General features: G+C 64.5%; 35 protein-coding genes. 12 read left to right on the forward strand and 23 right to left on the reverse strand.

All coding sequences use genetic code 11. From position 1 onward, the window contains the following. The first annotated feature begins 87 nt into the window (after positions 1 to 87). Entirely contained in the window at positions 88 to 492 is a 405-nt protein-coding gene (locus APH44_RS23175; protein WP_054894747.1) for a GFA family protein, read from the forward strand. On the opposite strand, the gene APH44_RS23180 is transcribed toward APH44_RS23175, so the two are convergent. Further along, on the reverse strand, positions 489 to 1,382 hold the full coding sequence (locus APH44_RS23180) for a LysR substrate-binding domain-containing protein (RefSeq protein ID WP_054894748.1): 894 nt from the start codon (positions 1,380 to 1,382) through the stop codon (positions 489 to 491). The genes APH44_RS23175 and APH44_RS23180 overlap by 4 nt on opposite strands. Before the next feature lie 73 nt (positions 1,383 to 1,455). Between APH44_RS23180 and APH44_RS23185 the strand changes: the two genes are divergently transcribed. The 5 genes from APH44_RS23185 to APH44_RS23205 all read left to right on the forward strand — a co-directional run bounded on the left by APH44_RS23185 (position 1,456) and on the right by APH44_RS23205 (position 4,530). Further along, positions 1,456 to 2,469 (forward strand): DMT family transporter, encoded by a 1,014-nt coding sequence (locus APH44_RS23185; protein WP_306109882.1) that lies wholly within the window; start codon positions 1,456 to 1,458, stop codon positions 2,467 to 2,469. 33 nt (positions 2,470 to 2,502) lie between these two features. Further along, positions 2,503 to 2,847, forward strand: coding sequence for an FKBP-type peptidyl-prolyl cis-trans isomerase (locus tag APH44_RS23190; RefSeq protein WP_232233468.1), 345 nt, complete (start codon positions 2,503 to 2,505; stop codon positions 2,845 to 2,847). 174 nt (positions 2,848 to 3,021) lie between these two features. Beyond that, entirely contained in the window at positions 3,022 to 3,681 is a 660-nt protein-coding gene (locus tag APH44_RS23195; protein ID WP_054894750.1) for a hypothetical protein, read from the forward strand. Positions 3,682 to 3,797: 116 nt separating this feature from the next. Next, positions 3,798 to 4,298: a hypothetical protein gene (locus APH44_RS23200; protein WP_054894751.1), complete on the forward strand. Its 501-nt coding sequence runs from the start codon at positions 3,798 to 3,800 to the stop codon at positions 4,296 to 4,298. After that, the gene (locus APH44_RS23205) at positions 4,285 to 4,530 is read left to right on the forward strand and encodes a hypothetical protein (RefSeq protein WP_054894752.1); all 246 of its coding nucleotides are present in this window, start codon (positions 4,285 to 4,287) and stop codon (positions 4,528 to 4,530) included. Before APH44_RS23200 ends, APH44_RS23205 begins: the two co-directional genes overlap by 14 nt. Before the next feature lie 79 nt (positions 4,531 to 4,609). Here the strand turns inward: APH44_RS23205 and APH44_RS23210 are convergent, their stop codons facing one another. The 3 genes from APH44_RS23210 to APH44_RS23220 all read right to left on the reverse strand — a co-directional run bounded on the left by APH44_RS23210 (position 4,610) and on the right by APH44_RS23220 (position 7,761). After that, the gene (locus APH44_RS23210) at positions 4,610 to 5,338 is read right to left on the reverse strand and encodes an aspartate/glutamate racemase family protein (RefSeq protein WP_054894753.1); all 729 of its coding nucleotides are present in this window, start codon (positions 5,336 to 5,338) and stop codon (positions 4,610 to 4,612) included. Between the two features lie 17 nt (positions 5,339 to 5,355). Continuing rightward, the gene (locus tag APH44_RS23215; protein WP_054894754.1) at positions 5,356 to 6,891 is read right to left on the reverse strand and encodes an NCS1 family nucleobase:cation symporter-1; all 1,536 of its coding nucleotides are present in this window, start codon (positions 6,889 to 6,891) and stop codon (positions 5,356 to 5,358) included. A gap of 432 nt (positions 6,892 to 7,323) precedes the next feature. Beyond that, positions 7,324 to 7,761, reverse strand: coding sequence for an Lrp/AsnC family transcriptional regulator (locus APH44_RS23220; RefSeq protein WP_054894755.1), 438 nt, complete (start codon positions 7,759 to 7,761; stop codon positions 7,324 to 7,326). 132 nt (positions 7,762 to 7,893) lie between these two features. Between APH44_RS23220 and APH44_RS23225 the strand changes: the two genes are divergently transcribed. Together APH44_RS23225 and APH44_RS23230 are read left to right on the forward strand one after the other, a co-directional pair. Continuing rightward, the gene (locus APH44_RS23225) at positions 7,894 to 8,796 is read left to right on the forward strand and encodes a DMT family transporter (protein WP_054894756.1); all 903 of its coding nucleotides are present in this window, start codon (positions 7,894 to 7,896) and stop codon (positions 8,794 to 8,796) included. A 29-nt stretch (positions 8,797 to 8,825) separates the two neighbouring features. Further along, on the forward strand, positions 8,826 to 9,755 hold the full coding sequence (locus APH44_RS23230; protein ID WP_054894779.1) for a class I SAM-dependent methyltransferase: 930 nt from the start codon (positions 8,826 to 8,828) through the stop codon (positions 9,753 to 9,755). Positions 9,756 to 9,787: 32 nt separating this feature from the next. Here the strand turns inward: APH44_RS23230 and APH44_RS23235 are convergent, their stop codons facing one another. From APH44_RS23235 to ccoN (APH44_RS23310), 16 genes are all read right to left on the reverse strand, one after another. Next, positions 9,788 to 10,336, reverse strand: a complete 549-nt coding sequence (locus tag APH44_RS23235) for an adenine phosphoribosyltransferase (protein ID WP_054894757.1) — start codon at positions 10,334 to 10,336, stop codon at positions 9,788 to 9,790. Positions 10,337 to 10,389: 53 nt separating this feature from the next. Beyond that, positions 10,390 to 11,124: a Crp/Fnr family transcriptional regulator FnrA gene (fnrA, locus tag APH44_RS23240; RefSeq protein ID WP_054894758.1), complete on the reverse strand. Its 735-nt coding sequence runs from the start codon at positions 11,122 to 11,124 to the stop codon at positions 10,390 to 10,392. A gap of 190 nt (positions 11,125 to 11,314) precedes the next feature. After that, complete coding sequence (hemN, locus tag APH44_RS23245) at positions 11,315 to 12,697, reverse strand: oxygen-independent coproporphyrinogen III oxidase (RefSeq protein ID WP_054894759.1); 1,383 nt, start codon at positions 12,695 to 12,697, stop codon at positions 11,315 to 11,317. A gap of 115 nt (positions 12,698 to 12,812) precedes the next feature. Further along, positions 12,813 to 13,496 (reverse strand): sulfite exporter TauE/SafE family protein, encoded by a 684-nt coding sequence (locus APH44_RS23250; RefSeq protein WP_054894760.1) that lies wholly within the window; start codon positions 13,494 to 13,496, stop codon positions 12,813 to 12,815. Next, on the reverse strand, positions 13,489 to 13,710 hold the full coding sequence (ccoS, locus tag APH44_RS23255; protein ID WP_054894761.1) for a cbb3-type cytochrome oxidase assembly protein CcoS: 222 nt from the start codon (positions 13,708 to 13,710) through the stop codon (positions 13,489 to 13,491). The genes APH44_RS23250 and ccoS overlap by 8 nt, the downstream gene beginning before the upstream one ends. A gap of 13 nt (positions 13,711 to 13,723) precedes the next feature. Continuing rightward, the gene (locus APH44_RS23260) at positions 13,724 to 16,168 is read right to left on the reverse strand and encodes a heavy metal translocating P-type ATPase (RefSeq protein ID WP_054894762.1); all 2,445 of its coding nucleotides are present in this window, start codon (positions 16,166 to 16,168) and stop codon (positions 13,724 to 13,726) included. A gap of 148 nt (positions 16,169 to 16,316) precedes the next feature. Continuing rightward, the gene (locus APH44_RS23265; RefSeq protein WP_054894763.1) at positions 16,317 to 16,847 is read right to left on the reverse strand and encodes a FixH family protein; all 531 of its coding nucleotides are present in this window, start codon (positions 16,845 to 16,847) and stop codon (positions 16,317 to 16,319) included. A gap of 15 nt (positions 16,848 to 16,862) precedes the next feature. Beyond that, positions 16,863 to 18,278: a cytochrome c oxidase accessory protein CcoG gene (ccoG, locus tag APH44_RS23270; protein WP_054894764.1), complete on the reverse strand. Its 1,416-nt coding sequence runs from the start codon at positions 18,276 to 18,278 to the stop codon at positions 16,863 to 16,865. 291 nt (positions 18,279 to 18,569) lie between these two features. Continuing rightward, positions 18,570 to 19,550, reverse strand: coding sequence for a cytochrome-c oxidase, cbb3-type subunit III (gene ccoP / locus APH44_RS23275; protein ID WP_054894765.1), 981 nt, complete (start codon positions 19,548 to 19,550; stop codon positions 18,570 to 18,572). After that, the gene (locus APH44_RS23280; RefSeq protein ID WP_054894780.1) at positions 19,547 to 19,744 is read right to left on the reverse strand and encodes a CcoQ/FixQ family Cbb3-type cytochrome c oxidase assembly chaperone; all 198 of its coding nucleotides are present in this window, start codon (positions 19,742 to 19,744) and stop codon (positions 19,547 to 19,549) included. Before APH44_RS23280 ends, ccoP (APH44_RS23275) begins: the two co-directional genes overlap by 4 nt. 5 nt (positions 19,745 to 19,749) lie before the next feature. Further along, positions 19,750 to 20,358 (reverse strand): cytochrome-c oxidase, cbb3-type subunit II, encoded by a 609-nt coding sequence (gene ccoO, locus APH44_RS23285; protein WP_054894766.1) that lies wholly within the window; start codon positions 20,356 to 20,358, stop codon positions 19,750 to 19,752. Further along, positions 20,358 to 21,800, reverse strand: coding sequence for a cytochrome-c oxidase, cbb3-type subunit I (ccoN, locus tag APH44_RS23290; protein WP_054894767.1), 1,443 nt, complete (start codon positions 21,798 to 21,800; stop codon positions 20,358 to 20,360). Before ccoN (APH44_RS23290) ends, ccoO (APH44_RS23285) begins: the two co-directional genes overlap by 1 nt. 398 nt (positions 21,801 to 22,198) lie before the next feature. Further along, positions 22,199 to 23,140: a cytochrome-c oxidase, cbb3-type subunit III gene (ccoP, locus tag APH44_RS23295; protein WP_054894768.1), complete on the reverse strand. Its 942-nt coding sequence runs from the start codon at positions 23,138 to 23,140 to the stop codon at positions 22,199 to 22,201. Further along, the gene (locus APH44_RS23300; protein ID WP_054894769.1) at positions 23,137 to 23,328 is read right to left on the reverse strand and encodes a cbb3-type cytochrome c oxidase subunit 3; all 192 of its coding nucleotides are present in this window, start codon (positions 23,326 to 23,328) and stop codon (positions 23,137 to 23,139) included. Before APH44_RS23300 ends, ccoP (APH44_RS23295) begins: the two co-directional genes overlap by 4 nt. A gap of 5 nt (positions 23,329 to 23,333) precedes the next feature. After that, on the reverse strand, positions 23,334 to 23,942 hold the full coding sequence (gene ccoO / locus APH44_RS23305; RefSeq protein WP_054894770.1) for a cytochrome-c oxidase, cbb3-type subunit II: 609 nt from the start codon (positions 23,940 to 23,942) through the stop codon (positions 23,334 to 23,336). 13 nt (positions 23,943 to 23,955) lie between these two features. Then, positions 23,956 to 25,380 carry a cytochrome-c oxidase, cbb3-type subunit I gene (gene ccoN / locus APH44_RS23310; RefSeq protein WP_054894771.1) on the reverse strand — a complete coding sequence of 475 codons (1,425 nt, stop codon included), beginning with the start codon at positions 25,378 to 25,380 and terminating at the stop codon, positions 23,956 to 23,958. 49 nt (positions 25,381 to 25,429) lie between these two features. On the opposite strand from ccoN (APH44_RS23310), the gene APH44_RS23315 reads away from it, so the two are divergent. Next, on the forward strand, positions 25,430 to 26,122 hold the full coding sequence (locus tag APH44_RS23315) for an alpha/beta family hydrolase (RefSeq protein WP_054894772.1): 693 nt from the start codon (positions 25,430 to 25,432) through the stop codon (positions 26,120 to 26,122). Positions 26,123 to 26,163: 41 nt separating this feature from the next. Here the strand turns inward: APH44_RS23315 and APH44_RS23320 are convergent, their stop codons facing one another. Together APH44_RS23320 and APH44_RS23325 are read right to left on the reverse strand one after the other, a co-directional pair. Continuing rightward, positions 26,164 to 26,448: a pyrimidine/purine nucleoside phosphorylase gene (locus tag APH44_RS23320; RefSeq protein WP_054894773.1), complete on the reverse strand. Its 285-nt coding sequence runs from the start codon at positions 26,446 to 26,448 to the stop codon at positions 26,164 to 26,166. A 74-nt stretch (positions 26,449 to 26,522) separates the two neighbouring features. Beyond that, positions 26,523 to 27,062 (reverse strand): exonuclease domain-containing protein, encoded by a 540-nt coding sequence (locus APH44_RS23325; RefSeq protein ID WP_054894774.1) that lies wholly within the window; start codon positions 27,060 to 27,062, stop codon positions 26,523 to 26,525. Positions 27,063 to 27,320: 258 nt separating this feature from the next. Between APH44_RS23325 and APH44_RS23330 the strand changes: the two genes are divergently transcribed. Both APH44_RS23330 and APH44_RS23335 read left to right on the forward strand, forming a co-directional pair. After that, on the forward strand, positions 27,321 to 28,121 hold the full coding sequence (locus APH44_RS23330; protein ID WP_054894775.1) for an ABC transporter substrate-binding protein: 801 nt from the start codon (positions 27,321 to 27,323) through the stop codon (positions 28,119 to 28,121). A gap of 64 nt (positions 28,122 to 28,185) precedes the next feature. Continuing rightward, entirely contained in the window at positions 28,186 to 29,208 is a 1,023-nt protein-coding gene (locus APH44_RS23335) for a GNAT family N-acetyltransferase (protein ID WP_054894781.1), read from the forward strand. An 80-nt stretch (positions 29,209 to 29,288) separates the two neighbouring features. Here APH44_RS23335 and APH44_RS23340 read toward each other — a convergent pair whose 3' ends face one another. Then, positions 29,289 to 29,822, reverse strand: coding sequence for an RNA polymerase factor sigma-70 (locus APH44_RS23340; protein WP_054894776.1), 534 nt, complete (start codon positions 29,820 to 29,822; stop codon positions 29,289 to 29,291). Positions 29,823 to 30,139: 317 nt separating this feature from the next. Between APH44_RS23340 and APH44_RS23345 the strand changes: the two genes are divergently transcribed. Then, positions 30,140 to 43,093 (forward strand): non-ribosomal peptide synthetase, encoded by a 12,954-nt coding sequence (locus APH44_RS23345; RefSeq protein WP_054894777.1) that lies wholly within the window; start codon positions 30,140 to 30,142, stop codon positions 43,091 to 43,093. Positions 43,094 to 43,541 lie beyond the last annotated feature (448 nt).

Raw genomic sequence — 43,541 nt, forward strand, 5'->3', positions numbered from 1 at the left:
CGGTTCGCCGCTGCGACTTGCCCACGAAGAGGTCTGTAGCGGTACCGCTATACTTTGCAGCTTCCCCACCCGCCAGGAGCCCATCCCATGTCTCACACCAAGCACGGCGCCTGCCTCTGCGGCGCCACCCGCCTGACTGCCACGGTCGAAAACCTCGAAGTCAACGCTTGCCACTGCAGCATGTGCCGCACCTGGGCCGGAGGCCCGATGTTGGCAGTGCACTGCACCCAGCCGCCCAGTTTCGAAGGCGCTGTTCCCAGCGTCTTCCGCTCCTCCGACTGGGCCGAGCGGGGCTTTTGCGGGCAGTGTGGCACTCACCTCTACTACCGCCTGATCGCCAAGAACGAATACGCGTTGCCGGTCGGCCTGCTCAAAGGCGATGACTGGCAGTTCACGATGCAGATCTACGTCGACGAGCGCCCGAGCTGGTACTGCTTCTCCAATCAGACCCAGGACCTCACTGGCGAGCAGGTCATGCAGCTGTTCAGCTAGGCCTGCTCCAGCAGCCATTCGCCGAACACCTCGGCGGCGGACGAGGGCGGGTTCTGTCGGTCGTGCACGAGGTAGTCGGCCTGGCCGGTGCGGACCACGAAGTCCGACACCGGTCGGATCAGCCCGCTTTTTATGCGTTCGCGAGCCATGGCTTCCCAGCCCAAGCCCACCCCCATGCCCTGCAGCACGGCATCGAACACCAGATTGACCTGATTGAAGGTCAGCGCATCGGCCGGCGGCTGGTAGCGCAAGCCGAAATGGCTGAACCAGTCATGCCAGTCCAGGCAGTTCCAGGCCGAGGCATCCAGCTGAATCAGCGGTAGCCCCTGCAACTGCGCAACGTTGTCGATGGTGGGCAGCGCGCGTGCGGTGCTGGCGATCGGGAAGATCACCTCGTCGAACAGCTTGCCGGCCTGCAGCGAGGCCCAGCGGCCATGCCCATAGAGAATACCGAGGTCGTAGTCGGCGATCAGGCTCTCGTTGATGTCGTTGCTGGCGTGGATATTCACCGTCAGTTCTGGATGCTGCTCGTTGAACCGCAGCAGGCGCGGGAACAGCCAGTACTGGGCGACGGCGTGGGTGCAGATGACACTGACGTGTCGATCGCCGTGCCCGCTCTTGAGCCGCTGCACGTGGGCCAACAGTTTGTCGAGCATCGGCTCGACGAAACCGTGGAACTGCGTGCCCGCGGTGGTCAGGACGATGCCTCGGGCGCGTCGCTCGAACAGCTGTGCGCCGAGATGATCCTCGAGCAGACGGATCTGCTTGCTCACCGCGCTTTGCGTCAGGTACAGCTCGCCCGCTGCACGGGTGAAGCTGCCCGTGCGTGCCACGGCTTCGAAGGCGATCAACGTATCGAGGGGCGGAAGGTGACGGCTGTAGCGGCTCATGGTGGTGGCGCCTGCTGGGATTACAGAGCGTCAGCATACTCAGCTGAAAGCCATTCCTCCAGGGAATGGCTGCATGCCCATTCATCTTTTGTCGGTCAAGCGTGCAACCGGTAGCCTGCGCGCATCCACCAACAGGAGAGACAAGGTGAAACGCGGGGTGATGTATGCCGGCACGGCTGGCGCAATGTGGGGGTTGGTACTGATGGTTCCGGAGGTGCTGCCAGAGTTCAATCCGGTGTTGCTCAGCACCGTGCGCTATGTGATGGTCGGCTTGATCTCGGTGCTGCTGGCACTGCCCATGGCCCGCCAGTTGCGGCGCCTGACGGTGGGCGACCTGTGGATGCTGTTGCGCCTGTCGGTGATCGGCAACCTGCTGTACTTCATCTGCCTGGTGGCGGCGATCCAGCGCTTGGGCGTGGCCCCCGCCTCGCTGATCGTCGGTGTGCTGCCGCTGACCATTACTCTCTATGGCCGCAACGACAGCGGGGCGGTGCCGCTGTCGCGCCTGATCGGCCCGCTGATGCTGATCCTGCTCGGCATGTCGTGCATCAACCTCGAGACATTCGCCTTCGCAGCAGGCGATGCTGGCGACAAGTTCATGGGCCTGGTCTATGCGCTGGTCGCCCTGGCCTGCTGGACCTGGTACGCCGGGGAGAACAGCCGCTACCTCAAGCAGTGCGCACGTTTCGACAGCCACCAGTGGTCGGTGCTGTGTGGCGCGGTTACCGGTCTTGTCAGCCTGGTGCTGCTGGCCATTCTGGCCCTGTGGTTCCCGCAGCAATTGCAGGCGCAGGCCAGTGTCGAACGCTGGTGGTTGTTCTGGGTTGCCGCGCTGGGTTGCGCCGTGCTCGGCTCCTGGTTGGCCATGGCCTTGTGGAATGCCGCCTCCAAGCGTCTGCCGCTGACCTTGAGCGGGCAACTGATCGTGTTCGAGACGCTGTTCGGCCTGCTGTATGCCTTCCTCTGGCGCCAGTCTGGCCCAACCTTGCTGGAGGCAGCAGCCATCGTGCTGGTGATCGGTGGCGTGCTGTGGTCGATGCGCCAGCACGACGTCGCCCCCGGACTTGCCAAATCCGTGCATTCCTGAGAAAAGGGCGGCCTCGAAATCTGCCGCAAGGAAATGACCGTGACTCAGGAACTGCACATCACCGAGATCCAGGAAGGCGACGGCAAGGCCGTGGTCAAAGGCGCCCTGATCACCACACAGTACACCGGCTGGCTGGCCGACGGCAGCGAGTTCGACTCGTCCTGGTCGCGCGGCAAGCCCTTCCAGTGCGTGATCGGTACCGGCCGGGTGATCAAGGGCTGGGACCAGGGCCTGATGGGCATGCGCGTGGGCGGCAAGCGCAGGCTGCAGGTACCCGCGCACCTGGGCTATGGCGAGCGCTCGGTGGGCAGCATCCCGCCGAACTCGGACCTGACCTTCGAGATCGAGTTGCTCGAGGTGCTGACGCGGGATGATTGATGTCCAGTTGTTGCAAGGGTGACGTAATTCGGCAACATCGATGGTCCAACATGGCTGCTGCCAGGGAGGGCCAGCATGGAAGAGCCCATCAGGCGGCCGGTGCCTTGCACCGCCGCCGGCAAGGATGGTGCACAAGCAAGGATGCTCCCCGTCCTTAGCCGAACGAGCCCTGCCATGAAGTGGATGCAATACCTGCGACGCCGTCACCTGTTTCTCGGTCTCACCCTCGCCGCGGTGCTGATACCGCTGACCCTCGATGTGGTGCAAAGTCGCGACCAGCACGGTGATGGAACCCAGACGCTGGTGTTCCTGCGCCATGCCGAGAAGCCCGGCGAGGGGCTGGGGCAACTGAACTGCCAGGGCCTCAACCGCGCCATCGACCTCGCCACGTTGCTGCCGGAGCGTTTCGGCGCTGCCGACTACGTGTTCGCCGCCGACCCCGGCCGACATGTCGAGGAGGGCAGCGAGGATAAACGCTACAGCTACATCCGCCCGCTCATGACCATCAGTCCCAGCGCCATCCGCCTTGGGCTGCCGGTCAATATCGACTTCGGCGCCAACGACTACGACGATCTCGCCGAAGAACTGCTGCGCGCCAAGTACCGCAACGCCACGGTCTACACCGCCTGGTCGCACGGCTACCTGCCAGACCTGATCAACGCCGTGGCTGGCAAGGCCCTGGGCGAGAAGCGCGTCATCACGTCGGACTGGGACGGCGATGATTTCGACACGCTCTACGTGATCACCCTGACCTGGCATGACGGCAAGGCCACCATGCTCAGCCGCAACGTGCGTCAGGAACTCGATGGTGGGTCCGAGGTTTGCCCGACCTGATTCAGACGTTTCTGACTCGGTCGGGGTGTCCAGACCGACTTATTTCCAGGTGACGACAAGGCACTGTTCACGGGTTTCCGGAAATTCGATACCGGGCGTGAGGAGTGCGGGGTTGCATGGAAATCGATCGGTCTTATCGGTTCATCGGTCATCGCGGCGTGACCTTCGATGTCATCGAGTTCACCGTGAGGGCCGATAACTGCTGCTGGCTCAATACGCTGCATATTCCAACAGCGGGCCGACATCAGTATCGCGTGGTCGGCAAGGTGAAGGAACTGTACGAGCGGATGCAGGCCGGGCAGTTGCCCTGCGTAATGGTGGTGGCGGTTTCATTGCCGTTGACGCGCGAGCAGGGGGATGCTCTGAACTCACAGCGCTGGACAGTCGCTACTCTGGTGTCGGCAGGGGGTGCTGCAGTCACCGGGACGTTCGCCCCGGCGTTGGTAGTTGGTGCGACAAAGATGGGCACATTCGCTTTTGTCTCCAACCGTCTGCCAACGTTTCACGCGGGTGATGTCTTGGTATCAGCCGAGGCCAAGGTCCAGGGCGGTATTGGTCCGCAACGCAGTTCTACTTCCCTGTTACTGAAAGCTGGGGTTAAGCATGTCGCTCGATGATCTGCTGCAGCCGATTTTGATCATGATCATCTGGTGGACACTGGATCGCTGGACCGTATCACCCTGGCGCGGATGGGTAGGGCTGGCCCTTCTAGCGGGGGGCTTGGCCAGCTTTTTCTGGACCGAAATGTGGAGAGTTTTCGGTCACGAAATAATCATGTGGAAGTCGTCCGCTGTATCCATCGGCATTTTTCTCATGCTGCGCAGCAACCGGCATGTCGACAAGTCGTAAGCATCACTGGGAGAGTGGGTCAGCTTGTGACAAGGCCGCCGCGCCTTCAGGATGACGATGCGGCAGCCTCGAGATGCATTTACCGCCCCAACCGCATCGGCCAGCCCACCACCTTCTTCACCCGTGGCGTCGCATAGGTGCGCACTTTCGACGTGCTCAACCCCAGTCGCACCAGCGATTCGGCGATGGTCACCGCCGCACTCACGCCATCAACCACCGGCACGCCGGTACGCTGGCGAATCTGTTCGTCGAGCCCGGCCATGCCGCCGCAGCCCAGGCAGATCACCTCGGCCTTGTCGTCACGCACGGCACGCTCGGCCTGTTCGACGATGGCCTCCACGGCGCGCTGCGGATCAGCTTCCAGCTCCAGCACCGCCAGGCCGCTGGCCCGTACCGAGGCGCAGCGGTCGTAGAGTCCGGACAGCTTCAGGCGATCCTCGATCAGCGGCACGGTGCGATCCAGCGTGGTGACCACCGAGTAGGCATGGCCCAGGTACATCGCGGTGCTGGCGGCGGCATCGGTGATGTCCACCACCGGTACATTGAGCAACTCCTGCAAACCTTCGCGGCCGTGCTCGCCGTACCCGGCCTGGATCACCGCGTCGTAGGGCTGGTCGTAGGCCAGCACCCGGTCCATCACGGCGATGGCGGCCAGATAGCTCTCGAAATTTCCCTCCACCGACTCTGCGCCGAACCAAGGCGTCAGCCCGACGATCTCGGTGCCGGGCGCTGCAACGCTGCGCGCCTGTTCGGCAATGGCCTCGGTGATGGCTTCGGTGGTGTTGACGTTGACGATCAGAATACGCATCAAAGAACTTCCCTTGATCAATGGCTGCTGTGGTCGACGGCGATGGCTTCGCCGCTGACGTCGAGGTATTGGCGATTGCGCGGTGCGATCAGCAGGTAGAGCGCGGCCGCGGTACCTGCGCCGATCAGCCAGGAGAATGGCGCGACGCTGTGGAAGTGCGGTACCAGCGCCAGCACGATCGCCAGCAGGGCCGATGGAATGAACGCCGCAAGCGCCCGAAGGTTGACGCCACGCGAGTAGTGATAGGCGCCGGCCGGGTTCTCGCTGTACAGCTCCGGCACGTTGACCCGGCCTTTGCGCAGCAGCCAGTAGTCGGACATGATCACGCCGTACAGCGGGCCGAGCAGGGCGCCCAGGCCGGACAGGAAGTACACGATCACCAGCGGGCTGTTGTACAGGTTCCACGGCAGGATCAGCACCGCCACGGTGGCACTGATCAGCCCGGCGCGGCGGAAGTTCAGGTGGCGTGGTGCCAGATTGCTGAGCACGAAGGCCGGGGCGACGAAGTTGGCCATGATGTTCACCGCGACGGTGACGATCAGGAAGGCCATGCAGCCCAGGACCAGGAACAGGGTGTTGGGGATGGTAGCGACGATCTGGGTCGGGCTGTCGATCACCTGGCCGTTGATCTGGAACTGTGCGCCGCACAGCACCACGGTGATCACCGCAAATACCAGGATGTTCACTGGCAGGCCCCAGAAATTGCCGACGCGGATGGTCCTGCGGCATGGCGAGGACCGGGCGAAGTCGCAGAAGTTGAGCACCAGGGTGCCGTAGATTGCCAGCCAGAGCGCGCCACCGGCAAAGATGTTGCGCCACATCTCGTAGCCGGTCAGCGGATCGGCCACCGACCAGGCGATGCGCGCATCGTTCTTGAAGAACATCCAGGCGGCCAGGCTCGCCACGGTCAGCAGGATCACCGGCCCGGCGAAACCTTCGTAACGGCGCACCATCTCCATGCCGTAGGCGAGGATCACCAACTGCACGATCCAGATCGCCACGAAGCATACCCAGCCCAAGCTCGACAATCCGAGAATGCTGTCGTGGTCATAGACGGCTACCTGCGGCCACACGGCGGTGAGCAGCACGCGCAGTACCACCGAGGCCAGGTAGGTCTGGATACCGAACCAGGCGATTGCGATCACCGCGCGGATCAGCGCGGGAATCTGCGCGCCATGGATACCGAAGGCGATGCGGCTCATGACCGGGAACGGTACGCCGGTCTTCTGGCCCATGTAGCCGGAGAGGTTCATGAAGAAGTAGACAAGCGCGGCACCGATCGCCAGGGAGACGAGAATCTGCCAGCCGCCAAGGCCCAGGGCGAACAGCCCCATGGCGAAAGAGTAGTTGGCGATGTTGTGCACATCGTTGGTCCACAGGGCGAAGATGCTGTAGCCACCCCAGCGCCGACCCTCGATGCGGGTTGGCGCAAGATCACGGTTGTGCAGGCGTGGACTCAGCTCGTACGGTCCGGCGGGGTTTTCCAGCGTGGTGGCGGTGGGGCTGGTGCTGGCAACGGAAAGTTCAGGGGCAAGGTCGAGACTGCTACTCATTCCGGCGGCTCCTGATGCGCTAGGACTGCGATGAGGCGGGCTTGCGCACGGGCTCGCCTTCTCGTCTGTGCAGCATTGGCATCACTGGGTTCTGGGCGCTAGCGGCCTGCGGGGCAGGCGCTGCGTGTTCTTGTGTATTTATGTTTTGTTTAAGTTGTATACAAAACACAAGTTCACTCAAGCCAGTTCCATGCCAGAGAGGGCACAGTTTCTGAGTTGCTATTACTTTGACTTTCTCCTTTTGTTTGGTAACTTTATGAAAATAAAGAACTATAAATTGACCATTTGATCAGTATTTATTTTGCATTCACTTATTAGTTGATTTTAGAGTCAATTTTTATCGGCTTTCCGGTGTAACGTGTTGGGGCATGTCCGTAACCGGTGCACACAAAAATGGCACTCTAGGTGACATTCTTGTGTACAAATCTTGGGTCATGCCATCGGTGGCAGGCGCCGCTTGACCGGTGTCTTCTTGATGATCGCGGTGTTGGTCTCGGCCACGGTGTTGAGCCGGTCAAGCAGGGTGTCCAGCTGTTCCATCGAGCGCACATGCAGGCGGGCGATGAAGCAGTCCTCGCCGGTAACCTTGTCGCATTCGGTGAACTCGGGAATAGCGACGATCTGCCGCTCGACTTCCTGCAATTGCCCCGGCAGCGGCCGGATTCGCACGATGGCCTGTAACTGGTAACCGAAACAGCGTGGGTCGATTTCTACGGTGTAGCCGCGCAGCACGCCGCGTTCTTCCAGGCGGCGCAGCCGCTCGCTGACGCTGGGGGCGGAGAGCCCGCTGATCTGCGCCAGGGCCTTGAGCGAGCGGCGCGAATCCTCCATCAGGGCATTGATCAGCAGTTGGTCGATATCGTCGGTCATGCTTGCCTCGTCAGGTAAAAATGGAAATCTGCCTTGATAGTAAAGGCGATTGGTGATTCTGGCCTTGTTTATCCGCTGGAGTGCCCATGTCCGCGCCAGCATACTGTTGCCATCTTCGACAGGAGGCATGAGATGGACAGTTCGATTCGTCGCGGCTCGCTGGAAATGGTTGCCGCCATGCTGATTTCCGGAACCATTGGCTGGTTCGTGCTGGTGTCCGGGCAGCCGGTGCTGGACGTGGTGTTCTGGCGTTGTGTGCTGGGCGCTGGCACCTTGCTGCTGATTTGTGCGGTCATGGGCTTTCTCAAGCCCGGTATCCTAAGCCGCACCACCTTCCTGTTGGCGGTGCTCAGCGGGGTCGCCATCGTCGGCAACTGGTTGTTGCTGTTCGCCTCTTATTCGCGCGCTTCGATCGCCATCGGCACGGCCGTCTACAATGTCCAGCCTTTCCTGCTGGTGGGCCTGGCGGCGGTGTTTCTTGGCGAGCGGATTACCGCAGCCAAGCTGACCTGGCTGACACTGGCCTTCCTCGGCATGCTGGCGATCGTCAGCGCTCACGGGCAAGGGCAGGGCGGCGATGAGTACCTGCTGGGTATCGGCCTGGCATTGGGGGCGGCGCTGCTCTATGCCGTGGCGGCATTGATCATCAAGCGCTTGAGCGGAACCCCGCCGCACCTGATTGCCTTGATCCAGGTAAGCACCGGCGCACTGCTGCTGGCCCCTTGGGTCGGGTTCGGCGGGCTACCGGCAGCGCCTGCCGCGCTGGGTAGCCTGGTGACACTGGGGGTGGTGCATACCGGGTTGATGTACGTGCTGTTGTACAGCGCCATCCAACGCCTGCCCACGGCGCTGACCGGCGCGCTGTCGTTCATCTATCCGATCGCCGCGATCCTGGTAGATTGGGTGGCGTTCGGCCATCGCTTGGCACCGCTGCAGTGGCTGGGCGTGGCGCTGATCCTGCTGGCGGCGGCAGGGATGCAGCAGGGATGGTGGTTCAGGTCGCGCAGGGCGGCCTCGGCCTCACAAAGCAGGTAGAATGGCGGTTTTTCGCTATGCGGCCCGCCATGACCTCCCCGATTCACACTCTGGAGCAGCACCTGCTCACCGCCCTCGACCCCGCGCCTGTCGAAACCCGTCGTCTGTTCCATGGCCGTGGCCGTTGCTGGCCGGGCCTGGAGCAGATCACCGTCGACTGGCTCGACGGGGTGCTGTTGGTCGCGCTGTTCCGCGAGCCGCCCGATGGCCAGTTGGCCGAACTCGAGGCGATGCTGCGTGCCCTCGCCGAGCGCCCGCAATGGAGCGGACAGGCGATCCTGCTGCAGCACCGCTACCTGCCCGACAGCCCCGGTCAGTGGCTGCTCGGCGAGCCCTGCCAGCAGCGCGAGGTGATCGAGGACGGCTTGAAGTACCTGCTGGACCTGGGCGTTCGGCAGAACAACGGATTGTTCCTGGACATGCGCTACGGTCGCCGCTGGGTGCGGGAGCAGGCTGCGGGCAAGCGGGTGCTGAATCTCTTCGCCTACACCTGCGGGTTCTCTGTGGCGGCCATTGCCGGTGGCGCACAGCAGGTGGTGAACCTGGACATGGCCAAGTCGGCGCTGTCGCGTGGGCGCGAGAACCACCGCCTCAATGGCCATGATGCGTCATGCGTCGCTTATCTCGGGCATGAGCTGTTCAAGTCGTGGGGCAAGGTGCGCAAGTACGGCCCGTACGACCTGATCATCATCGACCCGCCGACCTTCCAGCGCGGCAGCTTCGTGCTCACCCAGGACTACGCCAAGATCCTGCGTCGTTTACCTGAACTGCTGAGTGAGGGCGGGACAGTGCTGGCCTGCGTGAACGATCCGGCGATCGGCCCGGAATTTCTCATCGACGGCATGGCGCAGCAGGCGCCGCAGTTGGCCTTTGTCGAGCGCCTCGAGAATCCACCGGAGTTTCCCGATGCCGACCCACAAGGCGGGTTGAAGGCGCTGGTCTTCCAACGGCTGGGCTGAACCCGAGGACTCGGGTTCGGCCCGGTCGCTGATCAGTATTCGGACAGCGAAAACTCGGTCAGGCAGAAGGTCGGCACCCCGGCGGCTTGCAGGCGGCGCGAGCCTTCGAGCTCGGGCAGGTCGATGATCGCTGCAGCCTCGAATACCCTGGCACCGGTACGGCGCACCAGGTTGGCGGCCGCCAGCAGGGTGCCGCCGGTGGCGATCAGGTCATCGAAGATCAGTACCGAATCGCCGTCGCACAGGCTGTCGGCATGCACTTCCAGGAAGGCTTCGCCGTATTCGGTCTGGTAGGGCTCCGACAGTACGTCGGCCGGCAGTTTGCCCTGCTTGCGGAACAGGATCAGGGGCTTGTTCAGTTGGTGGGCGATGATCGAGCCGATCAGAAAACCCCGTGCATCCATGGCACCGATGTGGCTGAACTCGGCCTCGACATAGCGCTCGATGAACTGGTCGGCGACATAGCGCAGCCCGCGTGGCGACTGGAACAGCGGAGTGATGTCACGAAAGATCACGCCCGGCTTGGGGAAGTCCACTACCGGACGGATCAGGGCTTTGAGGTCGAAGGTGTCGCTGTGCATGGGGCGGGTATCCTGGAAAAACGTGGCGTCAGTATACCCTGCCGTGGCAGCGATCAGACCTCCATCGCACCACCGGCCAGCGCGCACAGTTGGATCGGGTCGAGGATGTGCACTTCCTTGCCTTCGGCCTTGAGCAGGCCGTTCTGCTGGAAGCGGGTGAACACGCGCGACACGGTTTCCACCGCCAGGCCCAGGTAGTTACCGATCTCGTTGCGCGACATGCTCAGGCGGAACTGGTTGGCCGAATAACCGCGGGCGCGGAAGCGTGCCGAGAGGTTGACCAGGAAGGTGGCGATCCGCTCGTCGGCGGTCTTTTTCGACAGCAGCAGCATCATCTGCTGGTCGTCGCGGATCTCGCGACTCATCACCCGCATCAGTTGGCGGCGCAGTTGCGGCAGTTGCACCGAGAGCTCATCGAGGCGTTCGAAGGGGATTTCGCAGACCGAGGTGGTTTCCTGGGCCTGGGCCGAGACCGGATAGGCTTCGGTGTCCATGCCCGATAGCCCGACCAGTTCGCTGGGCAGGTGGAAGCCGGTGATCTGCTCTTCGCCGGCATCGCTGAGGCTGAAGGTCTTGAGGGCGCCGGAGCGGACAGCGTAGACCGAGCCGAAATTGTCACCCTGGCGGAACAGGAACTCGCCCTTCTTCAGAGGGCGGCCGCGCTTGACGATTTCATCCAGTGCGTCCATGTCCTCGAGATTGAGCGACAGGGGCAGGCACAGAGGGGCCAGGCTGCAATCCTTGCAATGGGCCTGGCTGTGAGGGCGCAGTTTGACTGGCTCGGACATTTCTTTCGATCCTTGTGATAAAGCACACATAAGCTGTAAGGGTAACCCACAGCTGGACTGGAGGCCAGCCTGCACTTTTTTGGTGCGGCTTGGCGGCGCCCTGCGCGGATGAGTTCGGGCGCCTTCTACCAATCCATGGTGTGCCTGACAAGGCGGACTGTCCATGCGGTGTAACGTCTCGGAAAAACGACTAGATGACCCGGGAAAAACGTTGGCGATTGTGCAGGTCCAGGTAGGCATCGAACACCATGCAGACCGAGCGCACCAGCAGCCGACCTGCCGGCAGCACCTTGATACCGTGGCTGTCGAGGGTGATCAGGCCGTCGCGCTGCATGGCCTGCAGTTGTGGCCAGAGCCCTTTGAAGTAACCACGAAAGTCCAGGGTGAAAGCCTGCTCGATCTGCTCGAAGTCCAGTTCGAAATGACAGATCAGTTGCTGGATCACGGCCCTGCGCACACGGTCATCCTGATTGCACAGCAGGCCACGCTGGGTCGCCAGTTGGGCGCTGGAGAGGGTGTCCTGATAGGTGTTCAGGTCGCTGCTGTTCTGGCAGTAGAGATCGCCGATCTGACTGATAGCCGAAACCCCCAGCCCCACGAGGTCGCAATGACCGTGGGTGGTGTAGCCCTGGAAGTTGCGTTGCAGGGTACCTTCCTCCTGGGCGATGGCCAGTTCATCGTCGGGCAGGGCGAAGTGGTCCATGCCGATATAGCGATAGCCGGCGGCAGTGAGTTGCTCGATGGTGTTGTGCAGCATTTCCAGCTTGGCGGCCGGGGCTGGCAACTCGGCGGCGTCGATGCGTCGCTGGGGCATGAAGCGTTCGGGCAGGTGCGCATAGTTGAACACCGACAGGCGGTCTGGCTGCAGGCGAATCACCTCCTCGACGGTGCGGGCGAAACCTTCCGGGCTCTGGCGTGGCAGGCCGTAGATCAGGTCGAGGTTCACCGAGCGGAATTGCAGGGTGCGTGCGGCTTCCACCAGAGCGCGGGTCTGCTCCAGGCTCTGCAGGCGGTTGATCGCTCGCTGCACGGCCGGGTCCAGGTCCTGCACGCCGAGGCTGACACGGTTGAAGCCCAGCTCGCGCAACAGGCCCATGGTCGACCAGTCGGCTTCGCGCGGGTCGAGCTCGATGCCGTAGTCACCCGAATCATCATCCAGCAGGTTGAAATGCTGGCGCAGGCAGGTCATCAGCTGGCGCAGTTCCACATGGCTGAGAAAGGTGGGAGTGCCACCGCCGAAATGCAGTTGTTCGACCCGTTGCTTGGGGTCGAGGTGACAGGCGATCAGCTGGATCTCCTGCTCCAGGCGCTGCAGGTAGGGCGCGGCGCGGGCGCGGTCTTTGGTGATGACTTTGTTGCAGGCGCAGTAGTAGCAGATGTTGGCGCAGAACGGCACGTGCACGTACAACGACAGCGGGCGCACCGCACGGCGGCTTTCGCGCAGGGCATGCAGCAAGTCGAACGAACCCACTTCGCCATGCAATTGCACGGCGGTCGGGTAGGAGGTGTAGCGTGGTCCGGCCAGATCGTAGCGACGGATCAGGTCGGCGTCCCAACGTAGGTCGTCGAGCATGTGGGCAGTCCCCGGATAGAGCAGCAGTGCCCGGAGTCTAGATATGTCTGTAGGAAGGGGTCTTGACTTGTATCAAGCCGAGTCGGCAGTTACCTGGCGCAACACTCTCAGGCGATCAATGCCCCATCAGCCAGTGCTGGTGCGGCCCAGGTAGCGTCCACAGGCCGAACAGCATCACCAACACTCCGCCCGCCATGCGCACGCTGCGCCGTCGTAGCAGCGCGTTGGCCCGTTCTGCGGCAAGGCCCGTGGCCAGCAACACTGGCCAGGTGCCGACACCGAATGCCAGCATCAGCGCCGCGCTGTGCGCGGCGTTGCCCTGGCTCGCCGCCCACAGCAAGGTACTGTAGACCAGCCCGCAGGGCAGCCAGCCCCACAGTGCGCCGAGCAGCATGGCCCGCGGCAGGCTCGAGACCGGCAGCAGGCGCGACGCCAGCGGCTGGATGTGTCGCCACAAGCCTCGGCCCAGGGCCTCGATACGGGTCAGCCCGCTCCACCAGCCGGCCAGGTACAAGCCCATGGCGATCAGCAGCAAGGCTGCCACCACTCGCAGCAGTTGGGCGGCAGGGCTGCTGGCCAGGGCCCAGCCGGCCAGGCCCAGCAGCAGCCCGGCGGCCGCGTAGCTGAGCACGCGGCCGAGGTTGTAGGCGACCAACAGGCGCAGGCGGCGGGCGCGCTGTTCGGGCGGGATGGCCAGGGTCAGGGCGCCCATCAGGCCGCCGCACATGCCCAGGCAGTGGCCGCCGCCCAGCAGGCCAAGCACCAGGGCGGAACCGAGCAGCGGGAGCAGGTCAGACACGCGGGGTGGGATCCTTGTCGTCGGGCTGTTCGGGCTTGGCTTCTTCGGGTTTCACGGCGGCCTGGTGGCGCGGGTCCTGATCGTCGAACAGGATGCTGTGGGCAGGGCCCTCGAGGTCATCGTACTGGCCGCTGTCCACGGCCCAGAAGAAGATGTACACCGCCACGCCGACGAGCAGCAGGGCGGCGGGGATCATCACATAGAGGGCGGGCATCGGCGATTCCTGCTCAGGCCATGACGGGACGAGGGGCAGCATTGGCAGCCTGCACGGTTGGCATGCGCGTCAAGCGCAGGGCATTGAGCACCACGATCAGCGAGCTTACCGACATGCCGACCGCCGCCCACACCGGCGTGATCCAGCCCAGCGCGGCAAAGGGCAGCATGAGGCCATTGTACAGCGTTGCCCAGAGCAGGTTCTCGAGGATGTTACGGCGCGTGCGGCGCGCCAGGTCGAAAGCCTGTGCCAGTGCCTGCAGGCGGTTGGACAGCAGCACGGCGTCGGCGCTGGTCTTGGCCAGATCGGTGGCCGAGCCCATGGCGATGCTGATGTCGGCGGCGGCCAGCACCGGCACGTCGTTGACTCCGTCACCGAGCATCAGCACTTTGCGTCCTTCACTCTGCAGGGCCTTGACCCTGGCCAGCTTGTCGTCCGGACGCAGGCCGCCGATGGCCTGGTCGATGCCCAGTTGTGCGGCGACTTCCCCGACCATCGGCGAGCTGTCGCCCGACAGCAGCAAGGTCTGCCACCCGCGCGCCCTGCACGCGGCCAGCAACTCGCTGGCGTCGTCACGCAGGCGATCGTCAAGGCCGAACCAGGCCAGGGGGCCCATGCGGTCACCCAGGAGCAGCCACTGCCCGCGTGGCTCGGGTACCGCCGGCACTTCGGCGCCGCTCAGGGCGCAGACGAAGGCGGCCTGCCCGATGCGCAGCCGCTGCTGGTCGACCTGGCCCTCAAGGCCCAGCCCAGGTACGGCCTGGACATCGTCGGCAGGTTCGGCACTGTGGCCGAAGGCACGGGCGATGGGATGTTCCGAGCGGTTCTCCAGGGCGGCTGCCAGGGCCAGGCAGCGGTCAGGCGCAAGGCTGCCCAGCGGGCGGATGCTGCGCAGGGCCAGGCGTCCTTCGGTCAGGGTGCCGGTCTTGTCGAACACCACGGTGTCGATCTGGTTCAGCCCTTCGAGCACGTGGCCGCGGGTCACCAGCAGGCCAAGTTTGTGCAGGGTCCCGGTGGCCGTGGTCAGCGCGGTCGGGGTGGCGAGCGAGAGCGCGCAGGGGCAAGTCGCGACCAGCATCGCCAGGACGATCCAGAACGCGCGCTCGGCATCCAGATGCCACCACCACAGGCCGATGGCCAGCGCGGCAGCCAGGCTGAACAACAGGAACCACTGCGAGGCGCGGTCGGCGATCTGCGCCAGGCGTGGCTTTTCCGACTGTGCGCGTTCGAGCAGGCGCACGATGGCCGACAGGCGCGAATCCTGGCCGAGGGCGTCGACCTCTACGGTCAAGGCGCTCTCGACGTTAAGCGTGCCACCGGTGACCCGGTCGCCAGCCCGTCGGGCCTGGGGCAGGTATTCACCGGTGAGCAGCGATTCGTCGATGCTCGAACGGCCTTCGAGGATGCGACCGTCAGCGGGAATCACCGCGCCCGGCAGGACCTGCACATGATCGCCGCGGACCAGCTCGGCCAGCAGGATGCGTTCGGCACGCCCCTGCTCGTCGAGGCGCAGGCACGAGGCCGGCAGCAGGTTGACCAGTTGCGCGGTAGCCGCTGCCGTGCGTTCGCGGGCGCGCCGCTCCAGGTAGCGGCCGGTGAGCAAGAACAGGGCGAACATGCCCACGGTATCGAAGTACAGCTCGCCGCTGCCGGTGATCGCGGTCCAGATCCCGGCGCCATAAGCCAGGGCAATGGCCAGCGATACCGAGACATCCATTGTCAGATGGCGGGTGCGCAGGTCACGAGCAGCCCCTTTGAAGAACGGTGCGCAGCTGTAGAACACGATCGGCGTGGTCAGGAACAGCGCAACCCAGCGCAGGATGGTGTGCAGTTCGGGCGACAGGTCGATGTTGAATTCCGGCCAGGTCGCCATGGTCGCCATCATCGCCTGGAACCACAGCAGGCCCGCTACGCCGAGCCGTCGCAGCGCCGTGCGGTTTTCCCGGGCCAGTTGCTCGGCGGCCTGGTCGGGCTGGTAGGGGTGGGCGGCGTAGCCGATGCCGCGCAGTTCGGCGATCAGCCGCGAGAGCGGCAGTTGCCCGTCGTTCCAGCTGACGTGCAGGCGGTGGTTGGACAGGTTCAGGCGCGCCTCGCCAACGCCTTCGAGATTGCGCAGATGCTTCTCGATCAGCCAGCCGCAGGCCGCGCAACTGATGCCTTCGATCATCAAGGTGGTTTCGGCCAGGGCGCCCTGGTGCTGCACGAAGTTCTGCTGGACGTCGGCACGGTCGTACAGCGCCAGTTCGTCCTGCAACTGCCGCGGCAGTGCCTCGGGGTTGGCACTGGTCTCGCTGCGGTGCTGGTAATAGTGCTCGAGCCCGCCTGCGACGATGGCTTCGGCGACTGCCTGGCAGCCGGGGCAGCAGAACTGCCGGGGCTGGCCAAGTACCACGGCGCTGAAGCGGTTGCCGGCGGGGACGGGCAGGGCGCAGTGGTAGCAGGGGGTGGGTTGGGTCATCGGGGTCATGCCTGGCCGTGGGCAACAGCGCAAAACCTGTGGGAGCGGGCTTGCCCCGCGATGGCGATCACTTGGACAACATTATTGCCTGGGCTGACGCTATCGCGGGGCAAGCCCGCTCCCACGGGGTCGGTGCTGTTGCAGCGGTTCATTCTTGATGCTCGGCGCCTTGCAGGGCTTCATCGCCCAACTGCAAGGTCACGCCATGCTCGACCTTCTCTTCCTCGAACAGGCGCCATACCTGGCCGTTCTCGGTACCCAGCAGCTCGACGAAGCGCCGGCCCTCGACCTTGTCGTCGAGCTGGCCGACATAGCGCCCGGTTTCGCTACGGGCAAGCTGGACCTTGCGGTCCTTGTCCGGCTGGGTAGGCGAAATCAGGTTCAGCTCCAGGGTCTGCGGATCGCTGTTGCCGGTCAGGCGCAGTTCCACCTCGCCGGTCAGGTCGTCCAGATGCACGCTGGCCTTGAGACCAAGCGTCTGGGCCAGCAGCTCGCGGTCCAGCGAGCGGTTGATGCCTTTGCCAGCCTCGTAGTAGTTGTCGTTGACCAGGTTGTCCGGGTTGCGCACGGCGATGCTGACCATGGTCAGGCTCAGGCACACCGAGGTGGTGAGGATGCCGATGATGATCCAGGGCCAGAGGTGCTTGTACCAAGGGCTGTTGGCGGTGGCGGCAGTCATTGTCGAACGTCTCTCTCAGCGGATCTGTGGGCCGATGAAGCGGCTCTTGGCTTCAACCTGGGTGCCGGTGTCGTCGGCATCCTTGAGGATGAAGGTGATGTCGTTGGTGCTCGAGGGCAGTTTCTCGGGGGCGACCGACAGCTGCACCGGCAGGCTGACGATGTCGCCTGCGGCCACGCGGATCTCGCGTTGCCCGGACAGCTGCAGGCCAGGCAGGCCGGCGGCATCGAGCACGTAGACGTGGTCGCGCTGGTCCTTGTTCATCACCTTGAGGCTGTAGACGTTCTCGATCCAGCCTTGGGCGTTCTCGCGGTATAGCACGCGGTCCTTGCTGACGTCGAAGCCGACCAGCGAGCGGGTGGCGAAGGCGGTGGCCAGTGCACCGATCATCACCAGCAGCACCAGGGCGTAGCCAATCAGGCGCGGGCGCAGCATGTGGGTCTTCTGCCCGGAAAGATTGTGCTCGGTGGTGTAGCTGATCAGCCCGCGCGGATAGTCCATCTTGTCCATGATGCCGTCGCAGGCGTCGATGCATGCGGCGCAGCCGATGCATTCGATCTGCAGGCCGTCGCGGATGTCGATGCCGGTGGGGCAGACCTGCACGCACATCGTGCAGTCGATGCAGTCGCCCAGGCCCTGGGCTTTATAGTCGACGCCTTTCTTGCGCGGGCCACGGGCTTCGCCGCGGCGCGGGTCGTAGGAGACGATCAGCGTGTCCTTGTCGAACATCACGCTCTGGAAGCGCGCGTAGGGGCACATGTACACGCACACCTGTTCGCGCAGCCAGCCGGCGTTGCCATAGGTGGCGAGGGTGAAGAAGCCGACCCAGAAATAGGCCCAGCCATCGGCCTGGCCGGTGAAGAATTCGATGGCCAGTTCGCGGATTGGCGAGAAGTAACCCACGAAGGTCAGGCCGGTGACGAAGCCGATCAGCAGCCACAGGCTGTGCTTGGCCAGCTTGCGCAGGAACTTGTTGCCGCTCATGGGCGCCTTGTCGAGCTTCATGCGCTGGTTGCGGTCGCCCTCGGTGACTTTTTCGCACCACATGAAGATCCAGGTCCACACGCTCTGCGGGCAGGTGTAGCCACACCAGACACGGCCTGCGTACACGGTGATGAAGAACAGGCCGAAGGCGGCGACGATGAGGATGCCCGACAGCAGGATGAAGTCCTGCGGCCAGATGGTGGCGCCGAAGATGTAGAACTTGCGTTCGGGCAGGTTCCACCAGACGGCCTGGTGCCCGCCCCAGTTCAACCATACGGTGCCGAAGTAGAGCAGGAACAGCAATGCGCCGCCGACCATGCGCAACCTGCGGAACACGCCGGTGAAGGCGCGGGTGTAGATTTTCTCTCGAGAGGCGTAGAGGTCGACGGAATCCTTTCCTTTGTTGGCAGGCGGGGTGACGTCATGTACCGGAATCTGCTTGCTCATCATCAAGTCCCACGGCAGTGGAGAAATGCCAGGGCCAGTGCATGCCGGCCGTGGTCGCGCGCCTGTGTTGGCGCTCTGCGGCCCATGATACGCCTGTGATGGCAGGGTAGGGCTTGGCTGCGACGTTTAGTCGCGTTGGGTGGTCGTTTGAATCGTGTTATGGCGAGTGTCAATTGATCCAGGTCAGCCAGTGGTGCATTTGCCGGCCTCATCGCGGGACAAGCCCGCTCCTACAAGTACTGCACCAGCCTTGTGGGAGCGGGCTTGCCCCGCGATGAGGCCAGCCCAGGCTTACTCAGCCGGTTGAGCCGGCTCCGCCTGCTGCGACAGGCTGTACACATAAGCCGCCAGCAGGTGCACCTTGTCGTTGCCCTGGATTTCGGCCTGGGCGGGCATCTGCCCCTGGCGACCGTAACGAATGGTCTGCTGCAGCTGGGCGAAGCTCGAGCCGTAGATGAACGCCTGCGGGTGAGTCAGGTTGGGTGCGCCCATGGCGGGGGTGCCCTTGCCTTCAGGACCGTGGCAGGCCACGCAGTTGGCAGCGAAGAGTTTCTGCCCGTTGGCCGCGTCGGCCTTGATGCCCTCGGGCAGGCTGCGCCCGTCCAGGTTGGTCAGCACGAAGGCGGCGACGTCCGCCACGCCCTGCTCGCCGATCACCTCGGCCCAGGCCGGCATCACACCATGACGGCCATTCATGATGGTGGTCTTGATGGTTTCCGGTTCGCCGCCCCAGCGCCAGTCGCTGTCGGTCAGGTTGGGGAAGCCGTACGCTCCCTTGGCGTCCGAACCATGGCACACCGAGCAGTTGGAGGCGAACAGGCGTGCGCCCATCTTGAGGGCCTGCGGATCCTTGGCGACGTCTTCCAGCGGCATGGCCGCGAACTTGGCGAAGATCGGCCCGAAGCGGGCATCGGCCTTGGCCATTTCCTTTTCCCATTCGTGCACGCCGGTCCAGCCCGACTGGCCATTGCTGAATTCGGTCTGCTTGTCGTTATCCAGGTACGTATAGCCTGGCAGGATGCCTTTCCAGTTGCCCAGGCCCGGATACAGCGCCAGGTAGCCGAGGGCGAAGACGATGGTGCCGACGAACAGCCAGAACCACCATTTGGGCAGCGGGTTGTCGTACTCCTCGATACCGTCGAACGCATGGCCGACGGTTTCATCGGTGATCTCTTCGCGCTGGCCCTTGCGGGTCGACAGCAGCAGCCAGGTCAAGGCGAAGATGGTGCCCAGGGTCAGGACGGTGACGTACAGACTCCAGAAGGTTGTCATTGTTGTTTGCTCCCAGAAGCATTCTTTTGCGCGTGCTCGACATGCCGGCTGGCCTCGGGATCATCCGCGAAGGGCAGTTGCGTGGCCTCGTCGAAATCCTTCTTGCGCCGCGGGCTGAACACCCACAGCGCCAGGCCCACGAAGGCCACCAGCACGACGACGGTGCCCAGGCCGCGAATCATCCCGATATCCATCAGCGTCACCGTTTGCTCTTGATGAGGGTGCCAAGGCCTTGCAGGTACGCCACCAGGGCGTCCATCTCGGTCTTGCCCTTGACCGCATCGCGGGCACCGGCGATATCTTCGTCGGTGTAGGGCGTGCCGAGGGTGCGCAGCACTTCGAGCTTCTTGGCCGTATCCTTGCCATCGAGGTGGTTTTCCACCAGCCATGGGTAAGCGGGCATCTTCGATTCCGGCACCACGTTGCGCGGGTTGTACAGGTGTGCGCGGTGCCAGTCGTCGGAGTAGCGTCCGCCGACGCGGGCCAGGTCCGGGCCGGTGCGCTTGGAGCCCCAGAGGAAGGGGTGGTCCCACACGCTTTCACCGGCCACCGAGTAGTGGCCATAGCGTTCGGTCTCGGCACGGAACGGACGGATCATCTGCGAATGGCAGCCTACGCAGCCTTCGCGGATGTAGATGTCGCGACCTTCGACTTCCAGCGCGGTGCGCGGCTTCATGCCCTCGACCGGCTTGTTGGTGACGTCCTGGAAGAACAGCGGGACGATTTGCGTCAGGCCGCCGATGCTCACGGCGATGACCATGAAGAAGGCCAGCAGGCCTATGTTCTTCTCGACTGCTTCATGCTTCATCAGTGCGCTCCCACGACGACGATCTTGGCGGCTTCATCGGCCTGCGCCGGATTGGCAGCGCGTACCGTGCGCAGCACGTTGTAGGCCATCAGCAGCATGCCCGAGGCGAAGAAGGCGCCGCCCAGTGCGCGGACGATATAGCCCGGATGGCTGGCCTGCAGCGCTTCGACGAAGGAGTAGGTGAGGGTGCCGTCATCGTTGATCGCACGCCACATCAGGCCCTGGGTGATGCCGTTGACCCACATCGAGGCGATGTACAGCACGGTGCCGATGGTCGCCAGCCAGAAGTGCGCATTGATCAGGCCGACGCTGTGCATCTGCTCGCGGCCGTACAGCTTCGGAATCATGTGGTAAACCGCGCCGATGGAGATCATCGCCACCCAGCCCAGGGCGCCGGCGTGGACGTGGCCGATGGTCCAGTCGGTGTAGTGCGACAGCGAGTTGACCGTCTTGATCGCCATCATCGGCCCTTCGAAGGTCGACATGCCGTAGAACGCCAGCGACACCACCAGGAAGCGCAGGATCGGGTCGGTGCGCAGTTTGTGCCAGGCACCGGAGAGGGTCATCATGCCGTTGATCATGCCGCCCCAGCTCGGGGCCAGGAGAATGATCGACATCACCATGCCCAGCGACTGCGCCCAGTCGGGCAGGGCGGTGTAGTGCAGGTGGTGGGGGCCGGCCCAGATGTACAGGGTGATCAGCGCCCAGAAGTGCACGATCGACAGGCGGTAGGAGTAGATCGGACGCTCGGCCTGCTTGGGCACGAAGTAGTACATCATCCCCAGGAAGCCGGTAGTGAGGAAGAAGCCCACGGCGTTGTGGCCATACCACCACTGGATCATCGCGTCAGTGGCACCGGCGTAGGCCGAATACGACTTGAACAGGCTGACCGGCAGCGAGATGTGGTTGACGATGTGCAGCATCGCGGTGACCACGATGAAGGCGCCGTAGAACCAGTTGCCCACGTAGATGTGCTTGGTCTTGCGCTTGACGATGGTGCCGAAGAACACCACTGCGTAGGTGACCCAGACGATGGCCAGCAGGATTGCGATGGGCCATTCGAGCTCGGCGTATTCCTTGGTGGTGGTGTAGCCCATCGGCAGGGTGATCAGCGCGCCGAGGATCACCGCCTGCCAGCCCCAGAAGGTGAAGGCGGCCATGCCGTCGGAGATCAGCCGGGTCTGGCAGGTGCGCTGCACCACGTAGTAGCTGGTGCCGAACAGGGCACAGCCGCCGAAGGCGAAGATCACCAGGTTGGTGTGCAGCGGGCGCAGGCGTCCGAAGCTGGTCCAGGGCAGGTCGAAGTTGAGCTGCGGCCACACCAGCTGCGATGCGATGAAGACGCCGAGGCCCATGCCAAGGATCCCCCAGACCACCGTCATGATGGCGAACTGGCGGACGACCTTATAGTTATAAGCAGTCGGACTGATTGCTGTGCTCATGCTAAGGTTCCACGGTTTAGGTGTTCTTGTTGGTGGAAAAATCGGCGCCAGTCTCGATAGCCGCAATGGCTATGGCAACGCAAGGTACCCTGCGCCGACCCGTGTCCATACCCTTCCCACCACCGTCCCGTGGCGTTTCGGGTCGAACGATTGTACACAAATAAATATCTGTAATGTGTACCGTTTTTCACCTTTTTCTGATCGATCGGTCAAGCTTTTTTTTCGATGTCTTTTTCGCGCGCGGCGTCAGGCAATGCGCCGCGTCGAGGCCATCGCTGCAACGCGAGGCCACTGTGGCAACAAGCTTAGTTCCGTTCGGAGGGGGTGCAAGGGAGGGGGAGCGGCGCGCCCCTGTGGGAGGGCGAGTCGCCGCTCCCACAGGAGGATTTTGCGGGGTATTACTGGGCTGTCAGCGTTTCAGCGTTTTCATCATGGGACAGGCTGTACACGTAAGCCGCCAGCAGGTGCACCTTGTCGTTGCCCTGGATCTCGGCCTGAGCCGGCATCTGGCCCTGGCGACCATAGCGGATGGTCTGCTGCAACTGGGCGAAGCTCGAACCGTAGATGAACGCCTGCGGGTGAGTCAGGTCGGGTGCGCCCATGGCGGGGGTGCCCTTGCCTTCCGGCCCATGGCAGGCCACGCAGTTGCTGGCGAAGATCTCCTTGCCCTTGGCCACGTCGGCCTTGGCCCCTTCAGGCAGGCTGCGGCCATCGAGGTTGGTGAGCACGAAACCTGCGACATCCGCCACGCCCTGTTCGCCGATGACCTCGGCCCAGCCTGGCATCACGCCATGGCGGCCGTTCATGATCGAGGCCTTGATGGTCTCGGGTTCACCGCCCCAGCGCCAGTCCTTGTCAGTCAGGTTGGGGAAGCCGTAGGCCCCTTTGGCGTCCGAGCCATGGCACACCGAGCAGTTGGAGGCGAACAGGCGTGCGCCCATCTTCAATGCCTGCGGATCCTTGGCCACTTCCTCCACCGGCATGGCGGCGAACTTGGCGAAGATCGGCCCGAAGCGGGCGTCGGCCTTGTCCATTTCTTTCTGCCATTCGTTGACCTGGGTCCAGCCATTCTCGTAGCCGGGCAGGATGCCTTTCCAGTTGCCCAGGCCCGGGTAGAGGATCAGGTAGCCGACCGAGAACACCAGGGTGCCGACGAACAGCCAGAACCACCATTTGGGCAGCGGGTTGTCGTACTCCTCGATGCCGTCGAAGCTATGGCCCATGGTCTGGTCGGTGGTGTTGTTGCTCTGGCCCTTGCGGGTGCCGAGCAGCAACCAGGTCAGGCCGATCAGGCTGCCGATGGTCAGTACGCTGATGTACGTACTCCAGAAGGTGGTCATTGCCCGTTACTCCTCATGGCAGGTTCCTGCCCGGCAGGGGGCAGGCGGTCGTCGTCGAAGGGCAGCAGGCGCGCTTCGGCGAAATCACGGTCGCGGCGGCGGTTGAACACCCAGAGCGACAGGCCGATGAAGGCGATCATCACCACCAGGGTGCCGAGGCCGCGGATCATGCCGATGTCGAATTCCATCGTGCTTACCTCTTGTTCTTGATCGAGGTGCCCAGCACCTGCAGGTAGGCGACCAGCGCATCCATCTCGGTCTTGCCCTTGACCGCGTCGCGGGCACCGGCGATGTCTTCGTCGGTGTAGGGCACGCCGAGGGTGCGCAATACGCGCAGCTTGGTGTCGGTGTGGCTGTTGTCGACCGGCTGTGCGACCAGCCACGGGTAGGCGGGCATCTTCGATTCCGGCACCACGTTGCGCGGGTTGTACAGGTGCGCGCGGTGCCAGTCGTCGGAGTAGCGTGCGCCGACGCGGGCCAGGTCCGGGCCGGTGCGCTTGGAACCCCAGAGGAAGGGGTGGTCCCACACGCTTTCACCGGCCACCGAGTAGTGGCCATAGCGTTCGGTCTCGGCGCGGAATGGGCGGATCATCTGCGAGTGGCAGCCCACGCAGCCTTCGCGGATGTAGATGTCGCGGCCTTCCAGTTGCAGCGCGGTGTAGGGCTTCATGCCCTCGACCGGCTTGTTGGTGACGTCCTGGAAGAACAGCGGGACGATCTGCGTCAAGCCGCCGATGCTGACGGCGAACACCATCAGCAAGGCCAGCAGGCCGACGTTTTTCTCGATGACTTCATGTTTCATCAGGCGTGTCTCCTCAAGCCAGCTGGGCGTTCGCAGGGGCGGCGTCAAGCGCTGGCGAACGCACGGTGCGCCAGGTGTTCCAGGCCATCAGGAACATGCCGCTGAGGAAGATCGCCCCGCCGACGAAGCGCACGATGAAGCCGGGGTGGCTGGCCACCAGGGTTTCGACGAACGAGTAGGTGAGCGTGCCGTCGCTGTTGACCGCACGCCACATCAGGCCCTGGGCGATGCCGTTGACCCACATCGAGGCGATGTAGAGCACGGTGCCGATGGTTGCCAGCCAGAAGTGCGCGTTGATCAGGCCGATGCTGTGCATCTGCTGCTTGCCGAACACCTTCGGAATGGTGTGGTACAGCGCGCCGATGGAGATCATCGCCACCCAGCCCAGGGCGCCGGCGTGGACGTGGCCGATGGTCCAGTCGGTGTAGTGGGAGAGGGCGTTGACGGTCTTGATCGCCATCATCGGGCCTTCGAAGGTCGACATGCCGTAGAACGCCAGCGACACCACGAGGAAGCGCAGGATCGGGTCGCTGCGCAGTTTGTGCCAGGCGCCGGAGAGGGTCATCATGCCGTTGATCATCCCGCCCCAGCTCGGTGCGAGCAGGATCAGCGACATGATCATGCCCAGTGACTGGGCCCAGTCGGGCAGGGCGGTGTAGTGCAGGTGGTGGGGGCCGGCCCAGATGTACAGGGTGATCAGCGCCCAGAAGTGCACGATGGACAGGCGATAGGAATACACCGGACGCTCGGCCTGCTTGGGCACGTAGTAGTACATCATCCCCAGGAAGCCTGCGGTCAGGAAGAAGCCTACGGCGTTGTGGCCGTACCACCACTGCACCATGGCGTCGGTGGCCCCGGCGTAGACCGAGTACGACTTTGTGAGGCTGACCGGCATCTCCAGGTTGTTGACGATGTGCAGGATCGCCACGGTGAGGATGAAGGCACCGAAGAACCAGTTGCCCACGTAGATGTGCTTGGTGGTGCGCTTCATCAGCGTGCCGAAGAACACGATGGCGTAGCAGACCCAGACGATGGTGATCAGGATGTCGATCGGCCATTCCAGTTCGGCGTATTCCTTGGAGCTGGTGTAGCCCAGTGGCAGGCTGATCGCTGCCAGCAGGATCACCAGTTGCCAGCCCCAGAAGGTAAAGGCCGCCAGTTTTGGCGCGAAGAGGATGGTCTGGCAGGTACGCTGCACCGAATAATAGGAGGTGGCGAACAGGGCACAGCCACCGAAGGCGAAGATCACCGCGTTGGTGTGCAGCGGTCGCAGACGACCGAAGCTGGTCCACGGAAGGTCGAAGTTGAGGCTCGGCCAGACGAGTTGCGCGGCGATGAAGACGCCGAGCCCCATGCCGACGATGCCCCACACCACCGTCATGATGGCGAATTGGCGGACCACCTTGTAGTTGTAGGCGGTACTGCTGGTTGTGTTCATGTATGGGTTCCCATCCACGGTTATAGGCAGGCTAAACAGCGAGGCAAGCATGAAAGATGGGCAATGTGCCGGTATTGACGGGGATCAATGGGCCCAAGTGGGAAATGTCCCAGGCTTGCGCGTCGATCCTCCGCAAATCCGGGGCGATCAGGGGCGTTTCTGCAGCCTGATCCTGGCCCACGGCGCCGGTGCGCCGATGGACAGCGCGTTCATGGACGAAATCGCGCAAAGGCTGGCGGGGCTTGGGATCGGGGTGATCCGCTTCGAATTTCCCTACATGGCCGAGCGCCGGATAAACGGCGGCAAGCGTCCGCCCAATCCGCAGAAGGTGCTGCTCGAGTGCTGGCGCGAGGTGTATGGGCAGGTGCGACCATTGGTCACGGGCACCTTGGCCGTTGGCGGCAAGTCGATGGGCGGGCGCATGGCCAGTTTGCTGGCCGATGAGCTGGAGGTGGATGCGCTGGTGTGCCTGGGGTATCCGTTCTATGCCGTGGGCAAGCCGGAGAAGCCGCGGGTCGAGCACCTGGCCGAGCTGAAGACTCCGACGCTCATCGTTCAGGGCGAGCGGGATGCGCTGGGGAATCGGGAGGCGGTTGAGGGGTATGCGTTGTCACCGGCGATCGAGGTGAACTGGCTGGTGGCGGGGGATCATGATCTGAAGCCGCTGAAAGCTTCAGGGTTCAGCCATGAGCAGCATCTGCAGGCGGCGGCTGAGAAGGTGGCGGGGTTTCTGAAGGGTTAGCGCTGGATTCTTCGCGGGCAAGCCCGCGAAGAGCCTGATGCTTAGTCGCGATACTCGCACAGGTAAGCGGTATCGACCTTGACCTGCAGCTGGAACTTGCTGTCGGCAGGCACATTGAACTTGTCGCCGGCGTTGAAGGTTTCCCAGTTGTCGCTGCCTGGCAGCTTGACGATCAGGGCGCCGGAGACCACGTGCATGATCTCGCGCTTGGCGGTGCCGAACTCGTATTCGCCCGGGGCCATCACGCCCACGGTGGCCGGACCTTCTTCGCCTGCGAAGGCGATCGACTTGACGGTGCCGTTGAAGTACTCGTTGACCTGGAACATGGGCGACTCCTGAACAGAAGGGCTGAAAAAAGGCTGGCCAGTATGCCCAAGCCCTGCGCGGTCGTCATCTGCTTTCAGGTGAGGCTCAGTGGCAGCAACCGCGCGGTATTGCGTGCATCCTCCAGCGCCCGGTGCTGCTGGCCGACGAACTGCATGCCCGCCAGTTGCAGCGCACCGTTCAGGCCGGTGGGGCGCTGCAGGTGGCGGGCCTTGGCAAAGCGCTGCTTGAGGTTGATGTGCGGCAACTGCGCCAGCAGGCTGCTGACCTGATGCTGCCGCCATTCCTGCAACAACTGCTGGCGGTCGTAGTCGCCCCAGCTGACCCAGGCCTGCAACTGCGCCTGGTGATGACCGAGCCAGCGCTCGAACTGCGCCCAGATTTCGGCGAACGGTGCGGCGCTGTCGATACTGGCCTGGCCGATGTGCGTCAGCTCGCGGCAGAACGGTGTCAACTGCGGACGCCGCCGCGGCTTGACGAAGCGCTGGAAGTGATCGACCTCGCGGCCTTCGCGGGTGACCAGGCTTGCGCCGATTTCAATGATTTCCATCTCGGTGACCGGCCAGCCACCGTCGTCGGTCGTGGCTTCCAGGTCGATGACCAGCCAATGGCCCATACCAGGCTCCCTTGCAAGACGCTGTGGTCCGCGGCGTTAGGCATGGGCCAGGGCCGCGGGCCCCTGGGGTCTGTCTGAAATGTGTCTGCACTCGCGCAGACACATTTCAGACAGACCCTAGAGCGTAGCCAATCCAGAACCCTTACGGCATCCCCTGGCAGAATGCCGCTATTTTGGCATAACCAGCGGTTGTGCCCTGACAGGAAAACGCCTAGCTTAGGCGCATCAAGGTCCACGCCCGTGATTTGAGTGCCTCACTTGACGCCACTGCCCGCCCTCAAGGCCCTGTCATCCCTGATGATGCTCGCTGCACTGTGGCTGGCCGGCTCGGCCTGTGCCGCCGAAATGGTGGAGGTGCGGATCGGGGCCGCGCATTTCCCGCCTTATACGGTGCGTCCGGAGCAGGGGGCCGACACGGGGCTGTTGCCGCAGCTCGCCGAGGCACTGAACCAGCTCCAGGCCGGTTACCGTTTCGTTCTGGTGCCAACCTCGATCCCGCGTCGTTTTGGTGATTTCCAGCAGGGGCGCACCGACATGGCGATCTTCGAGAACCCGCAATGGGGTTGGCAGCAGATCCCGCACACGGTAGTCGACATGGGCCTGGAAGATGCCGAGATCTTCGTCGCCCATCGTCAGGCAGGGCGTGACCAGCATTATTTCGATGACCTCAAAGGCAAGCGCCTGGCGTTGTTCAATGGCTATCACTACGCGTTTGCCGATTTCAATCCCGACCCTGAATACCTGAAGAAGACATTCCGAGCCATCCTCTCTTATTCCCACGACAGCAACCTGTCGATGGTGCAACGCGAGCGTGCGGACATTGCCCTGGTGACCCGCTCGTACCTGAGTGACTACCTCAAGCGCAACCCGGCCAAGGGCAGCGAGCTGCTGGCCTCGGATCGGGTCGATCAGGTCTACCATCACTACGCGCTGCTGCGTCCTGGTGCGCCGATCCGCGCCGAAGTCTTCACCCAGTTGATGCAGCGCCTGCGCGACAGCGGTGAGCTGGCAGCGCTTTTCGGCCCTTATCGGATCACCGTGCAAACGCCGAACAATTAAATTCGCGGGCTGCGATCACGTTCAGACACTTGAGTGTGATTCCATTTTTCCGTGAGCCATGACCATGCCTTTCGACGCTGCTTCGACGCCGTTTTCCCTTCCTCGATGGCACAGCCTGCAAGGCGACGAGACCGGTTCCCGGTTGAGTCTGACCTTGGAGGGGCGCCCGCTGATCCAGGTACGCCTGGTGCCCGCCGACCCTGTTCAGGTTCACCTGGAAACCGTCTGCCCGGATCGAGGTGCCCAGGCCCTGTGGGCTGCCTGCTACTGGCTGCTGTCGCGCGATCCCGCCTGCCAGCGCCTGGCCTGGCATGTGCCGAAGGCGCCAGCGTGGGTACCGTCGTTGCTGGCGAGCGGCCTGCTGGTGCCCAGCGAGCAAGCGCACGTGTTGATCTGCGAGCGAGCGCTGTTCTGGCAGTTGCCGCAGCCCTGGCTTGGCGAGGTACAGAGCGGTGTCTACCCGCAGCAGATGCAGATCAGCAACGGCAAGCGCCATCCACGCCGCCCACCCAAACCCCGGGGCGAGGTGTATCGCCGTTTCGATGCGCGCCTGGGGGCGTGGGTGTCGCTACGCACCCTGGAAGTCGAGCAGGACCTGGCGCGTTTCAACCGTTGGCAGAACGAGCCCCGGGTCGCGCACTTCTGGCAGGAACAGGGCAGCCTGGAGCAGCACCGCGAATACCTGAGCAAGCTCGAGGCAGACCCGCACACCCTGACACTCATCGGCTGTTTCGACGATGAGCCGTTCGCCTACTTCGAAGCCTACTGGGCCAAGGAAGACCGCATCGCGCCGTTCTATCCGGCCGACGACTACGACCGCGGTATCCATATGCTCGTGGGCGAACAGGCGCACCGTGGCCCGCACAAGGTGGCGAGCTGGATGTCGGCGCTGGTGCACTACCTGTTCCTCGACGACCCGCGCACCCAGCGCGTCGTCGCCGAGCCGCGCGCCGACAACGGCAAGATGATCGGCTACATGCACGATCAGTGCTTCCACTGCGACAAGGAGTTCGATTTCCCGCACAAGCGGGCGGCGCTGATGATCCTGGGGCGTGAGCGTTTCTTCGATCGTTGCACGCTGGTCTAGCGGCGCGCAGGGCGTGGGCCGCTGTGCGGCCCGATCACGCTGACAGGTGCCGTGCGGTGCGCGCGGTACCTGTGAGGCGGTCAGCCCTCGGCCTGGCGGCTGTTCTTGCGGCAGTGGATCAGCGCGTCGCGGATCATGAAGTTGACCAGCGTTGGTGAGACCCCGAGCTCCTTGGCGATGTCTTTTTGCGGCACGCCGTGCAGGCGGTACATCTCGAACGCGTAGCGAGTGCGCTGGGGCAGCTCGTTGAGCGCTTCGGCGATGTGCTCGAGGGTCGCCAGGTTGATGTGGGTGGCTTCTGGCGAGGCATTCTGGATCACCACGTTCATGCCTTCTTCCTCGCTGCCCGAGTACTTCAGCTCCATCGCCTGCTTGCGGTAGTGGTCGATGGCCAGGTTGCGCACGATCTGGAACAGGTAGCTGAGCTGGGCCTTGAACGATGACGTGATCTGCGGCGCGGAACCGAGCCGGAAGAAGGCATCCTGCACCACATCCTCGGCGCGCGACCGACAGCCCGTGATACGGGCGGCAATCTTGACGAGGATGCTGCGATTGTCGACGAACGCCTGGAGTAATGGTGAATCGCACTTACTTGTGGATAGTTGTTCCGCCATGGAAATCACCTTGTCTCTGTGAGGAAAGGGAGCACACCGATTGGTCATGCTTCCTACGACGTGCGACAAACTATTCAGAATGATAATGATTGTCAAATACAGAAGTAAGTGAGTCTCTATTCGATTGTGGTCTAAGCTGCATGCCCTCCATGACCACTGTGTGAACGTCGTTCGCAGGCCCGCGACGTTTCTAATTATTTCTCAGGCCCATCCGTTCCCCTGTGTACATCCGGCCGCCGACTGCCGCTCGCCCGACGTGCCTTGCGCACCTGGCACGGCCCCGGCCCGACTTACCCAGACACTGGCAGGAACACTCCATGACGGACGCCTTCGAACTCCCGCTCACGCTGGTCCAGGCCCTGGCGCAACGCGCCGCGGCGACCCCGGACCGGATCGCCTTGCGCTTTCTTGCCGACGATCCCCGCGAACAGGCGGTGCTCAGCTACCGCGAGCTGGACCTGCGCGCCCGTACCATCGCCGCCGCCCTGCAGGCCCGCGCCACGTTCGGCGATCGGGCGATCCTGCTGTTTCCCAGCGGTCCGGACTATGTCGCGGCATTCTTCGGCTGCCTGTATGCTGGGGTGATCGCAGTGCCGGCCTATCCGCCGGAGTCTTCGCGCCAGCATCATCAGGAGCGGCTGCTGTCGATCATCGACGATGCCCAGCCGCGTCTGCTGCTGACGGTAGAAGCGCTTCATGACAGTTTGCAGGGCCTCGATGCTCTGGCGACGGATGCTGCCCCGGGCCTGTTGGCGGTGGACCGTCTGGCCCCTGAGCTGGCCGACGACTGGCGTGAACCGGCGCTGGCCGGCGAGCACATCGCCTTCCTGCAGTACACCTCTGGCTCCACCGCGCTGCCCAAGGGTGTGCAGGTCAGCCATGGCAACCTGGTGGCTAACGAGCAACTGATCCGCCAGGGTTTTGGCATCGACCTCAACCCTGACGATGTGATCGTCAGCTGGCTACCGCTGTACCACGACATGGGCCTGATTGGCGGCCTGCTGCAACCGATCTTCAGCGGTGTGCCCTGTGTGCTGATGTCGCCGGGCTACTTCCTCGCCCGGCCTCTGCGCTGGCTGCAGGCGATCAGCGAATACGGTGGCACCATCAGTGGCGGCCCGGATTTCGCCTACCGCCTGTGCAGCGAGCGGGTCAGCGAAGCGGCCTTGGCCGGGCTCGACCTCAGCCGCTGGCGGGTGGCCTACTCCGGTTCCGAGCCGATCCGCCAGGACAGCCTCGAGACGTTCGCCAGCAAGTTCGCCGCCTGCGGCTTCCAGGCGAGCAGCTTCTTCGCCAGCTACGGGCTGGCCGAAGCCACTCTGTTCGTCAGCGGCAGCCGACGCGGCCAGGGCATCGGCGCGCTGGAGCTCGATGCCGAGGCCTTCGCCGCCAACCGCGCCGAGCCTGGCAAGGGCAGCGTGCTGATGAGCTGCGGCTATCCGCAGCCGGGCCATGCGGTGCGCATCGTCGAACCGCAGCAACTGGCGGTGCTGGGCGATAACCGGGTGGGCGAAATCTGGGCCGGCGGCCCGAGCATTGCGCGGGGCTACTGGCGCAACCCCGAGGCCACGGCGCGTACCTTTGTCGAGATGGACGGCCAGACCTGGCTGCGCACCGGCGACCTGGGCTTCATGCGCGATGGCGAGGTGTTCGTCACCGGGCGGTTGAAGGACATGCTGATCGTGCGCGGCCAGAACCTCTATCCGCAGGATCTGGAGAAGACCCTCGAGCGTGAAGTCGATGTGTTGCGCAAAGGGCGCGTGGCGGTGTTCGCCGTGGATGATCGCGGCGAAGAGGGCATCGGCGTGGCAGTGGAAGTCAGCCGCAATGTGCAGAAAGCGGTGCCTGCGCAAGCGCTGATCAAGACCCTGCGCCAGGTCATCGCCGACGCCTGCCGCCAGGCGCCGGCCGCGGTCTTGCTGCTCAACCCGGGGGCGCTGCCCAAAACCTCCAGTGGCAAGCTGCAGCGTTCGGCCTGCCGTCTGCGCATGAGCGACGGCAGCCTCGATTGCTATGCTCGCTTCCCGGCAGATGCCGCGTCCTCCGAGCAGGGTGCCGGCGGCGATGCCCTGCAGATGCGCATCGCGGCGGTATGGCGCGACCTGCTCAAGGTCGAGGCGGTGACGGCGGACGATCACTTCCTGCTGCTGGGCGGCAACTCCATCGCCGCCACCCAGGTCACCGCGCGGCTGTCCGACGAGCTGGGTGTCACGCTCAGCCTGCGCACCCTGTTCGAAGCGCCTGTACTGGCCGACTACAGCGCGGCAGTGGCCTGCGTGCTGGAGCAGGGCGGGCAGGGCACCGGCGCCATCGCCACCCTCGATCGCGCCAAGGCATTGCCGCAGTCGCTGGCGCAGAACCGCCTGTGGTTGCTGTGGCAACTCGAGCCGCAGTCCGCTGCCTACAATATCCCGGCGGGCCTGCACCTGCGTGGCGAACTGGATGAGGCGGCGCTGCAGGCGAGCTTCCAGGCGCTGGTCGAGCGTCACGAATCCCTGCGCACGCGCTTCAGCGAAGTGGATGGCGAGGCCCTGCAGCATGTGCTGGCGCATGCCGACTTTGCCTTGCAGCGTGTCGATCTCGAAGGGGTGGACGCCAGCGAGATCGCCAATCGTCGCGAGCATGAGGCCCGTCAACCCTTCGACTTGCTCCAGGGGCCGTTGCTGCGGGTGACCCTGGCGCGCCTGGACGATGAAGAACACCAATTGTGGGTAACCCTGCACCATATCGTCGCTGACGGCTGGTCGCTGAATATCCTGCTCGAGGAGTTCGCCCGACTCTACGCCGCCCACTGCCAGGGCCAGCAACCCAATCTCGCGCCCCTGGCGCTGGGCTACGCCGACTACGGCACCTGGCAGCGCCAGTGGCTGGCAGAAGGTGAGGCTGCACGTCAGCTGGAATACTGGACGGCGCAACTGGGCGACGAATTGCCGGTACTCGACCTGTGCACCGACCATCCACGCTCGGCGCTGTGCGAGCAGCGCGCTGCGCGCCTGAACATGAAGGTGCCCGCCAAACTCGGCGAAGCGCTCAAGGGCCTGGCCCGTGACCAGCAGGCCAGCCTGTTCATGGTCCTGCTGGCGGGCTGGCAAGCCTTGCTGCAGCGCTACAGCGGCCAGTCCGACATCCGCGTCGGCGTCCCCAACGCCAACCGCCCGCGCCTGGAAACCCAGGCCATGGTCGGCTTCTTCATCAACACCCAGGTCATGCGTGCCGAGTTCGACGGCCGTACGCCGTTCGACCAGTTGCTTGCCCAGGTGCGCGAGCGCACCCTTGGCGCCCAGGCGCACCAGGACCTGCCGTTCGAGCAACTGCTCGAAGCGCTGCCCCAGGCCCGTGAGCAGGGCCTGTTCCAGGTCATGTTCAACCACCAGCAGCGCGACCTTTCCGCGCTGCGCCGCCTGCCCGGACTGCTTGCCGAAGAGCTGCCGTGGCACAGCCGCGAGGCCAAGTTCGACCTGCAGCTGCACAGTGAGGAAGACCACCAGGGCCGGCTGACACTGGCCTTCGACTACGCCGCCGAGCTGTTCGACGCCAGCACCGTCAAGCGCCTGGCTCAGCACCTGCTGGCGCTGTTCGAACAGGTCTGCGCCCAGCCGCAACTGGCCGTGGGCGAGGTGCAACTGCTGGATGAGCCAGGCCGCGCGCAACTGCTCGCCTGGGGTCAGGCCCCTGCCGAGCCCGCCAGAGCCTTGCTGGTCGAGCAGCTCAACGAGCAGGCGCGTCTGACACCGGAGCGCGTCGCCCTGGTGTGGGAGGGCGGTCAGCTCGACTACGCCAGCCTGCACCAGCAGGCCAACCGCCTGGCTCACTACCTGCGCGACAAGGGCGTCGGCCCGGACACATGCGTGGCCATCGCGGTCGAGCGCTCGCCGCAACTGCTGGTCGGCCTGCTGGCGATCCTCAAGGCGGGCGGCGCCTATGTGCCGCTGGATGTCGACTACCCGGTCGAACGCCTGGCCTACATGCTCGCCGACTGTGGTGCGGGCCTGCTGCTGAGCCAGAGCACCCTGCTCGAGCGCCTGCCCCAGGTCGAGGGCGTCAGTACCATCGCGCTCGACCAGCTGCACCTGGACACCTGGCCCAGCCAGGCCCCGGGCCTGCGCCTGGAAGGCGAGCACCTGGCCTATGTGATCTATACCTCCGGCTCCACCGGTCAGCCCAAGGGCGTGGGCAACACCCATGCTGCCCTGGCCGAACGCCTGCAATGGATGCAGGCCACCTATGCGCTGGACGACCACGACGTGCTGATGCAGAAGGCTCCGATCAGCTTCGACGTGTCGGTGTGGGAATGCTTCTGGCCGCTGGTCACCGGCTGCCGCCTGGTACTGGCAGGCCCTGGTGAGCACCGTGATCCGCAGCGCATCGCCGCACTGGTGCAGCAGCATGGAGTGACCACGCTGCACTTCGTGCCGCCGCTGTTGCAGGTGTTTGTCCAGGAGCCGCTGGCCGCAGGTTGCACCAGCCTGCGTCGGCTGTTCTCCGGCGGCGAGGCGCTGCCTGCCAGCCTGCGCGACCGGGCCCTGGCCTTGCTCCCCCAGGTGCAGTTGCACAACCGTTATGGCCCGACCGAGACCGCGATCAACGTCACCCACTGGCACAGCCAGCGCGAGGATGGCGAGCGCTCGCCCATCGGCCGTCCACTGGCTAATGTGCTGTGCCGTGTGCTGGATGATGAATTCGAACTGACCGCACCGGGCGTGCCGGGCGAACTGTGCCTGGGCGGCGCGGGCCTGGCCCGTGGCTATCTGGGACGTCCGGGACTCACCGCCGAGCGTTTCGTGCCGCAACCCGATGGCGACGGCCAGCGCCTGTACCGCAGCGGCGACCGCGCGCGCTGGCTGGTGCACGATGGTGCGCTGGAATACCTCGGGCGCCTCGACGAGCAGGTCAAGGTGCGCGGCTTCCGCGTCGAGCCTGAAGAAGTCCAGGCCGTGCTGCTGGCCCAGCAAGGGGTCGAGCAGGCGTTGGTGCTGATCCACCGCGACGCTGTCGGCGCGCAGTTGGTCGGCTACTACAGCGGTGTCGAGCAGAGTGCCGCCTTGCTGGCGACCCTCGGCGCGCAACTGCCTGCTTACATGGTGCCAGCGCAGTTGATTCACCTCGCGCAGATGCCCCTGGGCCCGAGCGGCAAGGTCGATCGCAAGGCGCTGCCGGCGCCGGTCTGGCAGCAACGCCAACACGTCGAGCCGCAGTCCGCGCTGGAGCAGCAAGTGGCGGCGATCTGGCGCGAGGTGCTGAACCTGCCCCAGGTAGGCCTGCAGGACGACTTCTTCGCCCTCGGTGGCCACTCGCTGCTGGCCACCCAGATCGTTTCGCGCTGCCGCCAGGCCTGCGACGTCGAGCTGCCGCTCAAGGCGCTGTTCGAGGCCAGTGAGCTGGGTGCCTTCTGTACCGAGATCGCGCGGATCCGAGCCAGCGGTGGGTGCAACCTGCAGGGTGCGATCACCCGTGTCGATCGCCGTCAGGCCGTGCCGCTGTCGTACTCGCAGCAGCGCATGTGGTTCCTCTGGCAGATGGAACCGGACAGCCCTGCGTACAACGTCGGCGGCATGGCGCGTCTATGCGGCGCGCTGCATGTGGACGCTTTCGAGCGTGCCCTGCAGGCGTTGATCGTACGCCACGAGACCCTGCGTACCACCTTCCCCAGCATCGATGGCAAGCCCTACCAGTGCGTGGCTGACGACAGCGGCCTGCACCTGGACTGGCAGGACTTCAGCGCGCTGCCGGCCGACAATCGCCAGCAGCGTCTGCAGCGGCTGGCCGACGAGCAGGCGCACCAGCCGTTCGACCTGGAGCGTGGTCCGTTGCTGCGTGCCTGCCTGGTCAAGGTGCAGGAGCGTGAGCACTATTTCGTCCTGACCCTGCACCATATCGTCACCGAGGGCTGGGCGATGGACATCTTCGCCCGTGAGCTGGGCGAGCTTTACGAAGCCTTCGTCGACGAGCGCGAGTCGCCGCTGCAGCCGCTGCCAGTGCAGTATCTGGACTACAGCGTCTGGCAGCGCCAGTGGCTCGAAGGCGGTGAGGGCGCGCGCCAGCTCGACTACTGGAAAGCGCGCCTGGGCGACGAGCATCCGGTCCTGGCACTGCCGACGGACCGCCCGCGTCCAGCGGTGCAGAGCCATCGCGGCGAGCTGTACCGCTTCGACCTCGACCCGGCGCTGGTCGAGCGTGTGCATGCGTTCAACAGCCAGCGCGGGCTGACCCTGTTCATGACCATGACCGCCACGCTGGCCGCACTGCTGCACCGCTACAGCGGCCAGCGCGACCTGCGTATCGGCGCGCCGGTGGCCAACCGCATCCGCCCGGAAAGCGAGGGGCTGATCGGTGCCTTCCTCAACACCCAGGTGCTGCGCTGCGAACTGGATGGGCAGATGAGCGCCGCCGCACTGCTCGAGCAGATGCGTCAGACCATCATCGACGGCCAGTCGCACCAGGACCTGCCGTTCGAACAACTGGTCGAAGCCCTGCAACCGCCGCGCAGCAGTGCCTACAACCCGCTGTTCCAGGTGATGTGCAACGTGCAGCGTTGGGCCTTCCAGCAAAGCCGCACCCTGGCGGGCATGCAGGTGGACTATCTGGTCAACGACGCCAGCGCCACCAAGTTCGACCTGTACCTGGAAGTCACCGACCTGGACGGCCGGCTCGGCTGCTGCCTGACCTACAGCCGCGACCTGTTCGATGAGCCGCGCATCGCGCGCATGGCCGAACACCTGCAGCAGTTGCTGGCGGCGATGCTCGAAGATCCGCAGCAACGCCTGTGCGAGCTGCCGATGCTGTCGGGTGCCGAGCAGCAGGAGCTGGTCGGGCAGCTTCAGGGCGAACAGGATTTCGATCTCGACCAGACCCTGCACGGGCTGTTCGCCGCCCAGGTGGAGCGCACGCCGCAGGCCCGGGCCTTGACCTTCGCCGGCCAGCACCTGAGCTACGCCGAGCTCGATCAGCAGGCCAACCGTCTGGCCCGAGCCCTGCGTGAGCGCGGGGTCGGCCCGCAGGTGCGGGTGGGCCTGGCGCTGGAGCGCTCGTCGCAGATGGTGGTCGGCCTGCTGGCGATCCTCAAGGCCGGTGGCGCCTATGTGCCGCTCGATCCGGAATACCCGCTCGAGCGCCTGCACTACATGATCGAGGACAGCCGCCTGGGCCTGCTGATCGGCCAGCGCGAGCTGCTCGCGACCCTTGGCGAACTGCCGGCCGGTGTCGTCACCTGGAGCCTGGAGGACGACGCAGCGTCGCTGTCCGCCTACAGCGATGCGCCACTGGACAACCTCACCCTGCCGCAGCACCAGGCCTACCTGATCTACACCTCCGGCTCCACCGGCAAGCCCAAGGGCGTGGTGGTCAGCCATGGCGAGATCGCCATGCACTGCCAGGCGGTGATCGCCGACTTCGGCATGCGCAGCGACGATTGCGAGCTGCATTTCTATTCGATCAACTTCGATGCGGCCAGCGAACGCCTGCTCACGCCGCTGCTGTGCGGGGCACGTGTGGTGCTGCGCGCCCAGGGGCAGTGGGGCGCCGAAGAGATCTGCGACCTGGTGCGCGAGCAGCAGGTGAGCATTCTCGGTTTCACCCCGAGCTATGGCAGCCAGCTGGCGCAGTTCCTGGCCGGGCGTGGCGAGCAACTGCCTGTGCGCCTGGTGATCACCGGCGGCGAAGCGCTGACCGGCGAGCACTTGCAGCGCATCCGCCAGGCCTTCGCCCCGCAGCAATTCTTCAATGCCTACGGCCCGACCGAAACCGTGGTCATGCCGCTGGCGTGCCTGTCCCCCGAAACCTTGTCGGCCGATGCTGGCAGCGTGCCGATTGGCCGCATGATCGGGGCGCGCACCGGCTACATCCTCGACGAGGACCTGGCGCTGTTGCCCCAGGGCGGCATCGGTGAGCTGTATGTCGGTGGCGCGGGCCTCGCCCAGGGCTATCACGACCGCCCGGGGCTGTCGGCCGAACGTTTCGTCGCCGATCCCTTCAGCCATGACGGTGGCCGGCTGTATCGCACCGGCGATCTGGTGCGCCTGCGCGCCGACGGGTTGGTCGAGTACATCGGCCGCGCTGACCAGCAGGTGAAGATCCGTGGTTTCCGTATCGAGCTGGGCGAGATCGAAAGCCGTCTGCAGGAGCACGCCGATGTCGAGGAGGCCGTGGTTCTGGCCCTCGACCTGCCGGGCGGCAAGCAACTGGTGGGCTACCTGGTCTGCGCTCAGGCCAAGGCGAGCAGTGATGCCCAGGCGCACCTGCGCGAGGCGATCAAAGCCCATGCACGGCAACACCTGCCCGACTACATGGTGCCTGCGCACCTGGTACTGCTCGATCGCCTGCCGCTGATGGGCAATGGCAAGCTCGACCGTCGTGCGCTGCCAGCGCCGGATCTCGAGCAGGCACACCAGCTGTACCAGGCGCCGGCCAATGAGTTGGAGGCGCAGTTGGCGCAAATCTGGCGCGAGGTGCTCAATGTCTCGCGCGTGGGTGTGCAGGACAATTTCTTCGAACTGGGCGGTGACTCGATCCTGTCGATCCAGGTGGTCAGTCGCGCCCGTCAGTTGGGCCTGCAGTTCACCCCGCGCGACCTGTTCCAGCACCAGACCATCCAGACCCTGGCAACCGTGGTCACCCATGGCGCGGGGCCAACGCATGTGGAGCAGGGGGCGCGTCAGGGCCGTATCGGCCTGACGCCGATCCAGCATTGGTTCTTCGACAGCGAAGTGCCACAGCCACAGCACTGGAACCAGGCTGTGCTGCTCGAAGCACGCAAATCGCTGCTCGCTGACCGGCTTGAGGCTGCGCTGGCGGCGCTGGTGCAGCATCACGACAGCCTGCGCCTGCGCTTCACCCAAGTGGCTGGCCGCTGGCAGGGGGAATACGACCAGGCCGGCGCCCAGCCGCTGCTGTGGACGGCGACCGTCGCTGACTTCGACGATTGCCAGGCGCTCTATACCGACGTGCAGCGCAGCCTCGACCTGCAGCAAGGGCCCCTGTTGCGCGGCCTGCTGCTGACCGATGGCGCAGGCGCGCAACGCTTGCTGCTGGCCATCCATCACCTGGTGGTCGACGGCGTGTCCTGGCGTGTAGTGCTGGAGGACCTGCAGGCGCTGTACCGCGGTGAAACCCTGGCGGCCAAGACCCATGCAATGGGCGACTGGTCGGCGCGCCTGGCCAGCTATGCCGGCAGCGACTCGCTGCGTGACGAGCTGGGCTGGTGGGAGGGACAGCTGGGTCGTGTACGCCGCGAGCTGCCGTGCGATCACCCGCAGGGCGGCAACCTGCACCGGCATGCGCGCACCTTGGCCATCGAGCTCGACACCGAGCAGACCCGCCAACTGTTGCAGCAGGCGCCAGCGGCCTATCACACCCAGGTCAACGACCTGCTGCTGACCGCTCTGGCACGCACCCTGAGCCACTGGAGCGGCGATGAGCAGGTGCTGGTACAGCTCGAGGGGCATGGGCGCGAAGGGCTGTTCGAAGATATCGACCTGACCCGCAGCGTCGGCTGGTTCACCAACGCCTATCCGCTGAGCTTGAGCCCGGCAACCGGCGACGACGATGCCGCGCGCAGTGCGTCGATCAAGGGCATCAAGGAGCAACTGCGCCAGGTGCCGCACAAGGGGCTGGGTTATGGTGTGCTGCGCTACCTGGCCGATTCTGCGGGGCGTGAGCGCATGGCGGCGTTGCCACAGGCGCGCATCACCTTCAACTACCTCGGGCAGTTCGACCAGCAGTTCGACGCCAATGCCGTGTTCCAGCCGCTGGATGCCCCTGCGGGGCTGGCCCATGACCCGGACGCGCCACTGCCCAACTGGCTGAGCGTGGATGGCCAGGTCTATGGCGGTGCCTTGCAACTGCGCTGGACCTTCAGTACAGAGCGCTACGACGAGGCGACCATCGCCGAGCTGGCCGAAGCCTATCGCCAGGAACTGCTGGCGCTGGTCGCCCACTGCCTGGTCGAGGGCAACGGCAGCTTCACGCCGTCGGACTTCCCGCTGGCCCAACTGACCCAGGAGCAGATCGACACGCTGCCGGTGCCGGCTGGCGAGATCGAGGATGTCTACCCGCTGACGCCAATGCAGGAAGGGCTGCTGCTGCACACCCTGCTGGAACCCGGCACCGGCATCTACTACATGCAGGACCGCTACCGCATCAACAGTGCGCTGGAGCCGGAGCGCTTCGCTCAGGCCTGGCAGGCGGTGGTGGCGCGCCACGAGGCCCTGCGCGCGTCGTTCAGCTGGAACGCCGGCGAAGCGATGCTGCAGATCATCCACAAGCCCGGCAAGACCGCCGTCGACTACCAGGACTGGCGCGACCTCGATGACGCCAGCCAGGAAGCCCGCCTGCAAGCCCTGCACAAACAGGAGCGCGAAGCCGGATTCGAGTTGCTGCGCGAGGCGCCGTTCCACCTGCGCCTGGTGCGTGTGGCCGATGAGCGCTACTGGTTCATGATGAGCAACCATCACATCCTCATCGATGCCTGGTGCCGCTCTTTGCTGATGAACGATTTCTTCGAGGTCTACCAGGCGCTGGGCGAAGGCCGTGCCGCGCAGTTGCCGGTGCCGCCGCGCTATCGCGACTACATCGGCTGGCTGCAGCGCCAGGACCTGGACGAAGCACGCCAGTGGTGGCAGGCCAACCTGGCCGGCTTCGAACGCGCCACGGCGATCCCCAGCGACCGCCCGCTGCGCCATGACCACGCCGGGGACGGCATGATCGTCGGCGATTGCTACACCCGCCTTGAGGTGAGCGAGGGGGCGCGTCTGCGTGAACTGGCGCAGGCTCATCAACTGACCGTCAACACCTTCGCCCAGGCGGCCTGGGCACTGGTACTGGCCCGCTACAGCGGCGAGCGCGACGTGGTGTTCGGGGTGACCGTTGCCGGGCGCCCGGTGGGCTTGCCGCAGATGCAGCGCACGGTCGGGCTGTTCATCAACAGCATCGCCTTGCGCGTGCAGCTGCCGGCGGCCGGCGAGCGCCAGAGCGTGCGTCAGTGGCTGCAAGGCCTGCTCGATCGCAACATGCAGTTGCGTGAATACGAGTACCTGCCGCTGGTGGCGATCCAGGAGTGCAGCGAGCTGCCCAAGGGGCAGGCGCTGTTCGACAGCCTGTTCGTGTTCGAAAACGCGCCGGTCGAGAGCAATGTGCTTGACCACGCCCAGCACTTGAACGCCAGCTCCGACTCGGGCCGTACCCACACCAACTTCCCGCTGACAGCGGTGTGCTACCCGGGTGACGACCTGGGCCTGCACCTGTCGTTCGACCAGCGCTACTTCGACTACCCGACCGTCGAGCGCCTGCTGGCCGAATTCAAGCGTCTGCTGCTGGCGCTGGTCGAAGGCTTCGAGGGTGAGGTCCAGGCACTGCCACTGCTGGGTGCCGACGAGCAGCGCTTCCTGCTCGAGGACTGCAACCGCACCGAGCACGCCTATACCTTGGAGCAGAGCTATGTCGAGCTGTTCGAGGCACGCGTTGCGGCGCACCCCGAGCGTATCGCCGCCCGTTGCCTGGAGGCGTCCTACGACTATGCCGGGCTCAACCTGGCCGCCAACCGCCTGGGACATGCGCTGGTCGCAGCCGGAGTGAGCATCGATCAGCCCGTTGCCCTGCTGGCCGAGCGTGGTCTGCCGCTGCTGGGGATGATCGTTGGCAGCTTCAAGGCCGGTGCGGGTTACCTGCCGCTGGATCCGGGCCTGCCCTCGGCGCGCCTGCAGCGTATCGTCGAGCTCAGCCGCACACCGGTGCTGGTGTGCAGCGCCGCCTGTGCCGAGCAGGCGGGTCAGTTGCTCGACGAGTTGAGCGGGGCGGTACGGCCGAAGCTGCTGGTGTGGGAGGATATCCAGGCTAGCCAGGTCGCTGGCCACAACCCGGGTATCCACAGCGGGCCGGACAACCTGGCCTACGTGATCTACACCTCGGGCTCCACCGGACTGCCCAAGGGCGTGATGGTCGAGCAGCGCGGCATGCTCAACAACCAGCTGAGCAAGGTGCCGTACCTGGCGCTGGACGAGCACGACGTGATCGCCCAGACCGCTTCGCAGAGCTTTGACATCTCGGTGTGGCAGTTCCTGGCAGCGCCGCTGTTCGGGGCCCGTGTCGAGATCGTGCCAAATGCCATTGCCCACGATCCCCAGGGCTTGCTGGCGCATGTCCAGGCCAGCGGTATCACCGTGCTGGAAAGCGTGCCTTCGTTGATCCAGGGCATGTTGGCCAACGATCATCAGGCATTGGATGGCCTGCGCTGGATGCTGCCGACCGGCGAGGCGATGCCTCCGGAGCTGGCCGCCCAGTGGCTGGAGCGCTATCCGCAGATCGGCCTGGTCAACGCCTATGGTCCGGCCGAATGTTCGGACGATGTGGCGTTCTTCCGTGTCGATGCCGACTCGACCCGCGGCAGCTACCTGCCCATCGGAACCCCGACCGACAACAACCGCCTGTACCTCTACGGCGAAGAGCAGACGCTGGTACCGTTGGGCGCGGTGGGCGAGCTGTGCGTGGCCGGCAGGGGTGTCGGTCGCGGTTATGTTGGCGACCCGGTGCGTACGGCCCTGGCCTTCATCCCGCATCCGCATGGAGGGCCGGGCGAGCGCCTGTATCGCACCGGCGACCTGGCGCGGCGCCGTGCCGATGGTGTGCTCGAATATGTCGGGCGCATTGACCACCAAGTGAAGATCCGCGGCTACCGCATCGAACTTGGCGAAATCGAAGCGCGCCTGCACGAGCAGCCGCAGATTCGCGATGCGGCAGTCGGTGTCCAGGAGGGCGCCAATGGCAAGCATCTGGTTGGCTACCTGGTAGCCCATCAGGGCGTGGTGGCCGATGCGGGTCTGCTCGAGCAGATCAAGCAGCGTCTGCGTGCCGAGTTGCCGGAGTACATGGTGCCCCTGCACTGGGCCTGGTTCGATAACCTGCCGCACAATGCCAATGGCAAGCTCGATCGCAAGGCGCTGCCGGTCATCGAGATCGGTGGCCAGCACAGCCAGGACTACCTGGCGCCGCGCAGCGAGCTGGAAGAGACCCTGGCCGCTATCTGGGGCGAGGTGCTCAAGGCTGAGCGGGTCGGGGTGCGCGACAACTTCTTCGAACTGGGCGGGCATTCTTTGCTGGCCACGCAGATTGCCTCACGCGTGCAGAAGCGCCTGCAGCTGAATGTGCCGCTGCGGGCGATGTTCGAGTGTAGCACCGTGGAAGAGCTGGCGGCGTATGTCGAAGGGTTGCAGGGCAGTGCGTTGGATGAGGATAAGGTGGATCGGTTGAGTGATCTGATGGCGGAGTTGGAGGGGTTGTAACAGGCCACGACACCCGCGCGGGAGTGCTGGTGTCGTGCTGTATTTAAAGCCGTGTGATCTTAATGCTTCTTTTGCGCTTGCTAGGCCCGGGTCTATCGGATCTTTTCCTTTGCGCTGAAGAGGCACTTGACAGGGTTGAGCTACTTGACAGAGTTGAACTACTTGATAAGTCCGGGCTGCTTGACGTGCTTGGACGCCGGCTGGGGTTTAAGCTACCGCCGGCGGGGGCTGGCAACAGTACTTCCGGAGTTTCTTGGCCCGGTGTACTAGGCCGTCGAGGTAGAGTCTGTTCAGTATTAGATAAAACTTCCGATTCCATATTGACGACGTTATCGGAAGGGCCATTTGGGTGGGGAGGTGGGCTGGACATGCGGCTCATTTCAATATCGGGTTCCCCTGGGGCTGGGTCGGGAGGCGGAGGAGGTAGGTTTCGCATGTTAAAAGCCTC

Origin of the sequence: Pseudomonas sp. NBRC 111143, from assembly GCF_001320965.1 — a bacterium.
Taxonomy (GTDB): domain Bacteria; phylum Pseudomonadota; class Gammaproteobacteria; order Pseudomonadales; family Pseudomonadaceae; genus Aquipseudomonas; species Aquipseudomonas machongensis.

What these genes read in the sequence shown, in the direction of transcription:
- APH44_RS23225 (WP_054894756.1), top strand. Translation starts at nt 7,894, where the DNA reads ATGGACAGTTCGATTCGTCGCGGCTCGCTGGAAATGGTTGCCGCCATG.
- APH44_RS23235 (WP_054894757.1), bottom strand. Translation starts at nt 10,336, where the DNA reads ATGCACAGCGACACCTTCGACCTCAAAGCCCTGATCCGTCCGGTAGTG.
- APH44_RS23320 (WP_054894773.1), bottom strand. Translation starts at nt 26,448, where the DNA reads ATGTTCCAGGTCAACGAGTACTTCAACGGCACCGTCAAGTCGATCGCC.
- APH44_RS23180 (WP_054894748.1), bottom strand. Translation starts at nt 1,382, where the DNA reads ATGAGCCGCTACAGCCGTCACCTTCCGCCCCTCGATACGTTGATCGCC.
- APH44_RS23280 (WP_054894780.1), bottom strand. Translation starts at nt 19,744, where the DNA reads ATGGATATCGGGATGATTCGCGGCCTGGGCACCGTCGTCGTGCTGGTG.
- APH44_RS23210 (WP_054894753.1), bottom strand. Translation starts at nt 5,338, where the DNA reads ATGCGTATTCTGATCGTCAACGTCAACACCACCGAAGCCATCACCGAG.
- APH44_RS23220 (WP_054894755.1), bottom strand. Translation starts at nt 7,761, where the DNA reads ATGACCGACGATATCGACCAACTGCTGATCAATGCCCTGATGGAGGAT.
- APH44_RS23230 (WP_054894779.1), top strand. Translation starts at nt 8,826, where the DNA reads ATGACCTCCCCGATTCACACTCTGGAGCAGCACCTGCTCACCGCCCTC.
- ccoP (WP_054894765.1), bottom strand. Translation starts at nt 19,550, where the DNA reads ATGACAACCTTCTGGAGTCTGTACGTCACCGTCCTGACCCTGGGCACC.
- APH44_RS23200 (WP_054894751.1), top strand. Translation starts at nt 3,798, where the DNA reads ATGGAAATCGATCGGTCTTATCGGTTCATCGGTCATCGCGGCGTGACC.
- APH44_RS23325 (WP_054894774.1), bottom strand. Translation starts at nt 27,062, where the DNA reads ATGGGCCATTGGCTGGTCATCGACCTGGAAGCCACGACCGACGACGGT.
- APH44_RS23340 (WP_054894776.1), bottom strand. Translation starts at nt 29,822, where the DNA reads ATGGCGGAACAACTATCCACAAGTAAGTGCGATTCACCATTACTCCAG.
- APH44_RS23315 (WP_054894772.1), top strand. Translation starts at nt 25,430, where the DNA reads ATGAAAGATGGGCAATGTGCCGGTATTGACGGGGATCAATGGGCCCAA.
- ccoO (WP_054894766.1), bottom strand. Translation starts at nt 20,358, where the DNA reads ATGAAGCATGAAGCAGTCGAGAAGAACATAGGCCTGCTGGCCTTCTTC.
- APH44_RS23215 (WP_054894754.1), bottom strand. Translation starts at nt 6,891, where the DNA reads ATGAGTAGCAGTCTCGACCTTGCCCCTGAACTTTCCGTTGCCAGCACC.
- APH44_RS23205 (WP_054894752.1), top strand. Translation starts at nt 4,285, where the DNA reads ATGTCGCTCGATGATCTGCTGCAGCCGATTTTGATCATGATCATCTGG.
- APH44_RS23185 (WP_306109882.1), top strand. Translation starts at nt 1,456, where the DNA reads ATGCCCATTCATCTTTTGTCGGTCAAGCGTGCAACCGGTAGCCTGCGC.
- APH44_RS23195 (WP_054894750.1), top strand. Translation starts at nt 3,022, where the DNA reads ATGAAGTGGATGCAATACCTGCGACGCCGTCACCTGTTTCTCGGTCTC.
- APH44_RS23300 (WP_054894769.1), bottom strand. Translation starts at nt 23,328, where the DNA reads ATGGAATTCGACATCGGCATGATCCGCGGCCTCGGCACCCTGGTGGTG.
- ccoO (WP_054894770.1), bottom strand. Translation starts at nt 23,942, where the DNA reads ATGAAACATGAAGTCATCGAGAAAAACGTCGGCCTGCTGGCCTTGCTG.
- ccoG (WP_054894764.1), bottom strand. Translation starts at nt 18,278, where the DNA reads ATGAGCAAGCAGATTCCGGTACATGACGTCACCCCGCCTGCCAACAAA.
- APH44_RS23190 (WP_232233468.1), top strand. Translation starts at nt 2,503, where the DNA reads ATGACCGTGACTCAGGAACTGCACATCACCGAGATCCAGGAAGGCGAC.
- APH44_RS23335 (WP_054894781.1), top strand. Translation starts at nt 28,186, where the DNA reads ATGCCTTTCGACGCTGCTTCGACGCCGTTTTCCCTTCCTCGATGGCAC.
- APH44_RS23265 (WP_054894763.1), bottom strand. Translation starts at nt 16,847, where the DNA reads ATGACTGCCGCCACCGCCAACAGCCCTTGGTACAAGCACCTCTGGCCC.
- fnrA (WP_054894758.1), bottom strand. Translation starts at nt 11,124, where the DNA reads ATGTCCGAGCCAGTCAAACTGCGCCCTCACAGCCAGGCCCATTGCAAG.
- APH44_RS23175 (WP_054894747.1), top strand. Translation starts at nt 88, where the DNA reads ATGTCTCACACCAAGCACGGCGCCTGCCTCTGCGGCGCCACCCGCCTG.
- APH44_RS23260 (WP_054894762.1), bottom strand. Translation starts at nt 16,168, where the DNA reads ATGACCCAACCCACCCCCTGCTACCACTGCGCCCTGCCCGTCCCCGCC.
- APH44_RS23345 (WP_054894777.1), top strand. Translation starts at nt 30,140, where the DNA reads ATGACGGACGCCTTCGAACTCCCGCTCACGCTGGTCCAGGCCCTGGCG.
- ccoS (WP_054894761.1), bottom strand. Translation starts at nt 13,710, where the DNA reads ATGCCCGCCCTCTATGTGATGATCCCCGCCGCCCTGCTGCTCGTCGGC.
- ccoN (WP_054894771.1), bottom strand. Translation starts at nt 25,380, where the DNA reads ATGAACACAACCAGCAGTACCGCCTACAACTACAAGGTGGTCCGCCAA.
- hemN (WP_054894759.1), bottom strand. Translation starts at nt 12,697, where the DNA reads ATGCTCGACGACCTACGTTGGGACGCCGACCTGATCCGTCGCTACGAT.
- ccoN (WP_054894767.1), bottom strand. Translation starts at nt 21,800, where the DNA reads ATGAGCACAGCAATCAGTCCGACTGCTTATAACTATAAGGTCGTCCGC.
- ccoP (WP_054894768.1), bottom strand. Translation starts at nt 23,140, where the DNA reads ATGACCACCTTCTGGAGTACGTACATCAGCGTACTGACCATCGGCAGC.